The 54,588-nt window shown below is 63.2% G+C and carries 58 protein-coding genes and 1 tRNA gene (2 of these 59 only partly in view); 27 read left to right on the top strand and 32 right to left on the bottom strand.

Annotation, left to right across the window (positions count from 1 at the left end; genetic code table 11):
• From K3762_RS16600 to K3762_RS16575, 6 genes are all read right to left on the bottom strand, one after another.
• A protein-coding gene (locus K3762_RS16600; RefSeq protein WP_132443838.1) for a DmsC/YnfH family molybdoenzyme membrane anchor subunit crosses the window boundary here: on the bottom strand, positions 1 to 815 show its 5' portion. 61 nt of this gene lie to the left of the window's left edge; 815 of the gene's 876 nt are visible here — the first part of the coding sequence; it begins with the start codon at positions 813 to 815; its stop codon lies beyond the left edge, outside the window.
• Complete coding sequence (locus tag K3762_RS16595) at positions 815 to 1,579, bottom strand: 4Fe-4S dicluster domain-containing protein (protein WP_120351996.1); 765 nt, start codon at positions 1,577 to 1,579, stop codon at positions 815 to 817. The genes K3762_RS16600 and K3762_RS16595 overlap by 1 nt, the downstream gene beginning before the upstream one ends.
• A gap of 49 nt (positions 1,580 to 1,628) precedes the next feature.
• On the bottom strand, positions 1,629 to 4,445 hold the full coding sequence (locus tag K3762_RS16590; RefSeq protein ID WP_132443837.1) for a molybdopterin oxidoreductase family protein: 2,817 nt from the start codon (positions 4,443 to 4,445) through the stop codon (positions 1,629 to 1,631).
• Positions 4,442 to 5,542: an acetate/propionate family kinase gene (locus tag K3762_RS16585; protein ID WP_132443836.1), complete on the bottom strand. Its 1,101-nt coding sequence runs from the start codon at positions 5,540 to 5,542 to the stop codon at positions 4,442 to 4,444. Before K3762_RS16585 ends, K3762_RS16590 begins: the two co-directional genes overlap by 4 nt.
• Before the next feature lie 3 nt (positions 5,543 to 5,545).
• Positions 5,546 to 7,312, bottom strand: coding sequence for a sulfoacetaldehyde acetyltransferase (xsc, locus tag K3762_RS16580; RefSeq protein ID WP_260010592.1), 1,767 nt, complete (start codon positions 7,310 to 7,312; stop codon positions 5,546 to 5,548).
• Between the two features lie 96 nt (positions 7,313 to 7,408).
• A complete protein-coding gene (locus K3762_RS16575) occupies positions 7,409 to 8,872 on the bottom strand; it encodes a PLP-dependent aminotransferase family protein (RefSeq protein ID WP_132443834.1) in 1,464 nt (487 codons plus the stop codon).
• Between the two features lie 117 nt (positions 8,873 to 8,989).
• Between K3762_RS16575 and K3762_RS16570 the strand changes: the two genes are divergently transcribed.
• Both K3762_RS16570 and nagA read left to right on the top strand, forming a co-directional pair.
• On the top strand, positions 8,990 to 9,880 hold the full coding sequence (locus K3762_RS16570) for a BadF/BadG/BcrA/BcrD ATPase family protein (RefSeq protein WP_132443833.1): 891 nt from the start codon (positions 8,990 to 8,992) through the stop codon (positions 9,878 to 9,880).
• Entirely contained in the window at positions 9,877 to 11,007 is a 1,131-nt protein-coding gene (gene nagA / locus K3762_RS16565; RefSeq protein ID WP_260010588.1) for an N-acetylglucosamine-6-phosphate deacetylase, read from the top strand. The genes K3762_RS16570 and nagA overlap by 4 nt, the downstream gene beginning before the upstream one ends.
• Here nagA and K3762_RS16560 read toward each other — a convergent pair.
• The 4 genes from K3762_RS16560 to K3762_RS16545 form a co-directional block, all read right to left on the bottom strand.
• Positions 11,004 to 11,765 carry a sulfite exporter TauE/SafE family protein gene (locus tag K3762_RS16560; RefSeq protein WP_260010585.1) on the bottom strand — a complete coding sequence of 254 codons (762 nt, stop codon included), beginning with the start codon at positions 11,763 to 11,765 and terminating at the stop codon, positions 11,004 to 11,006. The genes nagA and K3762_RS16560 overlap by 4 nt on opposite strands.
• Before the next feature lie 140 nt (positions 11,766 to 11,905).
• Positions 11,906 to 12,169 (bottom strand): glycine zipper 2TM domain-containing protein, encoded by a 264-nt coding sequence (locus K3762_RS16555; RefSeq protein ID WP_067631066.1) that lies wholly within the window; start codon positions 12,167 to 12,169, stop codon positions 11,906 to 11,908.
• Positions 12,170 to 12,375: 206 nt separating this feature from the next.
• Positions 12,376 to 13,773, bottom strand: a complete 1,398-nt coding sequence (locus K3762_RS16550; RefSeq protein ID WP_132443830.1) for an aspartate aminotransferase family protein — start codon at positions 13,771 to 13,773, stop codon at positions 12,376 to 12,378.
• Positions 13,774 to 14,003: 230 nt separating this feature from the next.
• On the bottom strand, positions 14,004 to 16,097 hold the full coding sequence (locus K3762_RS16545) for a DEAD/DEAH box helicase (protein ID WP_132443829.1): 2,094 nt from the start codon (positions 16,095 to 16,097) through the stop codon (positions 14,004 to 14,006).
• 290 nt (positions 16,098 to 16,387) lie between these two features.
• Between K3762_RS16545 and selD the strand changes: the two genes are divergently transcribed.
• On the top strand, positions 16,388 to 18,559 hold the full coding sequence (gene selD, locus K3762_RS16540; protein ID WP_409202459.1) for a selenide, water dikinase SelD: 2,172 nt from the start codon (positions 16,388 to 16,390) through the stop codon (positions 18,557 to 18,559).
• Here selD and mnmH read toward each other — a convergent pair.
• The 7 genes from mnmH to K3762_RS16505 all read right to left on the bottom strand — a co-directional run bounded on the left by mnmH (position 18,543) and on the right by K3762_RS16505 (position 24,614).
• Positions 18,543 to 19,598 (bottom strand): tRNA 2-selenouridine(34) synthase MnmH, encoded by a 1,056-nt coding sequence (gene mnmH, locus K3762_RS16535; protein WP_132443827.1) that lies wholly within the window; start codon positions 19,596 to 19,598, stop codon positions 18,543 to 18,545. The two genes, selD and mnmH, sit on opposite strands and share 17 nt — an antisense overlap.
• Before the next feature lie 53 nt (positions 19,599 to 19,651).
• Positions 19,652 to 20,002, bottom strand: coding sequence for a RidA family protein (locus tag K3762_RS16530; RefSeq protein ID WP_067627636.1), 351 nt, complete (start codon positions 20,000 to 20,002; stop codon positions 19,652 to 19,654).
• 71 nt (positions 20,003 to 20,073) lie between these two features.
• The gene (locus tag K3762_RS16525; protein ID WP_067935519.1) at positions 20,074 to 20,490 is read right to left on the bottom strand and encodes a rhodanese-like domain-containing protein; all 417 of its coding nucleotides are present in this window, start codon (positions 20,488 to 20,490) and stop codon (positions 20,074 to 20,076) included.
• A 13-nt stretch (positions 20,491 to 20,503) separates the two neighbouring features.
• The gene (locus tag K3762_RS16520) at positions 20,504 to 21,682 is read right to left on the bottom strand and encodes a lytic murein transglycosylase (protein WP_120351983.1); all 1,179 of its coding nucleotides are present in this window, start codon (positions 21,680 to 21,682) and stop codon (positions 20,504 to 20,506) included.
• Positions 21,683 to 21,696: 14 nt separating this feature from the next.
• Positions 21,697 to 22,605: an adenosylcobinamide-phosphate synthase CbiB gene (gene cbiB, locus K3762_RS16515; RefSeq protein WP_260010574.1), complete on the bottom strand. Its 909-nt coding sequence runs from the start codon at positions 22,603 to 22,605 to the stop codon at positions 21,697 to 21,699.
• Positions 22,602 to 23,549 carry a threonine-phosphate decarboxylase CobD gene (gene cobD, locus K3762_RS16510; RefSeq protein ID WP_260010572.1) on the bottom strand — a complete coding sequence of 316 codons (948 nt, stop codon included), beginning with the start codon at positions 23,547 to 23,549 and terminating at the stop codon, positions 22,602 to 22,604. Before cobD ends, cbiB begins: the two co-directional genes overlap by 4 nt.
• Before the next feature lie 90 nt (positions 23,550 to 23,639).
• A complete protein-coding gene (locus tag K3762_RS16505; RefSeq protein ID WP_260010569.1) occupies positions 23,640 to 24,614 on the bottom strand; it encodes a glutathione S-transferase family protein in 975 nt (324 codons plus the stop codon).
• 173 nt (positions 24,615 to 24,787) lie between these two features.
• Here K3762_RS16505 and K3762_RS16500 point away from each other — a divergent pair, with 173 nt between their 5' ends.
• The gene (locus K3762_RS16500; RefSeq protein WP_120352295.1) at positions 24,788 to 25,144 is read left to right on the top strand and encodes a hypothetical protein; all 357 of its coding nucleotides are present in this window, start codon (positions 24,788 to 24,790) and stop codon (positions 25,142 to 25,144) included.
• Between the two features lie 42 nt (positions 25,145 to 25,186).
• On the opposite strand, the gene K3762_RS16495 is transcribed toward K3762_RS16500, so the two are convergent.
• Complete coding sequence (locus tag K3762_RS16495) at positions 25,187 to 26,356, bottom strand: MalY/PatB family protein (RefSeq protein ID WP_260010567.1); 1,170 nt, start codon at positions 26,354 to 26,356, stop codon at positions 25,187 to 25,189.
• A 96-nt stretch (positions 26,357 to 26,452) separates the two neighbouring features.
• On the opposite strand from K3762_RS16495, the gene def (K3762_RS16490) reads away from it, so the two are divergent.
• From def (K3762_RS16490) to fmt, 4 genes are read left to right on the top strand one after another with little or no spacing between them, the layout of a single operon-like run.
• Positions 26,453 to 26,971: a peptide deformylase gene (gene def / locus K3762_RS16490; protein WP_260010566.1), complete on the top strand. Its 519-nt coding sequence runs from the start codon at positions 26,453 to 26,455 to the stop codon at positions 26,969 to 26,971.
• Entirely contained in the window at positions 26,968 to 27,465 is a 498-nt protein-coding gene (gene def, locus K3762_RS16485) for a peptide deformylase (RefSeq protein ID WP_260010565.1), read from the top strand. Before def (K3762_RS16490) ends, def (K3762_RS16485) begins: the two co-directional genes overlap by 4 nt.
• On the top strand, positions 27,462 to 27,959 hold the full coding sequence (def, locus tag K3762_RS16480) for a peptide deformylase (protein ID WP_132443819.1): 498 nt from the start codon (positions 27,462 to 27,464) through the stop codon (positions 27,957 to 27,959). Before def (K3762_RS16485) ends, def (K3762_RS16480) begins: the two co-directional genes overlap by 4 nt.
• A gap of 35 nt (positions 27,960 to 27,994) precedes the next feature.
• Entirely contained in the window at positions 27,995 to 28,909 is a 915-nt protein-coding gene (gene fmt / locus K3762_RS16475) for a methionyl-tRNA formyltransferase (protein ID WP_260010563.1), read from the top strand.
• A gap of 4 nt (positions 28,910 to 28,913) precedes the next feature.
• Here the strand turns inward: fmt and K3762_RS16470 are convergent, their stop codons facing one another.
• The 5 genes from K3762_RS16470 to K3762_RS16450 form a co-directional block, all read right to left on the bottom strand.
• Positions 28,914 to 29,537: a trimeric intracellular cation channel family protein gene (locus K3762_RS16470; RefSeq protein ID WP_132443817.1), complete on the bottom strand. Its 624-nt coding sequence runs from the start codon at positions 29,535 to 29,537 to the stop codon at positions 28,914 to 28,916.
• Positions 29,534 to 29,998, bottom strand: a complete 465-nt coding sequence (rnhA, locus tag K3762_RS16465; RefSeq protein ID WP_260010561.1) for a ribonuclease HI — start codon at positions 29,996 to 29,998, stop codon at positions 29,534 to 29,536. The genes K3762_RS16470 and rnhA overlap by 4 nt, the downstream gene beginning before the upstream one ends.
• Positions 29,999 to 30,053: 55 nt before the next feature.
• On the bottom strand, positions 30,054 to 31,004 hold the full coding sequence (ispH, locus tag K3762_RS16460; RefSeq protein ID WP_260010559.1) for a 4-hydroxy-3-methylbut-2-enyl diphosphate reductase: 951 nt from the start codon (positions 31,002 to 31,004) through the stop codon (positions 30,054 to 30,056).
• A 60-nt stretch (positions 31,005 to 31,064) separates the two neighbouring features.
• Positions 31,065 to 31,802, bottom strand: a complete 738-nt coding sequence (locus K3762_RS16455; RefSeq protein ID WP_120351972.1) for a LuxR family transcriptional regulator — start codon at positions 31,800 to 31,802, stop codon at positions 31,065 to 31,067.
• 253 nt (positions 31,803 to 32,055) lie between these two features.
• Positions 32,056 to 32,610: an NYN domain-containing protein gene (locus K3762_RS16450; protein WP_067627693.1), complete on the bottom strand. Its 555-nt coding sequence runs from the start codon at positions 32,608 to 32,610 to the stop codon at positions 32,056 to 32,058.
• Between the two features lie 123 nt (positions 32,611 to 32,733).
• Here K3762_RS16450 and folK point away from each other — a divergent pair, with 123 nt between their 5' ends.
• From folK to recO, 12 genes are all read left to right on the top strand, one after another.
• Positions 32,734 to 33,342: a 2-amino-4-hydroxy-6-hydroxymethyldihydropteridine diphosphokinase gene (folK, locus tag K3762_RS16445; protein WP_236627349.1), complete on the top strand. Its 609-nt coding sequence runs from the start codon at positions 32,734 to 32,736 to the stop codon at positions 33,340 to 33,342.
• A gap of 73 nt (positions 33,343 to 33,415) precedes the next feature.
• Positions 33,416 to 33,769: a DNA-directed RNA polymerase subunit omega gene (rpoZ, locus tag K3762_RS16440; protein WP_120351971.1), complete on the top strand. Its 354-nt coding sequence runs from the start codon at positions 33,416 to 33,418 to the stop codon at positions 33,767 to 33,769.
• Positions 33,770 to 33,805: 36 nt separating this feature from the next.
• Positions 33,806 to 35,956, top strand: coding sequence for a bifunctional (p)ppGpp synthetase/guanosine-3',5'-bis(diphosphate) 3'-pyrophosphohydrolase (locus K3762_RS16435; protein ID WP_132443815.1), 2,151 nt, complete (start codon positions 33,806 to 33,808; stop codon positions 35,954 to 35,956).
• 37 nt (positions 35,957 to 35,993) lie between these two features.
• Positions 35,994 to 36,650, top strand: a complete 657-nt coding sequence (locus K3762_RS16430; RefSeq protein WP_067627702.1) for a DUF2062 domain-containing protein — start codon at positions 35,994 to 35,996, stop codon at positions 36,648 to 36,650.
• Positions 36,651 to 36,749: 99 nt separating this feature from the next.
• Positions 36,750 to 37,502 (top strand): pyridoxine 5'-phosphate synthase, encoded by a 753-nt coding sequence (locus tag K3762_RS16425; protein ID WP_132443814.1) that lies wholly within the window; start codon positions 36,750 to 36,752, stop codon positions 37,500 to 37,502.
• Between the two features lie 113 nt (positions 37,503 to 37,615).
• Positions 37,616 to 38,059 carry a PA2169 family four-helix-bundle protein gene (locus tag K3762_RS16420; protein ID WP_120351969.1) on the top strand — a complete coding sequence of 148 codons (444 nt, stop codon included), beginning with the start codon at positions 37,616 to 37,618 and terminating at the stop codon, positions 38,057 to 38,059.
• A 145-nt stretch (positions 38,060 to 38,204) separates the two neighbouring features.
• A complete protein-coding gene (gene acpS, locus K3762_RS16415; protein ID WP_260010548.1) occupies positions 38,205 to 38,609 on the top strand; it encodes a holo-ACP synthase in 405 nt (134 codons plus the stop codon).
• Positions 38,610 to 38,741: 132 nt separating this feature from the next.
• Positions 38,742 to 39,578: a signal peptidase I gene (gene lepB / locus K3762_RS16410; RefSeq protein WP_120351967.1), complete on the top strand. Its 837-nt coding sequence runs from the start codon at positions 38,742 to 38,744 to the stop codon at positions 39,576 to 39,578.
• Complete coding sequence (gene rnc / locus K3762_RS16405) at positions 39,575 to 40,261, top strand: ribonuclease III (RefSeq protein ID WP_132443812.1); 687 nt, start codon at positions 39,575 to 39,577, stop codon at positions 40,259 to 40,261. Before lepB ends, rnc begins: the two co-directional genes overlap by 4 nt.
• Positions 40,258 to 41,166 carry a GTPase Era gene (era, locus tag K3762_RS16400; protein WP_132443811.1) on the top strand — a complete coding sequence of 303 codons (909 nt, stop codon included), beginning with the start codon at positions 40,258 to 40,260 and terminating at the stop codon, positions 41,164 to 41,166. Before rnc ends, era begins: the two co-directional genes overlap by 4 nt.
• A 15-nt stretch (positions 41,167 to 41,181) precedes the next feature.
• Positions 41,182 to 41,511: a DUF1491 family protein gene (locus K3762_RS16395; RefSeq protein ID WP_132443810.1), complete on the top strand. Its 330-nt coding sequence runs from the start codon at positions 41,182 to 41,184 to the stop codon at positions 41,509 to 41,511.
• On the top strand, positions 41,511 to 42,233 hold the full coding sequence (gene recO / locus K3762_RS16390) for a DNA repair protein RecO (protein ID WP_120351963.1): 723 nt from the start codon (positions 41,511 to 41,513) through the stop codon (positions 42,231 to 42,233). The genes K3762_RS16395 and recO overlap by 1 nt, the downstream gene beginning before the upstream one ends.
• On the opposite strand, the gene K3762_RS16385 is transcribed toward recO, so the two are convergent.
• Both K3762_RS16385 and K3762_RS16380 read right to left on the bottom strand, forming a co-directional pair.
• Positions 42,217 to 42,609: an META domain-containing protein gene (locus K3762_RS16385; RefSeq protein ID WP_120351962.1), complete on the bottom strand. Its 393-nt coding sequence runs from the start codon at positions 42,607 to 42,609 to the stop codon at positions 42,217 to 42,219. The genes recO and K3762_RS16385 overlap by 17 nt on opposite strands.
• A gap of 67 nt (positions 42,610 to 42,676) precedes the next feature.
• Complete coding sequence (locus tag K3762_RS16380; RefSeq protein ID WP_132443809.1) at positions 42,677 to 44,359, bottom strand: acyl-CoA dehydrogenase family protein; 1,683 nt, start codon at positions 44,357 to 44,359, stop codon at positions 42,677 to 42,679.
• 142 nt (positions 44,360 to 44,501) lie between these two features.
• Between K3762_RS16380 and K3762_RS16375 the strand changes: the two genes are divergently transcribed.
• Positions 44,502 to 45,266 carry a sulfite exporter TauE/SafE family protein gene (locus K3762_RS16375; RefSeq protein WP_132443808.1) on the top strand — a complete coding sequence of 255 codons (765 nt, stop codon included), beginning with the start codon at positions 44,502 to 44,504 and terminating at the stop codon, positions 45,264 to 45,266.
• A gap of 295 nt (positions 45,267 to 45,561) precedes the next feature.
• Here the strand turns inward: K3762_RS16375 and K3762_RS16370 are convergent.
• Positions 45,562 to 45,637, bottom strand: a tRNA-Ala gene (locus tag K3762_RS16370).
• Between the two features lie 93 nt (positions 45,638 to 45,730).
• Positions 45,731 to 46,060 (bottom strand): TIGR02300 family protein, encoded by a 330-nt coding sequence (locus K3762_RS16365; RefSeq protein ID WP_120351960.1) that lies wholly within the window; start codon positions 46,058 to 46,060, stop codon positions 45,731 to 45,733.
• A gap of 111 nt (positions 46,061 to 46,171) precedes the next feature.
• Between K3762_RS16365 and K3762_RS16360 the strand changes: the two genes are divergently transcribed.
• A complete protein-coding gene (locus K3762_RS16360) occupies positions 46,172 to 46,873 on the top strand; it encodes a M48 family metallopeptidase (protein ID WP_132443807.1) in 702 nt (233 codons plus the stop codon).
• On the opposite strand, the gene K3762_RS16355 is transcribed toward K3762_RS16360, so the two are convergent.
• Positions 46,870 to 47,991 (bottom strand): aminodeoxychorismate synthase component I, encoded by a 1,122-nt coding sequence (locus K3762_RS16355; RefSeq protein WP_132443806.1) that lies wholly within the window; start codon positions 47,989 to 47,991, stop codon positions 46,870 to 46,872. The genes K3762_RS16360 and K3762_RS16355 overlap by 4 nt on opposite strands.
• 8 nt (positions 47,992 to 47,999) lie before the next feature.
• Complete coding sequence (locus tag K3762_RS16350) at positions 48,000 to 48,293, bottom strand: Dabb family protein (protein WP_132443805.1); 294 nt, start codon at positions 48,291 to 48,293, stop codon at positions 48,000 to 48,002.
• A gap of 126 nt (positions 48,294 to 48,419) precedes the next feature.
• Between K3762_RS16350 and K3762_RS16345 the strand changes: the two genes are divergently transcribed.
• Positions 48,420 to 49,070: a GntR family transcriptional regulator gene (locus tag K3762_RS16345; RefSeq protein ID WP_067624773.1), complete on the top strand. Its 651-nt coding sequence runs from the start codon at positions 48,420 to 48,422 to the stop codon at positions 49,068 to 49,070.
• A 15-nt stretch (positions 49,071 to 49,085) separates the two neighbouring features.
• Here K3762_RS16345 and K3762_RS16340 read toward each other — a convergent pair whose 3' ends face one another.
• Complete coding sequence (locus tag K3762_RS16340; RefSeq protein ID WP_132443804.1) at positions 49,086 to 49,397, bottom strand: hypothetical protein; 312 nt, start codon at positions 49,395 to 49,397, stop codon at positions 49,086 to 49,088.
• 293 nt (positions 49,398 to 49,690) lie between these two features.
• On the opposite strand from K3762_RS16340, the gene K3762_RS16335 reads away from it, so the two are divergent.
• Entirely contained in the window at positions 49,691 to 50,137 is a 447-nt protein-coding gene (locus K3762_RS16335) for a GNAT family N-acetyltransferase (RefSeq protein ID WP_165935535.1), read from the top strand.
• Here K3762_RS16335 and K3762_RS16330 read toward each other — a convergent pair.
• Both K3762_RS16330 and K3762_RS16325 read right to left on the bottom strand, forming a co-directional pair.
• On the bottom strand, positions 50,134 to 51,096 hold the full coding sequence (locus K3762_RS16330) for an acetyl-CoA carboxylase carboxyltransferase subunit alpha (protein ID WP_132443802.1): 963 nt from the start codon (positions 51,094 to 51,096) through the stop codon (positions 50,134 to 50,136). The two genes, K3762_RS16335 and K3762_RS16330, sit on opposite strands and share 4 nt — an antisense overlap.
• Before the next feature lie 158 nt (positions 51,097 to 51,254).
• Positions 51,255 to 52,214 (bottom strand): L-malyl-CoA/beta-methylmalyl-CoA lyase, encoded by a 960-nt coding sequence (locus tag K3762_RS16325; RefSeq protein WP_120351953.1) that lies wholly within the window; start codon positions 52,212 to 52,214, stop codon positions 51,255 to 51,257.
• Positions 52,215 to 52,470: 256 nt separating this feature from the next.
• Between K3762_RS16325 and dgcN the strand changes: the two genes are divergently transcribed.
• The 3 genes in view from dgcN to K3762_RS16310 are tightly spaced (at most 2 nt apart) and all read left to right on the top strand, a layout consistent with a single transcriptional unit that may run on beyond the window.
• Positions 52,471 to 53,472: an N-acetyltransferase DgcN gene (dgcN, locus tag K3762_RS16320; protein WP_132443801.1), complete on the top strand. Its 1,002-nt coding sequence runs from the start codon at positions 52,471 to 52,473 to the stop codon at positions 53,470 to 53,472.
• Positions 53,473 to 53,474: 2 nt separating this feature from the next.
• Positions 53,475 to 54,440 carry an N-acetyl-D-Glu racemase DgcA gene (dgcA, locus tag K3762_RS16315; RefSeq protein WP_120352293.1) on the top strand — a complete coding sequence of 322 codons (966 nt, stop codon included), beginning with the start codon at positions 53,475 to 53,477 and terminating at the stop codon, positions 54,438 to 54,440.
• A 2-nt stretch (positions 54,441 to 54,442) separates the two neighbouring features.
• A protein-coding gene (locus tag K3762_RS16310) for a D-amino-acid transaminase (RefSeq protein ID WP_132443800.1) crosses the window boundary here: on the top strand, positions 54,443 to 54,588 show its beginning. 715 nt of this gene lie beyond the right edge of the window; 146 of the gene's 861 nt are visible here — the first part of the coding sequence; its start codon is at positions 54,443 to 54,445; the stop codon falls past the right edge of the window.

The raw sequence follows: 54,588 nt of genomic DNA, 5'->3' as shown, positions 1-54,588 counted from the left end.
GAGGTCAGCACCCCCGCCGCGTGGCTGAGCACCGCGAGGGCAGCGGCAAGGTGGTGGAACACGGGCGACAAAAGCAGCAGAAGCGGCAGCAGCACCATCAGCGTGATCGCGATCACCCGCAGCTTCAGCGCGTGTTTGCGCCCGATCTGATAAACGAACTCTCGCAGCAGGTAGTTGCTGCCTGTATGCGGCGGCTCAAAGGCGCGGACGCTGCCGATATTGCCGAGCCGCGTTGCTGTCGCGATATCGGTGCCCGAGGCCGCCAGCGCCCGATCCCCGTGCCACCAAGTGGCGATCTGCACCGCCCCCGCCAGCGCCAGCAGGACCATCGCCGCCGTCACCTGCCCCGCCAGCAGGGCACCGCCCGCGATGCTGAGCGACAGGAAATTCAGCGGCGTCATCACGCTGTGCCAGCGCGGCACCGTCTTCATCTGGGTATAGATCATCGCCGTGGTCAGCACCGTCAGCAGCGACAATGCCGCACCAAGCAGCCCCAGCGGCCAAAGCCGCGTGTCGTAAAACACCAGCCCCGCGCCATAGACCGCCATGGTGAGCAGGGCCGCTACCGAGGCCCAAGCCTCACGGCTAAGCCAACTGCTGCGCCACTGGGTGAAAGCCTTGAGCGCGCGTTCGGGATGGCCAAGGTGGAAGGTCGAAGCGATCAACCCGCCCACCGCCAGCAGATAGGCCAGCGCGAAAAAGACGAAGGCTACCCAGCCGGTCACAGTGGGCAGGCCGATGCCAAGCCACGCCAGCAGGCCAAACCCCATGCCCGACAGGCTGCTAAACAGAATAACAGAGGGTGCCGGATGCATCAGAGCTTCTCCAAAGTGCGATCAAGCCAGCCGAGGAACCCTTTTGGGCCGCTGTCGATCGGGGCGAGGAAGGGGGCCAACACGTCGATATCGCCGCTGTCCTCTGGGGCTTGCAACTGATCGCGCGGGCGGGGCGGCAGGTATTTATTGACCGGCTTGGTGCCCTGCTCGGGCATCAGGTCCACACCGCCACGCTCGGCCACCAGTTGGCTCACAGCACTTTCGGGGTCGCCCAGATCGCCAAAATGCCGCGCGCCAGCGGGGCAGGTGCGCACGCAGGCGGGCTGGCGGTCTTCTTCGGGCAAGTTCTCGTTATAGATACGGTCGACGCAGAGGGTGCATTTCTTCATCACGCCCGCGGCCTGATCCATCTCGCGCGCGCCGTAGGGACAGGCCCATGCGCAGAGGCCGCAGCCGATGCAGTCGCTTTCATTGACCAGCACGATCCCGTCTTCGACGCGCTTGTAGCTCGCCCCCGTGGGGCAGACGGTGACGCAGGGCGCGTCATCGCAGTGCAGGCAGGATTTCGGGAAGTGGACGAGTTGCGCGGCACCGGCCTCGGGCTGCACCTCATAGCTGTGCACGCGGTTGAGAAAGGTGCCCGACGGGTCCGCGCCATAGGCGTCTTGGTCCGACAAGGGCGCGCCGTAGTTCTCGGTGTTCCAACCCTTGCAGGAGATCACGCATGCATGGCAGCCGACACAGGTATCAAGGTCGATCACAAGGCCGAGTTTGCGGTCGGTCTGTTGTGGGAGCGTGGTCATGGCTGGCGGTCCTGAGGGGTCTTGAGCGGTGCGGCGCGGAGGGAGGCGGTCATTTGCCCACCTTCCACGCGATGTCGCGCGGCGCGGGCGGGACTGGGGAGCGTTGCGGCGGAATTTCCGGCTGCGCCTCGGCAGGGGCGTCGGTCTGTTCGATATGCACTTTAAGGTCGAACCACGCGGCCTGTCCGGTGATCGGGTCGGAGTTCGACCACCGCAAACCGTCGCCTTTGGGTGGCAGCAATTCGTGAATCAGGTGGTTTAGCAAGAAGCCCTTGGTCGCCTCGGGCGCGTCGCGGTCCAGCGCCCATGCGCCTTTGCGTTTGCCGATGGCGTTCCATGTCCAGACCGTTTTGGGGTTCAGGGCCGCCATCTCCATCACCGGCACCGTGATCCCTCCGTGCGGGGAGGTCACGTGCGCCCAATCGCCGTCTTGCAGCCCCTTGGCACGCATGATCGCCGTGGGCAGGTAGAGCGGATTGTGCCCGTGCAATTGCCGCAGCCAAGCGTTCTGACTGCCCCATGAATGGTACATCGCCATGGGCCGTTGGGTGAGGGCGTGGACATCATAGCCCTGCGTGCCTTCAGGGTCGCTTTCATACCAGATTGGCAGGGGCGACATGGTCTGCTTAATCCGCTCGCGCAGATGGTCGGGGGGCTGGCGTTTGCCATGCCCTTCGGCGGCCAGTTGAAAGCGCCGCAGCGGCTCGACATAGAGCGAAAACAGATAGGGCTGCGGCGCGTCATAGATGCCCATGCCGACGGCCCAATCTTGATAGGCGGCGTTCCACGGCTTGTAGTAATTCGCGCCCTCGGGGATGTGATTGACGAAGAAACCGCCGTTTTCGATATAGCGGTCGATCTGCTTGGGGTTCGGCGCCCCGCGCCCGGCGTCTTTGCCATCCTCACCGCGGAACCCGGCCAGCGGGCCGATGCCCGGACGGCGTTCGTGGCTGGTGATGTAGTCGGCGTAGTCTTTGTATTTCTGGGTGCCATCCTCGTTCACGAACCCCGGCAGGCCAAGTTTTGTCCCCAGATCACAAAGCGCCGACTGAAAGCCGCGCACATCGCGGTTGGGCTCTACTACGGGCCAACGGATCGCATCGGCGGCGGCGTCGGCCTCGCTGATCGGGCGGTCGAGCAGTGAGATACAGTCGTGCCGTTCAAGGTACGTCGTGTCGGGCAGGATCAGGTCCGCATAAGCCACCATCTCGGAGGAATAGGCGTCGGAATAGATGATCCGAGGGATGACGTATTCGCCATTCTCGTCGGTGTCGGTCAGCATCTCCATCACCCCGCCGGGGTTCATCGAAGAGTTCCACGGCATATTAGCCATATAGAGAAACAGCGTGTCGATCTTATAGGGATCGCCCGCGTGGGCGTTAGAGATCACCATATGCATCAGCCCATGGGCCGACATCGGGTTTTCCCATGTGAACGCCTTGTCGATCCGCGCGGGGCTGCCATCAGCGCGTAGCGCCAGATCGTCGGGGCCTTGAACGAAACCCAGATGCGGCCCGTCGAGCGGCGCATCGGGGGTGGCTTTGCAATGTGGTTTGGGGTGCGCCGTGGCAGGCTTGGGGTAGGGCGGTTTAAAGCGGAACCCGCCCGGCACTTCGACGGTGCCAAGGATGATCTGCAGCACATGCAACGCACGGCAGGTCTGAAACCCATTGGCATGGGCCGAGATGCCGCGCATGGCGTGGAAGGAGACCGGGCGACCTGTCATCGTCTTGTGGTGCTCGCCGCGGAAGTCGGTCCATTCGTGCTCAAGCTCAAAGGCTTCGTCAAAGGCGACGCGGGCCAGTTCGGCGGCAATGGCGCGGATGCGCGAGGCGGGGATGCCACAACGCTCGGCCACGGCTTCGGGGGTATAGTCCTCACCAAGGTATTGCTCGGCCATCTGGTGAAAGACCGGGCGGTGCGTGATGCCCGCCGTTCGGTAGGTGGCGGCAAGGTCGGGGCGCACGCCGGGCTGGTCAAAGGGGGTCAGCTTGCCGGTCTTGCGGTCGACCACTAGCGCCTTGCCGTCCGCGTTGCGCAGTTGCAGGCCATACTCGGGCGACTTCGGGTCGCTGTTCAGCAGCACCGGCGCGTCGGTGTAGCGCGCGAGGTAGTCCAAATCGATGCGCCCGGCCTTCATCAGGCAGTGGATCAACGACAGGATAAACAGCCCATCGGTGCCGGGCGTGATGCCGACCCAATCGTCGGCGATGGCGTTATACCCGGTGCGGATCGGGTTCACCCCGATGACCCGCGCACCGCGTTTCTTCAGCTTGCCCAGACCCATCTTGATCGGGTTGCTGTCATGGTCCTCGGCCACACCAAACAGCATGAACAGCTTGGTGTGATCCCAATCGGGCTGGCCAAACTCCCAGAACGCGCCGCCCATCGTGTAGATGCCCGCCGTGGCCATATTGACCGAGCAGAAACCGCCATGGGCCGCGTAGTTCGGCGTGCCGAAGGATTGCGCCCAAAGGGAGGTGAAGCTCTGCGACTGATCGCGCCCGGTGAAGAACGCCAGTTTCTCCGGCGCTTCGCGGCGCAGCGGCTCCAGCCAGTCGGTGGCAATCTGCAGCGCCTCGTTCCAACTGATGCTCTCAAACTCGCCCGAGCCACGCGGGCCGACCCGTTTCATCGGGTTGCGCAGGCGCGCGGGAGAGTTGTGCTGCATGATCCCGGCAGAGCCTTTGGCGCAGAGCACACCTTGGTTCACCGGATGGTCGCGGTTGCCCTCGATATAGGCGACCTTGCCCTTCTTCATATGCACGTTGATGCCGCAGCGACAGGCGCACATGTAGCAGGTGGTCTTGCGAACCTCGTCCGAGACCTTGGGCGACAGATCAAGCGGCGGCTGGGAGTGCGTCATGAGAGGGCGGGGTCTTTCAGCAGGGCGCGCGTTTGGCGCGCGATATGTTTCTCTTCGGCGGCGGGGATGATCCAAGAGGGAATATTTCCCGCCCAGCGAAGGTTTGCAAGAACCTTTTCCCTCACCCCGGAATCGTTTTCGCCGATGCCCCCGGTAAAGGCGATGCCGTCGATCCCGCCCATGGCAGCGATCATCGACCCCGCCTGCCGGGTGATCCAGTAGCAAAAATGGTCACGGGCGAAGCGGGCGGCGTCGCTGTCTGTTTCCGCCAATTGCCGCATGTCGGCAGTGAGGCCCGAAAGCCCCAGCAATCCGCTTTCGTGATGCAGCAGTGTTTGCGCCTCTTCCAGCCCCATGTCGCGCACCAGATGCACCACCGCACCCGCGTCAATCTCGCCCGCGCGGGTGCCCATGGTCAGCCCGCTGAGGGGCGAAAACCCCATGGTGGTGGCGACCGATTGCCCCTCACGTATCGCGCAGAGCGACGCGCCATTGCCCAGATGCAGCGCCAGCAAACGGCGGGGGAGGCCTGTGCCAGTGGTCTCGCGAAAGTTCGCGACGAGGCTTTCATAGCTGATGCCGTGAAACCCATAGCGGCGCAGGGCAGCCGTTTCGGCCCGGTCGGGCAGGGCATAGCGGCGGGCGACATCGGGGTTGGTCCGGTGAAACCCGGTATCGAATGCGGCGACCTGCGGCAGGTCGGGCATGAGGCTGGCCAGCGCGTCGATGGCCCCGAGGTGGTGCGGATTGTGCAACGGCGCAAGCGGCGCGGCGGCGGCGATGGCGGCCCGCACTTTCGGGCTGATCACACAGGTCTCGGCCAAATCCGGCCCGCCATGCACGATACGGTGCGCGGCGGCAGTGAGATCGCCGGTATCGATACCTTCCCCGCGCAGCGCCTCTAGCAGCGCGCGGAAGGCCGTCTGGTGATCCGGCAAGGCGCGCGGCTGCGCTGGTGCAGACCCGACCTGAAGCGCGCCGGTCTGGCCGATGCCCTGCGCCTCGATCCGCAAAACCTCGGTCAACCCGCCGTCAAAGACTGCCGCCTTGATAGACGACGATCCCGCGTTGACGACAAGCACCAGCGCTTGGGTCACGCCTCAGACCTGTTGCGGGCGCATGTCATCCCGGCTGATCCCGGCGACAGAAACGGGTTTCTTCATCGCGTCGCGGCGGAACGGCTCGCCCAGCTCTTGGTTCAGCAGCACCTCGATGAAGGTCGTCTTGCCCTCGTCCATCTGCGCCTTGACCGCGCGGTCCAGCGCGTCGGTCAGCTCATCCATCGACGACACTTGTACGCCCTCGACGCCACAAGCCTTGGCCACTGCGGCATAGCTCACGTCCTGCGCCAGTTCGGTACCGACGAAATTGTCGTCGAACCACAGCGTCGTGTTCCGTTTCTCCGCGCCCCACTGGTAGTTGCGAAAGATCACCATGGTCACGGCGGGCCAGTCGTCGCGGCTGACGCTGACCATCTCGTTCATCGAAATGCCAAAAGCGCCATCCCCGGCAAAGCCCACCACAGGCACATCCGGGCAGGCAATCTTGGCCCCGCAGATCGCCGGGAAACCGTAGCCGCAGGGGCCAAAGAGACCGGGGGCGAGGTATTTGCGGCCTGCCTCAAATGTCGGATAGGCATTGCCGATGGCGCAGTTGTTGCCGATGTCGGAGCTGATGATCGCCTCTTTCGGCAGGGTTTTCTGGATCGCGCGCCATGCCATGCGGGGGGACATCTTTTCCGGTTCGCGGTCGCGGGCACGCTCGTTCCATGTGGTGCCGGGATCGTCGTCCTCGTGATCCATCGAGGTCAGTTCCTGCGCCCAAGCGGATTTGGTCTGGGCGATCAGGTTGCGCCGTTCCTCGCGGCCCGCGCTGTCGCTCAGCCCGTCAAGGATCGTGCGGGCCACCTTGCCCGCGTCGCCGACGATGCCGACGCTGACCTTCTTAGTCAGGCCGATGCGGTCGGGGTTGATATCGACCTGAATGATTTTGGCGTCTTTGGGCCAATAGTCGATGCCGTAGCCCGGCAGGGTTGAAAAGGGGTTAAGCCGCGTGCCAAGCGCCAGCACCACATCGGCCTTGGCGATCAGTTCCATCGCCGCTTTCGAGCCGTTGTAGCCCAGCGGCCCGACCGACAGCGGGTGCGAGCCGGGGAAGGCGTCATTGTGCTGGTAGCCGCAACAGACAGGCGCATCGAGCCGTTCGGCCAGTTTGCGCGAGTCGTCGATCGCGCCGCCGATGACCACACCCGCGCCATTCAAGATCACCGGGAATTTCGCGTTTGAAAGCAGTTCTGCCGCCTCGGCGATGGCGGTCTCTCCGCCGGAGGGGCGCTCGAACTCGACGATGGCGGGCAGGTCGATGTCGATCACTTGGGTCCAGAAATCGCGGGGGATGTTGATCTGCGCAGGGGCGGAGTGGCGTTTGGCTTGCAGGATCACGCGGTTCAGTGTCTCGGCGATGCGGGTCGGGTCGCGCACTTCTTCTTGATAGGCGACCATGTCGCGGAAGAGGGCCATCTGCTCGACCTCCTGAAAGCCGCCCTGACCGATGGTCTTGTTGGCGGCCTGCGGGGTCACCAGCAGCAGCGGCGTGTGGTTCCAATAGGCGGTTTTCACCGGCGTCACGAAGTTGGTAATCCCCGGCCCGTTTTGCGCCACCATCATCGACATCCGCCCCGACGCGCGGGTGAACCCATCGGCCATCATGCCAGAGTTACACTCATGCGCGCCGTCGTAAAAGGTGATCCCGGCGGCGGGGAACAGGTCGGAGATCGGCATCATGGCCGAGCCGATAATGCCAAAGGCCGTGTCGATCCCATGCATCTGAAGGGTTTTGACGAAGGCTTCTTCGGTGGTCATTTTCATGGGGCGATCCTTTGGGCGTGGGGCAAAGCTTGGGGCAAATTACGGGCAGGCGCGGGGCGGGGTTAGGGCCAGAATTGGCCTAGCCCTAGGGCCAGATTAGCGCAGGCGGTCGATCTCTTCGGCGATCAGGCCAACCCCTTCGCCGATCCGTGCCGCGGGGATGGAGGAATAGGCCAGCCGGTAGTAATTCGTGGCCCTCTCTTCGCCCGCGAAAAAGGCGTGGCCGGGTTCAACCAGAACGTCCCGCGCGCGCAGGTTTTCGGCCAGTTGCGCGGTATCGACGCTTTCGGGCGCGCGCATCCAGAAGGACGATCCGCCATAGGCACCCCGGCCGGAGACGCGCAGGCCGTGCGTCTCAAGCGCCTCTTCCATGACGCGGCGACGCTCATGCAAGGCCAGCCCCATGCGACGGATCTGGGCGTCGTAATGGCCCAGAGACAGGAAATAAGCGGCAGTGCGCTGGATATGCCCCGGCGGGTGGCGCAGGACCGAGGCGCGCAGCGCGCGGGCCTCACGGATGAACGGCTCAGACCCCACCAGATACCCCAGCCGCAGCCCCGGAAAGAGCGACTTGGAGAAGCTGCCGACATAGATCACCCGCCCCTCATCATCGAGCGACTTGAGCGCGGGCGAGGCGGGTTTGAGAAAGGACATCTCGAACTCATAGTCATCCTCGACGATCAGCGCCTCAAGCGCGCGGGCGCGGGCCAAAAGCGCACGGCGGCGATCCATCGGCATGGTCGCATTCGTCGGGCATTGGTGGCTGGGCGTGGTGAAAATCACATCCGTATCGGGGGGGATCGCCTCAGGCGGGAGGCCGTCTTGATCAACGCGCACCGGGGTGATGTGGCAGCGGGACTGGCTCAGGATGCCGCTGAGCGCCGGATAGCACGGGTCTTCCAAAACGGCGCGGCGGCGTTGGGTCAGCAGCACCTGCGCTGTCAGCCAAAGCGCGTTCTGCGCGCCGAGGGTGATGAGGATCTGCTCGGGCCGGGCCGAGACGCCGCGCCGGGGCAGGATATGGCGGGCAATGAACTCGATCAGTTGCGGGTCGTCTTGGTCGTAGTAATCGGTCGTCATCGAGGTGAAGTCGCGTTGGCCCAAGGCTTGCAGCGCGCAGAGCCGCCAGTTGGCGTGGTCGAACAGCGTCGGGTCGGCTTGGCCGTAGATGAAAGGGTAGCGGTAGCTGGCCCAGTCCTGCGGTTTGGCGGCCAGCCCATTGGCGCTGAAGCGTTGGCCGATGGCGCGGGTCCAGTCGATGGCGTCATCGGCTTCGGCTTTGGGGGCAAAGGCTGGGGGCGCGGGGGCGTTGTCGGAAACGAAATACCCCGACCGCCCGCGCGAGGTGAGGTAGTCATTCGCCAAAAGTTCAGTATAGGCGATGGTGACCGTGATCCGGCTGACCCCAAGATGCGCCGCGAGCTTGCGGGTGGAGGGCAGCTTCTCACCCCGCTGGAACCGACCCGAGAGGATGCCTTGGGCGATCATCTGTTGGATCTGCTGTTGCAGGGTGCCTTGCGCATCGGGGCGCAGGAAAAAGGTTTCGACGGGCAGGGCCATGGGGCGAAGGTTAGGCTGGCCTTAGGGGGAGTTCAATCTGGCATTACCGCCTGTCGAATTTACTTCGGCGCGTTGCCCGCACTTCCGTTCACCCGGCACCTCGCCTAAAAGTGTCGCATGAGCATCTCCGCCCCTCTTTTGATCGCCGTTGACGGCGGTGGCACCGGTTGCCGCGCCGCCATTGGCACGCAGCGTGATGGCATTCTTGGCCGTGCAACAGGGGGGCGCGCCAATATCGGCAATGACCCGGACAGAGCGCTCGCAAACCTGCGCGGCGCGGTGGAAGCGGCAGCGGCCGAGGCGGGGCTGCCCCTCACGGCACTTAAGGACGCCACGGCGTTCATCGGGCTCGCGGGAATGAACGTCGCGCGGGACGAAGCGCGGCTGCGCGCGGCGCTGCCCTATGCCCGGATCCACGCCGACGATGACCGCCCCGCCTGCGTGGTCGGCGCGCTTGGCGAAGGCGTGGCGGGCTGGCTGCTGGCCATCGGCACGGGTACGATTGTGGCCGCGACCGACGGCACGGCGTATCGCTATGTCGGTAGCTGGGGGTTTCATCTGGCCGACCAAGGATCAGGCGCATGGCTGGGGCGGGGCGCGTTGGATTTTGCGTTGCAATGCCATGACCGTGTGCTGCCGCACAGCGACCTGACCCGCGCTTTGTTGGCGGATTTCGGCGATGATCCAGAGGCTCTCGTTTCCTTCAGCCTGACGGCGCAGCCCGGAGACTATGCGGCATTCGCGCCCAAGGTCATCGCGGCTGCCGAGGCTGGGGACCGCCACGCGCAGGCACTGATGCAAGAGGGGGCGGCCTACTACCTCCGCGCGTTGAAGGCGCTGGATTTCGCGCCCGGCGACCCGCTCTGCCTGCTGGGCGGGATTGGCCCGCATTACGCGCGTTACCTGCCAGAAGACCATCTGTCGGGGCTGATCGCGGCGCGCGGCACGGCGCTTGATGGGGCGTTTCATCTGGTCTGCAAGGCCGCAGCGGAAGAGGTTTTGCCATGAGCGAGATCGCGAGGGTTTTCACCGGGGCGGATATTCACGATGGAAAGCATCTGCACCACGGCAAGGTGCTGGCGCAGATGCAAGACGGCAGCCGCCGCATCCTTGCCTTTGAAGATGTGCCGCAGGGCATGCCGACAGAGCGGCTGCAGGCGGGGGTGCTCTGCCCCGGTTTCGTCGATCTTCAGGTCAATGGCGGCGGCGGGGTGATGTTCAACGACAGCCCCGATGCGGCCACCCTGCGGCGCATGGCCAAGGCGCATCGCAGCACGGGTGTCGCGGCGCTTTTGCCCACCTTGATCACCGACACGCCCGATAAAACCGAAGCGGCGATTGAGGCTGTCGCGGCTGCTATCGCCGAGGGGGTGCCGGGCATTATCGGGCTGCATCTGGAAGGCCCGCATCTGGCGCTATCGCGCAAGGGCGCGCATGACGGGGCGTTGATCCGCCCGATGGAGGGGGCGGATCTTGCCCTGATCCTGCGCGCGGCTGTGCTGCTGCCGAACCTTATGGTGACGGTCGCGCCGGAAAACACCAGCGCCGCGCAGATCGCCGCGATGGCCGAGGCCGGGGTCATCGTTTCGCTTGGCCATAGCGACGCGGATTACGAGACCTCTATGGCTGCTTTTGATGCGGGCGCGCGCTGCGTCACGCATCTGTTCAACGCGATGAGCCAGATGGGCAACCGCGCGCCGGGATTGGTCGGGGCGGCGCTGGCGCGAGACGGGGTTCACGCGGGGCTGATTGCCGATGGCATCCATGTGCATCCCGCCAGCATGCGCAACGCGCTGGCGGCCAAGGGCGAGGGGATTTTCCTCGTCAGTGATGCCATGGCGACGGCGGGCTCTGATATCGCGGGCTTCACGCTCAACGGGCGCGAGGTTTATCGCGCGGACGGGCGGTTGGCCTTGGCGGATGGTACCCTGGCGGGGGCGCACCTAGCGTTGGGCCGCGCGGTCCGCACGCTGACCCATGCGGTGGGAGAGCCGTTGGAGACCGCTTTGGCGCGGGCGATTTCGGGGCCGCTGGCACTGTTGCGCGATGACATGGGTCTGGGCCGGATCGAAAGCGCGGGCCAACCTTTGCTGCTGTTCGACCCCGAAAGCGGTGCGGTGGACCTGCTCGCCTAGCCTGCGACAAGCCGCCAGAAGAACACCGCGCTCATCCCAAAACCGATGGCGGCGATTAGGCAGCGCACGGTCTGTTTCGGCAAGGCCCGCGCCAGCGGCGCCCCGGCATAGCCCCCCGCCGTGGCGGCCAGCATCATCAGCAACGCCTGCGGCCATGCGACCAGCCCGGCCAAGGCAAAGACCGCCACGGAAATCGATGAGAGCACGAAGCTCAGCCCGTTCTTGAGCCCGTTCATCCCGTGCAGGTCGGTCATCCCCCAAAGCGCGAATAGGGCCAGCAGAACGATGCCCAAGCCCCCATTGAAATAGCCGCCATAGACGCTGACCGCGAACAGGCCGAGCGTGCCTTCGGGTGTGACGGCGCGGGCATGGGACGCGGCAAAGGCGCGGATGCGGTCGCCCAGCAGGAAGGCCAGCGTCGCCGCGAGGAGCAAGAAGGGCACGACAATCGAAAAGGCCGCGTTGGACGAGACCAGCAGCAGGCCCGAGCCAACCACACCGCCCGCCAGCGTGATGAGGCTAAGCCGCAGCAACCGCTTGCAGTCAAAACCGCCCAATTCATCGCGAAAGCCGAAAGCCCCGGCAAGGTAGCCGGGAAACACCGCCACGGCACTGGTGGCATTGGCCGCCACAGGCGGCATCCCGGTAAAGACCAGCGCCGGAAAGGTCAGAAAGGTGCCGCCCCCTGCGATGGTGTTCAACACGCCCGCGCCAAAGGCCGCGATCAGCAAGATCGCGATATCGCTTAATGTGGTCATTGTCCCTCCCCACGCCATGCGGCGCTTGGAACCCTGTTAGGATCAAATCACGGCGATGCCAAGATGGGGGGGAGGCACGAAAAAGGGCTCCGACCGATGGTCGAAGCCCCAATAGCGCGAAATCGCGCGATGTCAGCCGTTTATGGGCAAGCTGCGACGTAGCGCTGGCCGTTGGAGTTCTGGTACACACATTTGCCGGACTGAGTCTGGCCGATGTAGTTGCCAGCCGCCGCACCAGCGAGACCGCCGATGATTGCGCCTTGAACCTTGTCGTCACCGCCTGAAACAGCAGCACCTGTGGCTGCGCCGAGGGCTGCACCTGTCAGGGCGCCTTGGCTGGGCGTGGTACCGTTACAAGCGGCAAGAGTGGCGACCAGCGGAACGGCGATAAGGAATTTCTTCATGTCTTTCTCCCAAGTTACTCATTTGCCAACGCGGGGGGGTTGGAAGAGGTTCCCGCGAAAGCGATGGATGTTAAGAAAAATTTTCAACGCGGGTGTGCGCGGCAATTTTCCATCTGTTGTCATGTTCGGGCAAGACAGAGGTTTAGATAGACGAAGGCGGCACCGGGTCAACCGATGCCGCCTGTCGCAGGCTTGAAAGCGCGGTTTTACGCCGAAGCGAAAACTCGGCCCAATGCGCCATCCACCGCGGTGATGATCTCATCAATATCATCGCGTGAGGCGATCAGGGCGGGCGAGAAACACAGCGTGTTGTTCTTGCCGGGCAGGGAGCGGTTGGTGGCCCCGATGATCACCCCTTGGGCCATGCAGTCCCCGACGACGGCCTGAATACGCTTTTCCTCGACGGGGTCGCGGCTGTCGCGGTCAGTGACCAGTTCGGCGCCCAAGAACAGCCCCTTGCCGCGCACATCGCCGATCACCTTATGTTTGTCGGCCAGCGCATGAAGCTGCTCCAGCATGTAGTGGCCCATGTTGGTGGTATTCTCCAACAGGTTCTCGCGTTCGATGATGTTCATATTCTCGATGCCCGCGGTCGGCCCCGCGGTGCAGCCACCAAAGGTCGAGATGTCGCGGAAGTAGTTCAGCGGATCGCTGGCATCGTCCTTGAACATGTCAAACACGGCATCGGTCGTGACCAGACAGGCGATGGCGGCATAGCCTGAGGCGACGCCCTTGGCCATGGTCACCATGTCTGGCTGGATGCCGTAGTGCTGATAGCCGAACCAAGTCCCGGTGCGGCCCACGCCGCAGACGACCTCATCGATATGCAGCAGGATGTCGTATTTGCGGCAAATCTCTTGCACCCGCTCCCAGTAGCCCTCGGGCGGGCAGATCACGCCGCCGCCTGCTGTCACCGGTTCGAGGCAAAGCGCGCCGACGGTTTCGGGGCCTTCGGCGAGGATCACCTTTTCGATCTGGTCCGCCGCCCAGGTGCCGTAGTTTTCCTGCGGCGCACCGTCCTGTTCGAAGCTGCGATATTCCAGACAATGCGGCACGCGCACGAAACCCGGCGCGAAGGGGCCGTATTGTGCGTTGCGCTCATCTTGGCCACCTGCCGAGAGGCAGCCAATGGTGGTGCCGTGGTAATCGCGGTCGCGGTAGAGTATCTTGTGCTTCTTGCCGCCATAGCGTTTGTGCGCAATCTGGCGCACCATTTTGAAGGCTTTCTCATTCGCCTCGGAGCCGGAGTTGCAATAGTAGACGCGGTCTAGTCCCGGCATCTTGTCCAGCAGTTTCTCGGCGAAATGAGAGCCGGGGATCGAGCCGGCGGAACCGGCGAAATAGTTCAGCTTGATCAGTTGGTCGCGCACGGCATTGGCGATGCTTTCGCGGCCATAGCCGACGTTGACCGTCCAGACACCACCGGACACGGCATCAAGGTGCTCTTTGCCCTTTTGGTCCCAGACCCGCATGCCTTTGCCTTCGACAATGATGCGCGGGTCGGTCGTTTCATAGGGTTTGTGCTGGCTCAGGTGGTGCCAGATATGCGCGCGGTCGGCTTCGACAACGCGGGAGATGTCGTTCTCGTTGAAATTGCCGTCCATGAGGCAAACCTTTCTGTGCGAGTGGGCGAACCCACGAATGAAGCCCGCGCAGAGGCGGGGAGTGTGCCTATCACATCACCGCGAAAGTTGCGCCACAAGTAGTGCCAGTTAGGTTTGTTCCTTAAGGCCAGCCGCCGGCGCAGATTTCTTTTAAAGAAATCGGGGCGGACTTTTTTAAAAAGTCCGGGGCCTTAAACGAAAACGCCGGGGTGGTGCCCCGGCGTTCAAGTTTACTTCGATTTCGGGCCGCCCTTGCCGCCCTGCTTGCCGATCTTATTCGGCGGGGTGAAGCGTTTGGACGGGTCGGACGCCCGTTTGTAGGACTTCTCACCGCCCGGCGTGGTGGCCGAGGTTGTCGGCTTGCCCTTGCCTTTGCGCGGTGCATCGCCTGCGGGCTTTTCCTTTTTCCAAACGGCTTTCGCCTTGGGCTTGCCGGTTGTTTCGCCGCCAGACTTAGGCTTGGGCGTCGCACCGGGTTTCATCGGGCTGCGCTCTGTCTTGTGGGACTTTGGCGGGCGTTCGCCCTTGGGCGCGCGCGGTTTGTCGAACTTGGCCTTGTCGTATTTCGGCTTGTCGAACGACGCCGCACCGGGGCCATCCGCCGCTTTGGCGCGGGGTTTGCGCGGGGCGGGGGCGGCATCGGGATCGTAGTTATCACGCGGCGGGCGCGGGCCACGGTCGCGATCACCCTTGTAGCCGCCACCCGGCTTGGGGCCACGGTTGCCGCCGGGTTTCGGACCACGGGCCAGATCGGGGGCTTTGTCGAGCTGCGTCAGCACCGCGCCTTCTTCCAGCTTCATGTCGCCGCCAAGTGCGCTCAGCAGACCGGGAACCGAGGTTTCCAGCACTTCGACAAAGCTGTGGCTGCCCTGCACACGGATCGCGCCGATGTCGTCTTTGGTCAGATCACCGCGACGGCAAAGCATCGGCAGCAGCGTGCGCGGCTCGGCCCCGTCGTTGCGGCCGGTCGAGATCGAGAACCAGACCGATTTGCCAAAGGCCGGGCGCGGTTTGTCGTCGCCGGGCGCACCGGGTTCTGCCAGTTCTTCCGGCGCGGATTGGCGCGCGCGGTAGAGGTTGACGAAAGCGGTGGCCAGTTGCTCGGCCGAGAATTGCTCGACCAAATTGGCGACAAACCCTTCGGCATCTTCCGGGATCGGGTCGGACCATGCGGGATCGGCCAGCAGGCGGGCTTCGTCTGCGGCATTCACTTCGGTGGCGGAGGGCGGTGCCGCCCATTCCACTTTCAGCTTCGCGCCGCCGATCAGACGGTTTGCTTTGCTGCGCAGTTTCGCAGGCACGATCAGGGCGGAAACGCCCTTGCGCCCGGCGCGGCCAGTACGGCCCGAGCGGTGCAGCAGCGTGTCGGAGTTGCTGGGCAGATCGGCGTGGATCACCAGTTCAAGGTTCGGCAAGTCGATGCCGCGTGCGGCGACATCCGTCGCAATACAAACGCGGGCCCGCCCGTCGCGCAGCGCTTGCAGCGCGTTGGTCCGCTCAGACTGCGTCAACTCACCCGACAGCGCCACGACCGAGAAACCCCGGTTGGTGAACCGTGTGGTCAGGCGCGCCACGGCGGCGCGGGTGTTGCAGAACACGATGGCGTTCTTGGCTTCATAGAAGCGCAGCACGTTGATGATCGCGTTTTCAGTGTCACGCGGGTGCACATTCAGCGCGCGGTATTCGATATCGCTGTGCTGTTTGGCTTCGCTCACCGTGGTGATGCGCTGCGCGTCGCGCTGGTAGGATTTCGCCAGTTTGGCAATCGCCGCAGGCACGGTGGCCGAGAACAGCAGCGTGCGGCGCTCTTCGGGGGATTCGGAGAGGATGAACTCAAGGTCTTCGCGGAAGCCGAGGTCGAGCATCTCATCCGCTTCGTCGAGCACCACGGCGCGGATCGCGTCGAGGTTGATGTTGTTGCGTTTGATGTGGTCACACAGACGGCCCGGCGTGGCGACGACGATATGTGCGCCCCGGTCCAGCGCGCGGCGCTCGGTCCGGGTGTCCATGCCGCCGACACAGGTGGTGACCACCGCGCCCGCTTTGCCATAAAGCCACGTCAGTTCGCGGCTGACCTGCATCGCCAATTCGCGTGTGGGCGCGATAATCAGCGCCAGCGGTGCGCCTGCTTGGCCGAAATGGGTATCGTCCCCCAAGAGTGTCGGCGCGATGGCGAGGCCAAAGCCCACCGTCTTGCCCGACCCGGTTTGGGCGGAAACCAGAAGGTCTTGGTCGTTCAGCGCGGGGTCTGTGACGGCCTCCTGTACGGCGGTAAGTGTTTCATAACCCTGTTGGGCAAGGGCATCGGCAATAGTCTGGATCACGAAGGCTGTCCTGTCTTGAACGTTTGTGCGGGGGGCGGGCACGTGGGGTGCTACCAGCCACGGCAAAGGAATCCGACCGTCGGTAGAGGGTCGGGGATGGAATGTACATGGGGGTTTTTGGGCGAATTGTCACCCTTTTTACCTGTTTGGCGGGTTTGGAGGCCCGAATGGGCGGGGAAGTGCCATTTTAGCGCTGGTCCGATCCGCTCACATCTCGGTCAGGCCAATGGCGCGGCCGGGCGGCTTCGGTTAGCTATAACCCAAGCTGAAAGAGAGAGTGAGGCAATCTGGTGCAAAGCGATCTGCCCCTGACGCGAGATCTGGTGCTTGTAGGCGGCGGGCACGCCCATGCGCTGGTGCTGCGCAAATGGGGGATGGACCCGCTGCCCGGTGCGCGGCTAACGGTCATCAACCCCGGCCCCACCGCGCCCTATACCGGCATGCTGCCCGGTCATATCGCCGGGCACTACGGGCGGGATGAATTGGAGATCGACCTGATGCGCCTGTGCCGCCACGCCGGGGCGCGGCTGATCCTTGGGGCGGCGACGCGGATTGACCGCGCGGCCCGCGCGTTCACGGTCGAAGGGCACGGGGCCGTGGCCTATGACGTGGCCTCGATCGACATAGGGATCACGGCCAAGATGGACCTGCCGGGGTTTGCGCAATACGCGGTCGGGGCCAAGCCGCTTGATGTCTATGCCGCGCGCTGGCGTGATTTTCTGGCGGCGGTCAAGGCAGGAGAACAACCGCCCGAAGTGGCGGTGATCGGTGGCGGTGTGGCGGGCTGTGAGCTTGCCATGGCGATGGCCTTTGCTCTGCGTCAGGCGGGTGTGCAGCCTGCCGTGACGGTGGTGGAACATGGGCCAGACCTCTCTGGCATGGCGCCCCGGACCGCGGCGATGCTGCGGCGGCAGATGGCGAATTTGGGGGTGGCCCTTGCGCTTGATGCCAAGGTCACGCGCATCACCGATCGGCAGGTGATCCTGGCGGGTGGCCCGCCGATTTCGGCTGCGCTTTGTGTGGGCGCTGCGGGGGCGGTGCCGCATGGATGGCTCGGGCAAACCGATTTGCCGCTGCACGCCGGGTTTATCCGTGTCGGCGCGGATCTGGGGGTTGTGGATGATGCGGCACTCTTTGCCGTGGGCGATTGCGCGCATATGGAGGCCACGCCGCGCCCAAAGGCCGGGGTTTTTGCCGTGCGGGCAGCGCCGGTGCTGCATGACAACCTGCGCGCGGCGCTAGGCGGCGGGGCTCGGCGGGTGTTCAGGCCGCAGAAACATTACCTCAAGCTGGTCTCGCTCGGGGAGAAATCCGCCGTGGCCGAGCGGAACGGGCTGGCCCTTGGCGGGGCGCTGCTTTGGCAGTGGAAGGACCGCATTGATCGCAAGTTCATGGATCAGCTTGATGCCCTGCCCGAAATGAAGGGCAATGCGCTGTCGGTTCCGACGGCCTCGGGCGTGGAGGAGGCGCTGGCGGGCAAGCCGCTTTGTGGCGGTTGCGGCGCAAAGGTGGGCGGCGCGGTGCTGGGCGATCTTTTGGCAAAGGTGCAGGGGCCAATCTCCGGCGATGTCGTTACCGGGGCGGGGGATGATGCGGCGGTGCTGCGCCAACCGGGCGGTGGTTTTCAGGTGATGAGCACGGATCACCTGCGCGGCTTCATCGAAGACCCGGCGCTGATGACGCGGATCGCAGCGGTCCACGCCTTGGGCGATGTCTGGGCCATGGGGGCCAAGCCGCAGGTGGCGCTGAGTTCGATCATCCTGCCGCGCATGTCGCCCGCATTGCAGGCCCGCACGTTGCGAGAGATCGCGGCGGCCGCGCAAGATGTAATGGCGGCGGCAGGGGCGCAGATTGTCGGCGGCCACACGACCATGGGCGCGGAACTGACCATCGGGTTTACGGTCACCGGCACGCGGGAGGACATGCCCATCGGTGTCGGCGGCGCGCAGCCGGGGGATGTGTTGATGCTGACCCGGCCCATCGGGTCTGGCGTGATCCTTGCCGGGCATATGGCAGGCAGTGCGCCGGGGCGGGTGGTGGCCAAAGCGCTCGGGCTCATGGCGACACCGCAGGCGCGGGAGGCGTCGATTTTGGGTGGTGCCCATGCGATGACGGATGTGACGGGCTTTGGCTTGGCGGGTCATGTGCAGGCGATTTGCCGCGCCTCGGGGCTGGCGGCAGAACTTTGGGGCGCGGCGGTGCCGCTCTATCCCGGCGCGCAGGCGCTGTCGGATCAGGGGGTGGCATCATCGCTGTTGTCGGTCAATCAGGCCGATGCTCCGATAGAGGCCGCAGGCCCGGTGAACCCGCTTTTCCACGACCCCCAGACTGCCGGGGGGCTGCTGGCGGCCTTGCCAAAGAGAGCGGCGGAAGCGGCGCAGGCACGGCTAGAGGCTGCGGGTCTGACGGGCCATATCATCGGACGGCTGGAGGCCGGTGCCCCCTCTATGCGCCTGACGTAAACCGGGTGATCAGCGCGGCGGCGGTCTCGGCCAAGGAGGTATCGTCGAGTCTGTCGAGCGTCAGCCGCTCTATCGGCGCGGGATTGCGGCTGGCGGCTTTGGTATAGCGCGGGTCGTAGTGTTGGCCGATCAGCCCTTCGGCAAGCATGGCCCAATCGCCCGCGCGGGCTTGGGTTTGCCATGCCGCGATGGTCTCTGCGCTGTGATAGGGGCGCAGCCTGTCGATGCGGTCATCCAGCAAAGCAGGGTCCGTCGTCAGGTCGTCATAGGCCCGACAGAGAAAATCCGCCCGCGCGGCGAGCGGGGCGGCGATCTCAACCCGCGGAGCTGCGCGCATCGCGGCCCAGAGGGCGGGGGGCAGGGTGATGTTACCGATCTTGCTGCTTTCCGCTTCGACCCAGGTTACCTGCGCCGGGTCGAGCGGCGTGAGGGCTTGGGCCAGACGGGATTCAAACATTTTCTGATGCGGTTGGCCGCCGTCCACCGCGCCAAACAGCGACCCGCGATGTTGTGCCAGCCCTTCGAGGTCAAGCACCTGCGCGCCTGCCTTTGCCAGATGGTGCAGCAGCCGCGTCTTGGCCGTGCCGGTGCCGCCTTCGATCAACATCAGCCGGTGCGGCATGGGCGTGTCGTAGAGCGCCGCGACCACCAACCGCCGATAGCTGCGATAGCCACCGCGCAGCAGTTGCACGCGCCAGCCGACCTGATCAAGGATCGTAGAAAATGCGCCCGACCGCTGCCCGCCGCGCCAGCAATAGACCAGCGGCTGCCAACTGCCGCCTTTGTCTGCCAGTGCCGTTTGCAAATGGTGGCCCGTGTTCTGCGCCACCAGCGCCCCACCGATCTTGCGGGCGTCAAAAGGGCTGACTTGTTTGTAGATGGTGCCGACCTCGGCCCGCTGGGCATCCGACAGCACGGGCAGATTGATCGCGCCGGGCAGATGATCCTCGGCAAACTCCATTGGGGCGCGCACGTCGATGATGGTATCAACGTCGAGCGTGGCGAGGTCCGACAGGGCGGTGAGGGTGCAGGGGGTCATCTGAGGTGTCCGGCAAAGACCCCACGCCCTATGGCAGGGCGCGGGGCGATGGCTCAGGCTTTGGCCGCGATCACCAGCACTTCGACCAGATATTCTGGCGTGGCGAGTTTGGATTCGCCACAGGCGCGGGCGGGGGCGTTGCCTTCGGGCACCCAAGCATCCCAAACGGCGTTCATCGCCGCGAAATCGGCCATGTCGGCCAGCCAGATGGTCGATTGCAGGATGCGGGTCTTGTCGCTGCCGACCTCGGCCAGCAGGGCGTCGACCTTATCAAGGCAATCTTGGGTTTGCTGGGCCACATCCGCACCTGCCGTGCCGACCTGACCGGCAAGGTAGATCACTTCGCCATGCTCGACAATTTGGCTCATGCGGGTGTTGGTGTGATGGCGTTTGATCTCGGTCATTCTGTCTCTCCTTTGACGTTGCAAAACTTGTGGCAGCTTTGCGTGGGGGAGGCCAGATCAAAGCCCGCGCGTTAGGGCTTCTCAGCCTTTCCGCCTGCTTCTGGGCCGCCCTCTTTTGGGCCGCCTGCTTTTTCCCAACCGCCAAAACCGTCCTTTAGGTGCGCCGCGTCAAAGCCCATGTCTTGCAGTGTCGCGACCGAGATGGCCGAGCGCCAGCCCGAGGCGCAGTGAAAGACGAATTTCTTGTCTTGGGCAAAGACCTCTTTGAAGTAGGGGCTGTCGGGGTCGACCCAAAACTCCAACATGCCGCGTGGGCAGTGGAACGCACCGGGGATGAACCCGGTGCGCTCGCGTTCGCGGGGATCGCGCAGGTCGACGAATTGCACGTTTTCGTCGTCCAGCATGGCGATGGCCTCAATGCTGTCGATCTCTTCGATCCGGGCACGGGCCTCAGAGACCATTTGGGCGGCGGTTTTCTTGAGGGCCATCGGGGTCTTCTCCTTACAGTTGGTTCAGCAGATCAGGCGTGGGCCAGCCATCGACGGGCATGCCTAGTCGTTTCTGTTCGGCGCGCACGGCGGCGCGGGTGCCAGAGCCGAGGATGCCATCCACATCGCCCACGTCATAGCCCATGGATTGCAATTTGCGCTGAAGTGTCTTCATCGCGTCGCCGCTAAGCCCCGGTTGCGGATTGCCTGCGTCGAAAACCTGTGCGCCTTCCAGCCGTGTGGCAAAATAGGCGGCGGTCATGACGTAGGTAAAGCTCTGGTTCCATTCGAAATAGACCCTAAAATTCGGGTAGGCGATGAAGGCTGGCCCGCCGCGCCCTTGTGGCAGCAGGACCGAGGCGGTCAGCCCCTCGGCCAGCGGCCCGTTGCGGGGGGACACGCCCATCGCTTGCCATTCGCTAACGGATTTGGTGGTCTCCAGCCCGCTTTGCGACCAGTCGAAGTCTTGCGGTAAGGTGACTTCGGCCAGCCAAGGCTCACCCGCCCGCCAGCCGAGGCTTTGTAGCATTTTGGCGCCCGACAGCAGCGCATCAGGGGCAGAGGTTTTCAGCGAGACTTCGCCGTCGCCGTCGCCATCCACACCGTTTTCGATGATGTCGCGGGGCAGCATTTGTACCATGCCGATTTCGCCCGCCCATGCGCCGGTGGTGGTGGCAGGGTCGAATTCTCCGCGCTCGAAAAGCTCCAACGCCGCGAAAAGCTGTGGGCGGAACAATTCAGGACGGCGGCAGTCATGGGCTAGCGTGGCCAGCGCGTTGGCGGTGTTAAAGTCGCCTTGGATCGCGCCGTAATCCGTCTCAAACGCCCAGAAGGCCAGCAGCACGCCACGGCTGACGCCATACTCGGCTTCAACCCGGTCAAAGACCGCGTCGTATTTCTCGGCCATGGCGCGGCCCCGGTTGATCCGGTTTTCCGAGATCAAGTGGCGCGAAAATTCGATGAAGGGCTTTTGAAACACCCCCTGCGCCTGATCGGCGCGCAGCACGGCGGGGTCTTGGCGCAGACCTGCAAAAAACTGATCGGCAGTGGCGGGGTCGGCGCCATTCGCCACGGCTTCGGCTTTGGCATCGGCGATGAAGCTGGAGAAATCACCGCCACAGGCCGTTTGCGCAAAGGCGGTGGCGGGAAGGGTGAGGGCCGCAAGGGTGGCGGCTAGAAAAGTGGGGCGCATGGATATCCTCATAGTCACAGACAGGCCAGAACTAGGGCGATTGCCCACATCACCAACCATGCCTGCCAGAGGCGGGTGATGGCCGCATCGATCTCCTGAGGTCCGATGACGCGCGCCCCCGCGCCGTGCACCCAAGGAAACTGCTGCACCTGCCCATCATAGCTGCGCGGACCGGCGAGGGCCACACCTATGGCCCGCGCCATGGCGGCTTCCGGCCAACCGGCATTGGGCGAGCGGTGCAGCGCCGCATCCGCCCGGATGTCGCGCCAGTGGTGCAAAACCCCGCCGGGGAGCGCGATGAGCAGCGCGGTCAGCCGTGCGGGGGCGAGGTTCAGCAGGTCATCCATCCGCGCCGCGGCCCAGCCGAAATCGGCATAGCGCGGGGTGCGGTAGCCGATCATACTGTCGGCGGTGTTGACGATTTTATAGACCAGCAGCCCCGGCAGTCCGCCCAGCAGAAACCAAAAGGCAGGCGCGATGATGCCATCGCTGAGGTTTTCCGCGCCGCTTTCGATGGCCGAGCGTGCCACGGCGTCTGGGGGCATCTCGCCAGTGTCGCGGCTGACGATCATCGCCACCGCGCGGCGGCCTGTGGGCAGCGATTGGCGCAGTCCGTCCGCCACCGCGCGCAGGTGCTCAACGAGGGAGCGTTGCGCCAGCAGGATCGCGGCGATGATGATCTCGGCCAGTGGGCCAAGAAGGCTCAGCACCCAGCCAAGGCACGCCATCCCGATCATCAGCGCCAGCAGCAGCGCCACGCCCTTGGCACGCCGCGAATGGCCGTGGTTCAACCGACGATCCCCAGAGCCGATCAGCCGCCCCATCAGCACCGCCGGATGCGGCAAGCGCCGCCAGAGCCATTCCGGTTCTCCAAGGGCCGCGTCGAGCAGCATGGCCAGCGCAAGGACCGCCGCCGTGCTCATGCCAGCGCCCGCTCCAACCGCGACCAACCCTCGGCGGGGGGCAGGCCGAGGCGCAGCCAGCGTGGGTTATAGGGGAAGACGCGGGTCCAGATGTGATGCTGGGCGAGGCGTTCCTGCCAAGCTTGCGCGTCATCGACCTCATAAAGCCGGAAAAGCGGAGTGCCGCCGACGGTTTGCGCCCCCGCTTCGGTCATCAATGTGTCGAGACGGGTGGCGTCAGTCGCCAGCCGGACCCGCGTGGCCTCGGCCCAAGCGCCATCCCGCAAGGCCGCCGCGCCAATATGCAATGCCGGTCCGCTTACCGGCCAAGGGCCGAGCATCTGGCCAAGCCGTGCCACCAAGGCCGGATCGCCGATGACAAAGCCCAGCCGCAGCCCGGCCAGCCCCCAGAACTTGCCAAAGCTTTTGAGGATCAGTGTGCCGGGTGTCGTGGCCTGCGCCATGAGGGTGGCGTCAGGGGTGATGTCGCAAAAGCTCTCGTCGATGATGCTGAGGGGGGCGGTGACCTCTGCCGCATCCCAAAGCCGCCCGTCGGGGTTGTTGGGGTGCACATGGACGGCGGCGTGAGTGTCACCCTCTTCGACCACCTGCCAGCCGTTCTCGGCAAAGCTTGCGGCATGTTCATTGTAGGTCGGGCCGGGGATGCGCACGCGGCCCTTCGGTGCCAGCGCCGGGATGCGCGCAATGGCCGAGGATGCGCCCGGCACGGCCAGCAGCGCAGCATCTGGTGGCACCTGCCAGAAGGCACGGGCGGCATCCACAAGCGCGGTTTGCGCTGCGGCATCGGGGAGCGCGTTCCACGCCTCAGCAGGCAGGGCGGGGATCGGGTAGGGCTGCGGATTGATCCCGGTCGACAGGTCGATCCACTCCGCCCGCTGCCCGCCGAAACGCGCCGCTGCCGCATCGACACCGCCGCCGTGGTCGCGCTGATCTGGCTGTTGCATCATCGTCCCCCTGCCGTTCTTGCTGCGGTGAAAGCGCAAAAGCGCTGCGCGATCAAGCGCCTTCCGCAAGGCAGGCAGGGAGAGAAGGGATCAGCCGCGCCCGTGCGGCGCGTCGAAATCCAGCACCGGGTTGATCGGGATGATCCGATGCGGGTTAATCGTGTCGTGGCTGTAGTGGTAGTGCCGCACGATATGGTCGAAGTTCACCGTCTCGGCCACGCCCGGCACCTGATAGAGTTCGCGCGTATAGGCCCAGATGTTCGGGTAATCGACGATCCGTTTGCGGTTACACTTGAAGTGCAGGTGATAGACCTTGTCGAAGCGCACCAGCGTGGTGAAGAGCCGCCAGTCGGCCTCGGTCATCTTGTCGCCTGCAAGGTAGCGGTTTTGCGACAGGATGTCTTCGATCCAATCCAATGTGTCGAAGAGCGGATGCACGGCGGCGTCATAGGCCTCCTGCGTGGTGGCGAAACCGGATTTGTAGACGCCATTGTTCAGCGTGTCATAGACGCGGGCGTTCACCTCTTCGATGCGGTCGTGCAGCGCGGCGGGGTGGTAGTCATCGCTGTTGCCGGTCAGCTCATCAAAGGCGCTGTTGAACATGCGGATGATCTCGGCGCTCTCGTTGCTCACGATGGTCTCGCGCTCTTTGTCCCAGAGGATCGGCACGGTGACGCGGCCCGTGAAATTGGGATCGGCACGGGTATAGATGTCGCGGGCATAGGGCAGGCCAAAGAGGGTATCGCCAGTGGCGCCGGGGAAGTCACCATCAAAGGTCCAGCCTTCGCCCAGCATGTCGGGGTGTACGACCGACACGCCGATGTGATCCTCCAGCCCCTTCAATTGGCGGAAGATCAGCGCGCGATGTGCCCAAGGGCAGGCATAGCTGACATAGAGGTGATAGCGGCCCGATTCTGCTTTGAACCCGCCGTCGCCGCTGGGGCCGGCGCTGCCATCGGCGGTTACCCAGTTGCGAAACTTCGCTGCGGCGCGCTCAAACTTGCCGCCTGAGGATTTGGTATCATACCATTTGTCTTGCCATTTTCCGTCAACCAATAGGCCCATCTTGTTTTCCTTTGCGCGTTTGAGGATATATCTAGGGCAGGGGGCGAGGGGTGCACATCCTCATGAGCGCGCAGCCGCCCTGCGCAGGTGCAGACTGCCCAAACGTCATCAAATCTTAACTTGAATTTTCTACGTTTTAGCCCAGCTTAGAAGGCATTAGCGGGGGGATGATCATGGAAGAATTTCTGTCGAAAGAGATACAGGCGGGGCTTGATGCTGCGCGTATGGCAAGCCTGCGCAAAGGCGCGCGCCTGCGGCTTGAGGTGGGCGGTGATGTCTACCGGGTGCTGCGTATGTGGAAGACCGGTTTTTCCGTCGATGCGGCAGATGCGCCCAAGCTGCGCGGGCTGGTCGATCTTTATGATGGCAGCCTGCATCTGTTCCAATGTCTCATCGTGGCGAGCGAGGAAGAAGCGGGCGAAATGCGTTATGAGTTCAAACGCGCGACCGCCGTGGCAGACCGTCCGCCGCTTGATTTCGAGCGTCCCGCCGATGCGCCACTGGGGCTGATCGAAGACGGCCGCGCCTGAAAGGGCGGCACGGCGGGCCAGTCCCGCCGCGCCATTTTCCGATTATTGTAGATCGCTGAAAGCTTTGACGAGCCGGTCGCAGGCTTCCTCGACCCGCGCGCGTGGCGTGGCGAGGTTGAAGCGCAGGAAGCTTTCGCCCCCGGTGCCGAAGGTGGCGCCGTGGTTGGCTGCGATGGCGGCGCTTTTCTCGACACGTTTCTGAAACTCCGCCGGGTCCATCCCGGTGCCCGAAAAGTCCACCCAAGCCAGATAGGTCGCTTCCAGCGGCATCGAACCTAGCCCCGGAATCGCGTTCACCGCGTCATCGAAGATCTGCCGGTTTCCGTCCAGATAGGCGGTCAGTTCATCCACCCACGCTGCACCCTCGGGGGAATAGGCCGCCGTTGCCATGATCAGCCCGAAGGAGTTCGCCGAGACGCCCAAAGCCGCCATGCGCTGGGCGAAGCGTTGGCGCAGCTTGGGGTCGTGAATGATGACGTTCCCGGTATGGCCGCCGGCGATGTTGAAAGTCTTGGTCGTGGCGGTCATCATCACCAGACGGTCTTCGATTCCGCCGATATGCGCCATGGGGATGTGCTTGTGCCCCGGCATCACCAGATCGTGGTGGATTTCATCCGAGACCAGCACCAGATCGTGCCGCTTGGCGAAATCGGCCACGCCTTGCAGTTCTTCGCGGCTCCAGACACGCCCGCCGGGGTTATGCGGCGAGCAGAGGATCACCATTTTCTCATCCCCGGTCATCAGGGCGTCATAGGCGTCGAAATCCATCTCGTAGCGGCCCGAGGCATTGGTCAGCGGGCATTCCACCACGCGCCGCTCGGCGGCGTTAATCACGCGGGCGAAGGCGTGATAGACCGGGGTGAACAGCACCACGCCATCACCGGGCTGGGTGAAGGCATCGACGCACATCGCGGTGCCGTTCACCAGACCGTGGGTGGTAAAGATCGCATCGGCGTCGACCTTCCAGCCGTGACGGTTTTCCATCCACCATTGGATCGCGGCAAGGTATTCGCTGTCGTCGCCGAAATACCCGTGCACCCCGTGGTCGATCTGGGCCTGAAGCGCGTCCTGCACCACCTGCGGGGGGCGGAAATCCATGTCGGCCACCCACATGGCGATGCCGCTGTCCGCGGGCACGCCATAGATCGCTTCCATCTTGTCCCATTTCGCACAATGGGTGCCGCGCCGGTCGATGATGTCGTCAAAGCTCATGCTGGTCTCTCCTGATGTTGCGGCCAAGCTAACGGCTGCCGCAGGCGCTGCAAGCCCCCGGTTGCGCGATGCCCGGGCATGGCCTAAATGAGCGGGATGAAACGCCCGATCCTTTTGCACCCCGACCCACGGCTCAAGAAAGCCGCAGCCCCCGTCGCTGATCTCAGCGACGAGTTGCGCGTGCTGGGCGATGATATGTTGACCACCATGTATGACGCGCCGGGCATCGGCCTTGCCGCGCCGCAGATCGGCGTGCTGAGCCGTGTCATCGTGCTCGATTGCGTCAAGGAAGAGGGCGAAGCGCCGCGCCCGCTGTTGATGTTCAACCCTGAGATCATGGCTTCTTCGGATGACCTGAACACCTATGAGGAAGGCTGCCTGAGCATTCCTGAGCAATACGCCGATGTGACCCGCCCGGCTGAGGTTGAGGTCCGCTGGCTCGACCGCGACGGCAAAGAGCAGCAGGAGGCGTTTGACGGCCTCTGGGCAACCTGTGTGCAGCATGAGATTGACCACCTCGATGGGAAGCTTTTCATCGATTACCTCAAGCCGTTGAAGCGCCAAATGATCACCCGCAAGATGGTGAAACTGAAGCGCGAGTTGGCACGCGGATGAGCGTGCTAAAGGTTCTTCGCTGGCCCGACCCACGTCTGGCCGAGACCTGCGTGCCGATCGAAGAGATCACGCCAGAGATCGAAACGCTGGCCGCCGATATGTTGGAGACGATGTATGCCGCGCCGGGGCGGGGCCTTGCCGGGCCGCAGGTTGGCGCGATGCTGCGGATCTTCGTGATGGATGCAGGTTGGAAGGAAGACAAATCCGACCCGCTGGTCTGCATCAACCCGATGTTTCAAGAGATCGGCGAAGAGCGCGTGACCAATACCGAAGGCTGCCTAAGCATTCCGGGCATCAGCACCGACATCTCGCGCCCGTCGCAGGTGCAGATGGTTTGGACCGGGCTGAACGGTGGCCGCTATGTGCAAAGCCTTGAGGGTGCCGCCGCGCTGATCGCGCAGCATGAGATGGACCACCTTGATGGCGTGGTGACATTCGATCATCTGGATGCGGAAACCCGCGCTGCCAAGATTGCGGAGTTTGAAGCCCAATGACCCTACGCCGCTACGTTGCATGGCCCGACAAACGCCTGCGCAGCCCCGCCGAACCCATTGAGGCGGTGACGGATGAAATTCGCACCCTTTGGGACGATATGATCGAGACGATGGACGCCATGCCCGGCGTCGGCCTTGCCGCGCCGCAGATTGGGGTGATGTTGCAGGTCGCCGTCGTCGATGCCTCCGAGGCACGCAACAAGCGCATCCGTTTGGCAAACCCGGTGATTATAGACGCCTCTGCCGTGCTGCACCCTTATGAGGAAGCCAGCCCGAACCTGCCCGGTTTCAGCGCCGTGATCCGCCGCCCTCGCGGCGTGAAGGTGCGGTTCCTTGATGAGACGGGGGCAGAGGTCGAACGCGATTTCGTCGGGCTGGAGGCGGTCAGTGTCCAACACCAGATCGACCATCTGGCGGGCAAAATGTATTTCGACAACCTCAGCAAAACCAAGCGCGACATGCTGTTGCGCAAAGCACGTAAACAGAACGGCTGACAGCCCAAAAGGCGCTGTCCGTCAGGAGTGAACAGATGCGACTGATATTCATGGGCACGCCCGAGTTTTCGGTGCCGGTACTCGATGCGCTGGTGCAGGCGGGGCATGACATCTGCGCCGTCTATTGCCAGCCGCCACGCCCCGCCGGACGCGGCAAGAAACCCCGCCCCAGCCCGGTGCAGCAACGCGCCGAAGAGATTGGCCTTTTGGTGCGGCATCCGGTGTCGCTTAAACACCGCGAACCGCAGGAAGAATTCGCCGAGCTTGACGCAGATGCGGCGGTGGTCGTGGCCTACGGTCTGATCTTGCCGCAGGTCATTCTGGACGCGCCGAAACAGGGCTGCCTGAACATCCACGCGAGCCTGCTGCCGCGCTGGCGTGGGGCGGCACCTATCCACCGTGCGATCATGGCGGGGGATGAAAAGACTGGCGTTTGCATCATGCAGATGGAAGCGGGGCTCGATACCGGGCCGGTGCTGCTCTGCGAAGAGACCGAGATCGGCGCGGCCGAGACCACGGCCGAATTGCACGACCGGCTGAGCGCCATGGGCGCGGTGGCGATCAACAAGGCGCTGTCGCGGTTGTCGGACCTGCCCCCCCAGCCTCAGCCCGACGAGGGCGTGACCTATGCCGCCAAGATCGACAAGGCCGAGGCGCGCATCGACTGGGCCCGCCCGGCGGTTGAGGTAGACCGGCTGATCCGGGGCCTGTCGCCCTTTCCCGGCGCGTGGTTTGAGGTTGATGGCCAGCGGGTGAAAGTGCTGGGATCGGTGCTGGACGAAGGCACAGGTGCGGCGGGTGAGGTGCTGTCAGATGACCTGCGCATCGCTTGCGGCGACGGTGCGGTGCGGCTCACGCGGTTGCAGCGCGCGGGCAAGGGCGTGCAGGAAGCGGATGTGTTTCAGCGCGGCGCGCAGATCCCGGTCGGCACTAACCTGAGCGCCGCTTAAGCGCTCAGCTTTTCGGCGGGGTGCTTTTGTAGACCGGCAGGTGCCAGCCGAAATAAAGCGATCCGGCGCGCAGCACCCAAGTGGTGGCGGCGCAGGCCAATAGCGGGTAGAGCGTCCCGTCGAAATAAGGCGCCAGCAGCACGGCTACAGCGGCACCAGAGAGCGCCGCGGTGGCGTAGAGTTCGCCTTGCGTCAGCACCAGTGGCAATTGGCCCACCACCACATCGCGCATCAGCCCGCCCATACAGCCGGTGATCATGCCCATGACGATGATGATCGGCGCGGATTGCTCTTGGGACATCGCCACACCGACCCCCGCCGCGACGGCGACGGCCAGTGCCAGACTGTCGAGCCAGATCAACGTGCGAAAGCGGCTTTCCAGAAGATGCGCGGTGAAAAACACCACCAGCGCCGCCACGATGGCCACGCCGAGCATACTGGGCGTTTCTATCCAAAAGATCGGGTTGCGATCGAGCAGGAGGTCGCGGATCGTGCCGCCGCCCACGGCGGTCAGGCAGGCGATAAAGGCAAAGCCCACGATATCAAGCTGCGCCCGGCTTGCGACCAGCGCGCCGGTGATGGCAAAGACCAGCACGGCGGCATAGTCGAGCAGGGCCAGCAGGCTCACTTCTTGCCGCCCGGTTTGAAGGGGGCCATGCCCGCGCGGGCCAGTTCATCGGCGCGTTCGTTTTCGGGGTGGCCGGCGTGGCCCTTGACCCATTTCCACGTCACATTGTGCCGCGCGTTCGCCGCGTCCAGCCGTTGCCAAAGCTCCGCGTTTTTCACGGGTTTTTTGGCGGCGTTCTTCCAGCCGTTTTTCTTCCAGCTAAAGATCCAACCGGTGATGCCGTTTTTGACGTAGTTGCTGTCAGTAACGATGGTGATTTCTGTCGTACGGCTGAGCGATTCCAGCGCCGAGATCGCGGCCATCAGTTCCATGCGGTTGTTGGTGGTTTGCGCCTCGCCGCCCTTCAACTCGCGTTCCTTGACGATCTTGTCGCCGTCCATGGCGCGCATCAACACGCCCCAGCCACCGGGGCCGGGATTGCCTGAGCAGGCTCCGTCTGTGTAGGCGTAAAGGTCTGGCATGTCGGCTCCCGTCGCGGTTTCAACGCGGTTTAGGCGGCTGGCGCGCGGCGGTCAATCAGGCGGGTTGGCGCAAGACGCGGGGCACCTTGAACTCGACGTTTTCCTGCGCGGTTTCGACCAGTTCGGTGGTCACGTCATAGCGCGCTTTGAAGGCGTCGATCACCTCGTTGATCAGCACTTCGGGGGCCGATGCGCCTGCGGTGATGCCGATGCTGCCGATCCCATCAAGCGCGCGCCAATCGATGTCTTCGGCCCGTTGCACCAGTTGCGCATAGGCGCAGCCCGCGCGGGCGCCGACTTCGACCAGACGTTTGGAGTTCGACGAATTTGGTGCGCCGACCACCAGCATCGCGTCGCATTTGGGCGCCATGGCTTTGACCGCTTCCTGACGGTTGGTCGTGGCGTAGCAGATGTCTTCTTTATGCGGGCCGATGATGGCTGGGAAGCGCGCCTGAAGGGCTGCGACGATATCGGCGGTATCATCGACGCTGAGCGTGGTCTGGGTGACATAGGCCAGCTGCGCCTCATCACGCACGGCGACACCGGCCACATCGTCGGGCGTTTCGACCAGCAGCACATCGCCATCGGGCAGTTGGCCCATGGTGCCGACCGTCTCAGGGTGGCCCGCGTGGCCGATCATGATGATCTGCAGCCCTGCATCGGCATGGCGCTGCGCCTCGATATGGACCTTGGAGACCAGTGGGCAGGTGGCATCGACATAGATCATATTGCGCGCCTGCGCCGCCGAGGGCACGGATTTCGGCACGCCATGGGCGGAAAAGATCACCGGACGGTCGTCGGGGCATTCGGAGAGTTCCTCGACAAAGACCGCGCCCTTGTCGCGCAGCCCGTCGACGACGAATTTGTTGTGCACGATCTCATGGCGCACATAGACTGGGGCGCCCCATTTCTCGAGCGCTATTTCGACGATCTTGATCGCCCGGTCCACGCCCGCGCAGAATCCGCGCGGCGCGGCGAGGTAGAGGGTCAGGGGCGTGTTGGTCATGCGAAGTCTCCGAACGGCTTGGCGCAGAGGTAAGGGCTTGGGCGCTCTTCGTCCAGCCCGTCAGCCTTTCTTGGGCGCAGCCTCGCCCGCGGTGCCGTGAACGAGGGCGGCGGCCTGCGCCCGGTTGCGGATGCCCAATTTGCGGTAGCCCGATTTCGCATAGTCCGAGACGGTGTGGATCGAGAGGTTGCAGCGATGCGCGGTTTGCTGGCGGGTGTAGCCATGGGCCAGCAGGTTCACCACTTCGGCTTCGCGCGGGCTGAGTTTGCCAAAGGCCGATGGGGTCTCAGGCAGGGGTAACGGGGCGGTGCCGGTCAGGTCTTCGATGCGGCGGTGCATCAGCAGGCAAAAGAGGCGAAGATCCTCGGCCACGTCGCTAAAGCTCCGTTCAAACTCATCGGCCTCCATCCAATTGCCGATGATGAAGCCACCGAAACGTTCTGATCCTTTCAGCCGCATGGGCACCGCAAAGGCGGCGTGCAAACCTTCCCGTCCTGCGCGTGCGATCAGCGAATGCTCAGAGGGGGTAACATCGGGGTAAAGGTGCACGAAGGCCTGACCGATTGTCAGGACTTCATAGCTGGTGCACGAATGGTGGAGAAAGGGGTCATCCTCGGGGGGGAGATCATCGTAAAGGTCGGGGATGGTGGATAAAAACTGGGCATCTTTGAAATCTGCCCCGACGCTGATGTGAATGGCGTGGGTGAAACCAATCTGTCGCAGCGCCTCTACAATGCCGTCCCAGAGCTTGCCTACATCCTGTAGCTTCTCCAGCCGCACCGCATCATCGAAAAGCATCGTCCCTCACTTTAACCCCCCTTTTTCGGGGGGTCGTCTACTTCTACGGGAACGGGTACTGTGGGATCAAGGGGAACGCATGGGTTCATGTGCTGTATTGTATCTTCCCTGGGGTATTTTAGAAATTTCACAGGCCAGTGACGCCATTGTCACTGGTCTGTTATTCGTCTGCCTGCCCCCTTTGAGGCAGGCACAAGAAGGCCACTGCTGCGGCTAGCAACATGGTTTTGGGCGGAAATAAGGCGGTTTGCGCTTAGTCTTGCGAGGTCGAGATCGGATCGCGCGGCGGACGGCCAATGACATCACGCAGATCGTCAAGCTCGATAAAGTTGTCGGCTTGGCGACGCAGATCGTCAGAGATCATCGGCGGCTGGCTGCGAATCGTCGACACGACAGAAACGCGCACGCCTTGGCGTTGCAGGCTTTCGACCAGCGGACGGAAGTCGCCGTCGCCGGAAAAGATCACGATATGGTCGACACGCGGTGCCAGTTCCATCGCATCAACGGCCAGTTCGATGTCCATGTCGCCTTTGACTTTGCGCCGGCCCATGCTGTCGGTGTATTCCTTGGCCGGTTTGGTGACCATGGAAAAGCCGTTGTAGTTCAGCCAGTCAACAAGCGGGCGGATCGGCGAATACTCATCGTTTTCCAGCAATGCGGTATAGTAGAAGGCGCGCAGCAGCTTGCCGCGGCGCATGAACTCTTGCCGCAGCAACTTATAGTCGATGTCGAAGCCAAGCGTCTTTGCTGCGGCGTAGAGGTTGGAGCCGTCTATGAAAAGCGCCAAACGCTCATCTTTGTAGAACATTAATCTATCCTTTCGGCAGGCTTCGCCGTATTCCCGGTTTGAGTTGTAATCGTCGCAGATTAATAAATCTGTGACGGCTGGCGATGCCCCCACATCAGGGTGCATAACTAAGGCTTTTTAACGATGTCGCAAGACCCCGTGGGTATGGAATTAAGCAGTAGAGAGCCTATACGAAAGTATAGTCTCCTGATTGCGCTTGGTGGGAACCTCGGCTCTTCTGTCGGTGCGCCGCAGGAAACCCTGAAGTCGGCTTTGAAGCTGTTGCAAACCTCCGGCGCGGTGATTCGCGCGACCAGTGCATTCTATCATACACCGGCTTTTCCCGCAGGAGCGGGGCCCGATTATGTGAATGCCGCAGCACGTCTGGAGGCCCCTTGGGATCCGGCGAAGGCGCTTGGCGTCTTGCATCGGATCGAGGCGCAGTTGGGTCGGGAGCGGGTGCAGCGTTGGGGCCAGCGCACTTTGGATTTGGATTTGCTGGCCTGTGATGATATCGTGTTGCCAGACCGTAACACCCACAAGATGTGGCGTGATTTGCCGCTTGAGGCGCAGATTGGCCGCACGCCAGAGCAGTTGATCCTGCCGCATCCGCGCCTGCAAGACCGCGCTTTTGTGCTGGTGCCGCTGGCCGACGTGGCTCCCGATTGGGTGCACCCGCTGCTGGGAAAACCGGTGCGCACCTTGCTTGAGGCTCTGCCTGAGCGGGATCGTGCCGAGGTGCGGCGCCTGTAATAACGGCTTGTAAATCTGCCCGAAGCGGCCTAAATACCGCACTTCTGGCAGCAAATGAGATATTGGAGGCTTCATGGCCCGCGTCACCGTCGAAGATTGTGTGGATAAGGTTCCGAACCGTTTCGAGCTCGTCATGCTGGCCGCGCACCGCGCCCGTGAGATTGCTGCCGGATCGCCGCTGACCGTCGACCGCGACAACGACAAGAACCCGGTCGTGTCCCTGCGTGAGATTGCGGACGAAACGCAGTCGGCTGATGATCTGCGCGAGCGTCTGATCGAAAGCAATCAGAACCAGATCGAAGTCGACGAACCCGAAGAAGACGCCATGGCGCTTTTGATGGGTGGCGAAGAGGACAAGCCCGAAGAAGACAGCATGTCCGAAGAAATGTTGCTGCGCCAGTTGATGGCCGCACAGGGGCAGGGCTAACCCCCGCGCCCCGGCCGGGGCAATGAGGCAGATGGCATGAACAGCGCCGACATTACTGCCGATGACCTGATCGCTCTTGTTCAAGGCTACAATCCGCGTACCAACGAACCCCTGATCCGCGCCGCTTTCGACTACGGGGCGCGGATGCATGAGGGGCAGTTTCGCCATTCCGGTGAGCCCTATTTCACCCACCCCGTCGCTGTCGCTGCGATCCTCACGGAACAGCAGCTTGACGATGCGACGATCATCACCGCCCTTTTGCACGATACGATCGAAGACACCAAAGCGTCTTATGCCGAGGTGCAGAGTCTCTTTGGCGGCGAAGTGGCGGAATTGGTCGATGGTGTCACCAAGCTGACCAATCTTCAGCTCAACTCGACCGAGACCAAACAGGCCGAGAATTTCCGCAAGCTCTTTATGGCGATGTCCAAGGACTTGCGTGTCATCCTCGTCAAGCTTGCCGACCGTTTGCACAACATGCGCACGATCAAATCCATGCGCCCGGACAAGCAGGTCAAAAAGGCGCGGGAGACGATGGACATTTATGCGCCGCTCGCGGGCCGTATGGGCATGCAGTGGATGCGCGAAGAGTTGGAAGACCTCGCGTTTCGCGTGCTCAACCCCGATGCCCGCGCGTCGATCATCCGGCGGTTCATCACCCTGCAACGCGACACCGGCGATGTGATTCAGCGGATCACCGGCGACATGCGGGTGGAGTTGGAAAAAGCGGATATCGACGCCGAGGTTTTTGGCCGGGCCAAGAAACCCTATTCGATCTGGCGCAAGATGGAGGAGAAGGAACAGAGCTTCTCCCGTCTGTCCGACATTTACGGCTTTCGCGTTATCACCGCCTCTGACGAGGATTGCTACCGCACACTCGGCGCGATCCATCGCCGCTGGCGCGCGGTGCCGGGGCGGTTCAAGGATTACATCAGCCAGCCCAAGACCAACGGCTATCGTTCGATCCATACCACCGTCTCGGGCCGCGATGGCAAGCGGGTGGAAGTGCAGATCCGCACCCGGCAGATGCATGACGTGGCCGAGACCGGCGTCGCCGCGCATTGGTCCTACCGCGATGGTGTGCGTAGCCGAAACCCCTTTGCCGTTGATCCCGCCAAATGGATCAGCCAGCTGACCGAGCAGTTCGACGCCGAGACCGACCACGAGGATTTCCTCGAAGCGGTGAAGCTTGAGATGTACGCGGATCAGGTCTTCTGCTTCACGCCTAAAGGCGATGTGGTGAAACTGCCGCGCGGGGCGACGCCGATTGATTTTGCCTATGCGATCCACACCCGGATCGGCAACGCTTGCGTTGGGGCCAAAGTCGACGGGATGCGTGTGCCGCTCTGGACGCGGATCAAAAACGGCCAGTCGATTGAGATCACCACCGCGCAGGGGCAAACACCGCAGGTCACATGGCTTGATATCGCCACCACCGGCAAGGCCAAGTCGGCAATCCGGCGGTCCCTGCGCGAGGTCGACCGCGAGCGCTTTATCAAACTGGGCCGCGAATTGGCGCGCTCGGCCTTCGCGCAGGTCGGCAAGAAGGCCACCGATAAGGTGCTGCATACCGTCGCCAAGAACATGCGGCTCAACGGCCCCGATGAGGTGCTCGCCCGGCTTGGCAGTTCCGAACTCACAGGCCGCGAAGTGGTGGAATGCGTCTATCCTGACCTTGCCCCGCAAAAGGGCGAGCAGATCGACGTGCGCCGCGCCGTCGTGGGGCTGGAGCCGGGCCAGAGCTTTGACCGCGCGCCCTGCTGCACGCCGCTGCCCGGTGAGCGGATCGTCGGCATCACCTTCCGTGGCAAGGGCGTGACCGTCCACTCAATCGACTGCGACCGCCTGTCGGAGTACGAAGACCAGCCCGAGCGTTGGCTGGATCTGCGTTGGCACGATGGCAGCCACCCGGCGGTCTATACCTGCGCGTTGGACATCACCATCGGCAACGGCGCGGGCGTACTGGGGCGGGTCTGCACCTTGATCGGCGAAGCCTCGGCCAATATCTCTGATTTGGAGTTTGTGGAGCGCAAGCCTGACTTTTACCGGTTGGTGGTCTATGTGGATCTCAGAGACGTAAGTCACCTGCATTCGTTGATGTCCACGATCGAAGCCGAAAGTGAAGTCGCCGATGTCAGCAGGCACCGCAATATGAGCATGGGAAAGACTGTCGAAAAGACCGACTGACCCCGCGCAGACGAAACGCCGATACTGGACCTGAGACTTGATTTTCAAACGCCGCGATCCGAAACCGACCCTGCGCGCGCTGGCCGAGTTTCTGTGGCCGCGGGGTGGTTGGACACGTGCGTTTCACTACGTCAAACACCGGATGCGGCGGCTGCCCGACAGCCCCGAGCGCATTGCGCGCGGCATCTGGGCCGGAGTCTTTACCACCTTCACGCCCTTCTATGGTCTGCACTTCATTGTGGCGGCACTAATCGGGCGGGTGATGCGGGCCAATATCCTCGCCGCCCTTATGGCGACCTTCTTTGGCAACCCGCTGACTTATGTCCCCATCGGCATCGCGGCTTTGCAGACCGGGCATTGGATCCTTGGCGCGCCCGTGGCCCCGAAAGAGCATCGCTCCTTCGGGGGGAAGTTTCTGGATGCGGGCCGCGATCTGCAAGAGAACTTTGTCGCGATTTTTACCGATAGCCAGATGGATTGGACGGGGCTGACCGCCTTTTTCCATCAGGTCTTCTACCCCTATCTGATCGGGGGCATCCTGCCGGGGATGATCTGCGCCTCTATCGCCTATTATATCTCGGTGCCGGTGCTGCGGGCTTACCAAAAGCGGCGGCGCGGGATGATCAAGGCCAAGTTCGAGGCGCTCAAGCATAAGGCGGCGCAAAAGGCCGAGGCCAAGCGCCACGCGGACTGAGGCTTTCAGGGCATCAATTTTCCGGAAAAACCGCTTCCCCCTATGGGGTTGGCGAAATTTCCGACCTATGGTCGGGCAAGTGATGCAAGGGGAATCGAGATGGCGGATCAACCAAAGCTGAGATTGGGCGTGAACATTGACCATGTGGCGACCGTGCGCAACGCGCGGGGCGGCGCCTATCCTGACCCGCTGCGCGCGGCCAAGATCGCGGAAAAGGCTGGCGCCGATGGCATCACCGCGCATCTGCGCGAAGACCGGCGGCATATCTCTGATGCCGATATCGAAGGGTTGATGGAGGTGCTTTCCGTCCCGCTGAACTTTGAGATGGCCGCCACCGACGAGATGCAAAAGATTGCCCTGCGCCACAGGCCCCATGCCGTCTGCATCGTGCCCGAAAAGCGCGAAGAGCGCACCACCGAAGGCGGGCTGGAAGTCGCCCGCGAGGAGAATAAGCTGGCCCATTTCATCGCGCCCCTGCGTGAGGCGGGCAGCCGGGTGTCGATCTTCATCGCCGCCGAGCCTGCGCAGATCGAAGCCGCCAATCGCATTGGGGCAGAGGTGATCGAACTGCACACCGGCGCCTATTGCGATGCCTTTGCCGAAGGCCGCTGGGATGAGGCGGACGTTGAGCTTAAAAAGCTGCGCGAGATGTCTAGTTTCGCAGCTTCCCTCGGGCTTGAGGTTCATGCCGGACACGGGCTGACCTATGACACGGTGACCCCCATCGCGGCCTTTCCAGAGGTGCGCGAACTCAACATCGGGCACTTCCTGATCGGAGAGGCAATATTCCTCGGGCTGGAACCCGCCATAACAGAGATGCGCCGCCTGATGGATGAGGCCCGCGAGGGCTGAGCCCGCCGGTCTTCGGTGGCGAAAATCCACTCAATGGATGCCTTCTTCTGGACCCAAAACGGCTTTGACTGCGTTGGGCCGCCAGACTGGTTAACAAACCTAAGGAGGCACCAATGAGCGACCATATCGACACACTGAAGAAGCTCCACACCCGCCTGATCGACAGCCGCGACGGCTATCGTGAATCCCGCAAGCAGGTCTCGGATGAGGCCGCCTTCGTCGGCTTCTTCGACCAGCGCATCGCTGAGCGCGAGAAGTTCCACACCGAATTGCACCGCCAGTTGGGTGTCGATGGCGTGGATGTCTCCGAAGAAGGCTCCGCCGCTGCATCGGCCCACCGTGGTTGGCTGAAACTGCGCGACGCGGTGACCGGCGATGACGAAGCCGTCTATGACGAGATCGTCAACGGCGAATCCGCATTGGTCGAAAACTACGACGATGCGATCAAAGCCACCGCTGGCCGCCCCGGTTATGAGTTCCTGACCGAGCAGCGCGCCTCTGTGCAGCGCGCCATTGATGAGGCGAAAGCCGAAAAAGCGCGCCACGCCACGGCCTAAGCTGCGCGACATCCCGAGTTTAACGCCGTCCCGTTCCGCGGGGCGGCGTTTTTGCGTCGTATTGCTGCTTTTCCTCGGCAACGGCGCATGATCTATTGTCGGTAAAGGGCGCATCGGCCCCGTCACGCGACAAGAATGGCACTCAATGATCCTCGGCATCGGCACTGATTTGGCAAATATCGAGCGTATCCAAGGCACGCTCGACCGCTTTGGCGACCGTTTCCGCAATCGCGTTTTTACGGACGTGGAACAGCGCAAGGCAGAGTGTCGCCGCGATGTCGCGGGAACTTACGCCAAACGCTGGGCCGCGAAAGAGGCATGTTCAAAGGCGCTTGGCACCGGGCTGCGCATGGGCATTGCATGGCGCGACATGGCGGTCAGCAATCTGCGCACCGGCCAACCCGTGATGGAAGTGACCGGTTGGGCCGCCGACCGTCTGGCCGCGATGACCCCGCCGGGGCATGAGGCGATCATCCATGTCACCCTGACCGATGACCACCCCTGGGCGCAGGCCTTTGTCGTGATCGAAGCGCGCCCCCTTGCCGATTGAGACCCCTCAGGCTGGCGCGCCCCGCCGTTTCGCGTCATATGCACGCGGGGCAGGCCGATCCGGCCCCGCGTCACTTGACTTGGCCCGCACGGCCCCGCATGTAACCCCAAACCGATATGTCAGGAGCGCCGCATGGCCGCTAAGGAAAAAACCGGCAACGCCTTTGTCGAAACCATCAAGACAATCTTCTGGGCGCTGCTGATCGCGGGTGTCTTTCGGACCCTGTTCTTCCAGCCCTTCTGGATCCCCTCCGGCTCCATGAAAGAGACGCTGCTGATCGGCGATTTCCTTTTCGTGAATAAGATGGCTTACGGCTATTCCTATGCGTCTTGCCCCAGTCTGATGCTCCCTGGTGTCGGGATCGAGATCGACGCCAAGGATGTCTGCGGAGTGTTCGACGGCGACAACGATCGGCTTTTCGGGTCCGAGCCTGAGCGCGGCGATGTGGTGGTCTTCCGTCATCCCGTATCGGGCCGCGACTACATCAAACGTCTGATCGGTCTGCCGGGGGACAAGGTGCAGATCCAAAACGGCGTCATCAGCCTGAACGGCACCCCGGTCAAAGTCGAAGATGCAGGCACCTTTGAAGAGGTCATGGCCCCGCAAGGCCCACAACAACTGCGCCCGCGTTGCGAAAACGGCCCCGTTGGGCAAGGCGGCAGCTGCGTCAAAAGCCGCCAGATCGAAACGCTGCCCAATGGCGTCTCGCATCCGATCTTGAACATCACCAACCAGCAGTCGGACAACACGGGCGTCTATACCGTGCCTGAGGGGCATTACTTCTTCATGGGCGACAACCGCGACAATTCTGCCGATAGCCGGTTGGCGCAGCGCGCCGGTGGCGTGGGTTTCGTGCCGTTTGAGAACCTGATTGGCCGCGCGGATCGCATCATGTTCAGTTCTGCCGGGCGTTCGATGCTGTTCTTCTGGACATGGCGCAGCGACCGTTTCTTCGAAGCTGTAAGATGAAGCTAAGCGGAGACCTCAAAGCCTTTGAGGCGCGGATCGGCCACCACTTTGCCACGCCGGACCTGCTGGTGCGCGCCGTGACCCATGCCTCCATGTCCTCGGCCAACCGTGATGACAACCAGCGGTTGGAGTTTCTGGGCGACCGGGTGCTGGGCCTCGTCATGGCCGAGGCGCTGCTGGCGCTGGATCCCGGTGCGACCGAGGGGCAGTTGGCCCCGCGGTTCAACGCATTGGTGCGCAAGGAAACCTGCGCCGATGTGGCGCGCGAGATCGATCTGGGAAAGGTGCTGAAACTGGGCCGGTCTGAGATGATTTCGGGCGGGCGGCGCAAACAGGCGCTTTTGGGCGATGCGATCGAAGCGGTCATCGCTGCCGTCTATCTGGATGGCGGATTTGACGCGGCCAAGGCGCTGGTGCTGCGCCTCTGGGGCGACCGGCTCAAAACGGTTAAAGAAGACGCCCGCGACGCCAAAACCGCGTTGCAGGAATGGGCACAGGCGCGCGGGCTGACCCCGCCGCGCTATGTACAGACTGACCGCAGCGGCCCCGACCATGCGCCGGTCTTTACCATTACCGCGCGGTTGGACAACGGCGCCGAAGCCGCCGCCACCGCGCCCTCAAAACGCGCCGCCGAACAGGCCGCCGCCACCACGCTGTTGCGGCAATTGGAGAATAACTCATGACCACCCGTGCCGGATTCGTCGCCCTGATCGGAGAGCCCAACGCGGGCAAATCCACGCTGCTGAACCGCATGGTGGGGGCCAAAGTCTCGATCGTGACCCATAAGGTCCAGACCACCCGCGCCCGCATCCGCGGCGTGGCGATGGAGGGCGACGCGCAGCTGGTTTTCGTCGACACCCCCGGCCTGTTCCAGCCGCGCCGCCGGCTTGACCGTGCCATGGTGGCTGCCGCTTGGGGCGGGGCTGCCGATGCGGATGTGATCGTGCTTTTGATCGAAGCGCACCGTGGCATGACCGAGGGTGTCGAGCGTATCCTTGAGGAGCTCGGCAACATCGCCAAGGGCCGCCGCGTGGCGCTGGCAATCAACAAGATCGACCGCGTTGAGGCACCTGTGTTGCTGGGTCTGACCGAGAAGATGAACGCAGCTTTCGATTTCACCGAGACTTTCATGATCTCCGCCGAGCGTGGCCACGGTATCGACACGCTGCGCCAGTGGCTGGCCGGCGAGGTGCCGGAAGGCCCGTGGCTCTATCCCGAAGACCAGATCGCCGACCTGCCGATGCGCAACATCGCGGCCGAGATCACCCGCGAGAAACTGACCCTGCGGCTGCATCAGGAACTGCCCTATCAGCTCACGGTCGAGACCGAGAATTGGGAAGAGCGCAAGGACGGCTCGGCCCGGATCGATCAGTTGGTCTATGTCGTGCGCGACGGTCACAAGGGCATCGTGCTGGGCAATAAGGGCGAGACGATTAAGGCCGTGGGCAAGGCCGCCCGCGAAGAGCTTGAAGAGTTCTTGGGCCGCAAGGTGCATCTGTTCTTGCAGGTCAAGGTCCGTGCCAATTGGCTGGAAGAGGCCGAGCGCTATTCCGAGATGGGCTTGGATTTCAAAGATGGCAACGACTGAGCGTAAAGGCCAGCCATGCCGCGTCTGACCGCGCGTTTCTGGGTCGACGCCTATCTCACCCGGCTGCGTTTGCAGGATATCCCGGCCTTTGTTGTGGCTCATGGCGATGACACGGGCGGCGCTGTGCTGGTGAAACTGGCGACGCTGGACGGCAAAGCAGTGCTGTTTCAACGCTCTTTTGATTTGATGACCGGCGACCGGAAGTGGATTGAGCTGGCTTCGGGTGACGAGGCCGAGGTTGACGCCACCGTCAGCCGCCAGCGCAGCTTTGACCCGGACCTCTGGGTGATCGAAGTCGAAGACCGGCAGGGCCGCCACCTGTTGGACAAACCGGGGCTCACCTGATGGAATGGCGCGATCAGGGCATCCTGCTGAGCGCGCGGCGACATGGCGAAACCTCTGCCATCATCGAAGTCTTCACCCCCGAACAGGGCCGCCATGCCGGGATCGTGCGCGGCGGCACCAGCCGCAAGATCGCCCCCAGCCTGCAGCCCGGCGCGCAGCTTGATCTGGCATGGCGCGCGCGGTTGGAGGACCATATCGGTGCCTTCACGGTCGAGCCTTTGCGCAGCCGTGCCGCGGTGGCCATGCAGGACCGTCTGGCGCTGGCGGGGTTGAACGCGGTGACCGCGCTTTTGTCCTTTTGTCTGCCCGAACGCGAGCCGCATCCGGCGCTCTACCGCCGCACCGAAGCGCTGCTTGATCTTCTGGGGCAGGGGGAGGTCTGGCCGCTGGCCTATCTGAAGTGGGAACTGCGTCTGTTGGAAGAGATGGGCTATGCGCTTGATCTTGAGGCCTGCGCGGTGACCGGGGTGACAGAGGGGCTGGCCTATGTCTCGCCCAAGTCGGGCCGTGCGGTCTCGGCCAAGGGCGCGGGGGAGTGGGCGGATCGTTTGCTGCCGCTGCCGGCTGTCCTGCGGGGCGGCACCGGGAGCGATGCGGAGATTGCGCAGGGGCTTGTTACAACGGGCCATTTCCTTGCCGCGCATCTGGCGCGCGATCTGGGCGGCAAGCCTCTGCCCGAAGCCCGTGCGCGCTTTGTCGATGCCTTTAGTCGGCGGCTTTGAAGACCAGCCGCGCGCCGCTGTCGTCCGACAGGATCAGCGTGTCGCCCAGCACATCCGAGATGGTCACCTCTCCTAAAGCGTTCAGAAACGCCGTCTCGGCTGCGATATCCGGGCAGGCGCGGCGCGTGGCGGCGATATGGCCCGCGTCGAACCAAGGGTAGGGCACCGTCATTGCGGCGCTATAGGCGTTGCAGGGGGCTTCTCCAGCGATCTTGCCGGTCTCAGGGAAGGTCAGCGTGGCGCGGGCGTCGAAGGGGGTGCCGTCCAACTCCACCAAGGTCCATGTCTTGTCGCCCGCCCCGTAGGCGCGGACGGTCTCATCCCCTTGGCATTGCGGTAGGGCACTGAGGGCGGCGAGGATCAAAAAGCTGCGCATGGGCTGTCCTTTGGGTTGAAACGCCGCCTATGTCCTCGACATCGGCAGCGCTTGCAACCCCGGCGCGTTAGCCCAGCAGCCGCCGCGCGATAACCTGCGCTTGGATCTCCGCCGCACCCTCAAAGATGTTGAGAATCCGCGCATCGCATAGCACCCGGCTGATCTTGTACTCCAGCGCGAACCCGTTGCCGCCGTGGATCTGCAGCCCGTTGTCCGCTGCCGCCCAAGCGACCCGCGCGCCGAGCAGTTTGGCCATGCCTGCCTCGACATCGCAGCGCCGTCCGGCGTCTTTTTCAAAGGCGCTGTAATAGGTCAACTGCCGGGCGATCATCAGTTCCACCGCCATCATCGCCAGCTTGCCCGACACGCGGGGGAAGTTGATCAGCGCCTTACCGAATTGCTTGCGGTCTTGGGCGTATTGCATCGAGATATCGAGCGCCGATTGCGCCACGCCGATGGCGCGGGCGGCGGTCTGGATGCGGGCGGATTCAAACGTCTCCATCAGTTGTTTGAAGCCCCGGCCCTCTTCGCCGCCGAGCAGGTTCTCGCCCTTCACCTCGAAACCGTCGAACGCCAGTTCGTATTCCTTCATCCCGCGGTAGCCGAGCACCTCAATCTCTCCGCCGGTCATGCCGGGGGTGGGGAAGGGGTTGGCATCATCGCCGGGGGTCTTTTCGGCCAAGAACATCGACAGGCCACGGTGGTCTGTGGTCTCAGAGTCGGTCCGCGCCAGCAGAGTCATCACATGGGTCCGCGCCGCATGGGTGATCCATGTCTTGTTGCCGGTCACCTTATAGTCGTCGCCGTCCTTCACCGCGCGGGTGCGCAGGCTGCCGAGGTCCGAGCCGGTGTTCGGCTCGGTGAAAACGGCCGTGGGCAAAGTCTCGGCGCTGGCGATGCGGGGCAGCCATTTCTCTTTCTGCGCGTCGGTGCCGCCGCAGAGGATCAGTTCCGCCGCGATTTCCGAGCGGGTGCCAAGCGAGCCAACACCGATGTAGCCGCGCGACAGTTCTTCGCTGACCACACACATCGACGCTTTGGTCAGGCCCAGACCGCCGTATTCTTCGGGAATGGTCAGGCCGAAAACACCCATTTCGGCCAGTTCTTCGATCACCTCAATGGGGATCAATTCGTCTTTCAGATGCCAGTCATGGGCGAAGGGCTCGACCTTTTCGACCGCGTAGCGGCGGAACTGGTCGCGGATCATTTCAAGCTCTTCATCAAGCCCGCTGACGCCAAAGGTCACATCGGCGCTGCGCTCCTGCATCAGCTCCACCAGACGGCTGCGCGGGGCTTGGGTGTTGCCGCCGCGGGTCAGGGTGGTGATCGACGGCGCGTCGAGCGTGGCCTCATCCTCAGCGCTCAGCCCCAAATCTTGCAGGCGCAGTATCTCGCCTTGGTTCATCTGGATGCCGCCGCGCATCTGGCAAAGGTATTCGCCAAAGCCGATCTGGTGCAGCAGTTGCTCAACCTCGCCAAAGCGCCCGTCATCCTGCAGCCGTTCGGCCCAAAGCTGCATCTGTCGCAGCGCTTGGACATAGGTGGCGAGCCATGCGAGCCCGTGGGCGGCGGTCTGGTTGGCCTCGATCAGCTTGGCCGAGACGCGCCCCCCCTCGCTCACCTGCGCGCGGACGGCGGCGATGGCGGTTTCCAGCAGCCGATCCAACGGCGGCAGCGTCGCGCCGGTGAGCCCGATCAGATCGTCGAGAATTACGCTATGCATCGTCATATCCTGACCATCATGTGCCATGAGCTGTCCTTTCTTGCTTGGGGAAGACATAGACCTTTCGCAGTCGCAGCACAACAAAGATACGTTTTGCTGCAGCATTTTGTTTTAATATTGCGTGCTCATTTTTGACGTGCGGCTGCCCGAGGGGGTGCTATGTAGCGGTATGGACAGTATTTTCCCCTTTCTCACTCCGTTCGAATTCTATGCTGCACTTGCAATCGGCCTCTGTGGCGGGTTCGTGAAGGGCGTTGTTGGTTTTGCTCTGCCGCTCGTGCTGATTTCTGGTCTCACGACCTTTATGGCGCCCGAATTGGCGCTGGCGGGGCTGATTCTGCCGACGGTGCTGGCCAATGCGTTCCAAGCGCTGCGGCAGGGGCCGCAGGCGGCGCTGCGTTCGATCCGGTTGTTCTGGGTTTTCTTGGTTTGCGGCGGCGTGATGCTGGTGCTCTCCGCGCAGATGGTGCGGCTGGTGCCCGCCACCGTGATGCTCTTGATGATCGGGGTGCCGGTGGTGCTGTTCGCGCTGCTGCAACTGTCCAAGCATAAATTCCACCTGCCGCAGCGCTCGGCTAAGGTTGAGGCGCTGGTGGGCGGTTTTGCCGGGGCCGTCGGAGGGATTTCGGGCATTTGGGGGCCGCCCACGGTGGCCTATCTCACCGCGCTCGGAACCGAGAAACATGACCAGATGCGAATCCAAGGTGTGATCTACGGGCTGGGCGCTGTGGCGCTATTGGCGGCGCATATCGGGTCAGGAGTGCTGAATGCGCAGACATGGCCGTTTTCCGCGCTGTTGATCCTGCCGGTAATGCTGGGCGTCTGGCTGGGCAGCAAGGTGATGGACCGGGTGGACCCGGTGCTGTTCCGCAAGATGACGTTGCTGGTGCTGATGGTGGCGGGGTTGAACCTGATCCGACGGGCGATCTCTTAAGCGGGTCCAGAAATAAGCGTGCAGCACGACCAGCTATCATCAGCCTATCCCAATGGGTTGGCGATTTGGCAAGGTTTGGCCTTCGCTAGGCAGTGCACATCATGGGCGCGGCATAGTGGCAAGAGGCGAGACAGATCAGCGACCAGTAGGCAGGGGGTGGTCTAAAGATTTTGATCGCAAAGCATCGTTTGCCATGGTCAAATCGTGCGTATCATTTGTATAGGCAGTTGCGCTAGCGCTCTCATCGCTTCTTCGAAGCGACTGCCGCGCGACGCCTTTTGCTTTGCAAAAGGCTTGGTGGAGCCTAGCGGGATCGAACCGCTGACCTCCTGCATGCCATGCAGGCGCTCTCCCAGCTGAGCTAAGGCCCCATCGTGGATCATTTGATCCGGGTCGTTCTGTGCCGCTAATTAGGCGCTGGCGGAGGCGGGATCAAGCGGAAAATTGACCCCGCCGCCGATTAATTAGTCCTCGTCGTCCGAGGCCACATCGGCCAGATCGTCGAGCGGAACTGTATCGTCATCATCGTCTTCGTCATCAAGGATGTCGTCGTCCAGATCCACGTCGACCGAGTCATCGTCATCGACCAGCGATTCGTCGTTCGCCTTGTCGCCCTTCTTGGCTTTGGCTGTGACCGCATCCTCGGCATCCGCCGCGATCATGCGCGACTTGGAGTTGTCGACCTCGACCTCTTCGCCCGTGTAGGGGCTGATGATCGGATTCTTATTGAGGTCATAGAAGCGCTTGCCCGTAGTGGGGCACAGGCGCTTGGTTCCCCATTCTTCGTTGGGCATGAAACACCCCTTTATAATATTGCTGTTGCGTGTAGATGATTCCGGCCAAGTGCCATATGAGGGGGGCACTGTCAAAGGCTTTGGCCTCTATCTAGGGACGTTGCTCCGGTAATGAAAGACCCTGTGCTGCCCGGCAACCCGCCGATTCCGCTGATCCTGCGCCGTTCGGCGCGCGCGCGACGCATCTCATTGCGGATCTCGCAGCTGGACGGGCGGGTCACCCTGACCATGCCCAAACGTCTGGCTGAGCGTGAGGCTTTGGCCTTTGCCGAAACCAAACAGGACTGGATTCGCCAACATCTCGCCGCGCGGGGCGAGGATGTGATCGTGGCGCCGGGGGCTGAGGTGCCGGTGGGCGGCAAGGTGCTGCGGGTGCGCGGCGGGCAGGGGCGTGAGATGCAAGGGAGGGGCGTGCGGATCGGCCCCGAAGAAATCTTCGTGCCCGGCCCGGAGGAGAGCATCGGCAAACGTCTTGCGGCGCATCTGCGCGAAGTGGCCCGCGACCGCCTCGCCGGGGCCTGTGACGACTATGCCGCCCTGCTGGGCAGGCCCTATGCCCGGATCACCCTGCGCGACACGCGCTCACGCTGGGGGTCTTGCACCAGTGATGGCGGACTGATGTTCTCGTGGCGGCTGATCATGACCCCGCCCGAGGTGCTGGACTATGTCGCCGCCCATGAGGTCGCGCATCTGGCGCAGATGAACCACTCGCCCGCCTTCTGGGCCGAGGTCACGCGGATATACGGTGATTATCAGGCCCCCCGCCAATGGCTGCGCGACCATGGCGGCAGGCTGCATCGCTACCGGTTCTAGGCAAGGGTCGCAAAGCGCGCTTTCAGCAGCGCTTCGGCATATTCATCCTCGGCCGTGCTGTCGTGCACCACGCCACCACCGACATTCAGCCGCAACCGCCCATCCGCGTGGCAGGTCGCCGTGCGGATCGCCACGTTGAACTGCATGGCCCCCGTGGGGGCGATCCAGCCCACCGCGCCGCAATAGGCATCGCGCGGCGCGGGTTCTAGCGCGCGCAGGATCTGCATGGCGCGAATTTTCGGCGCGCCGGTGATAGAGCCACAGGGGAAAAGCGCGTGGAAGAGCTCGGCCAGCCGCTTGCCCGGCAAGACCTGCGCCGTGATCCGCGAGGTCATCTGGTGCAGGGTCTCATAGGTTTCGATCTCGAACAGTTTCGGCACTTCGACACTGCCCACTTCGGCAATCCGGCTGATGTCATTGCGCAGCAGGTCCACGATCATCAGGTTCTCGGCCATGTTCTTTTCCGAGGCAGCAAGATCGGCGCGCAGCTTGGCGTCTTCATGGGCGTCCCGCCCCCGCCGCGCGGTGCCCTTCATCGGGCGCGCGGTCAGGTGTCCGTCCGCGGTCAGCGCAAAGAACAACTCGGGCGAGCGTGACAGCAGGACCGGGCCGCCAAGATCGACGAAGGCCCCATGTTCCACCCTCTGGCGCTGCCGCAGCCGGGCATAGAGGGCGGCAGGCGTGCCGCTATAACGCCCCTCCATCCCAAAGGTCAGATTGGCCTGATAGATATCCCCGGCTGTGATGAAGTCCTGCACCTGCGCAAACGCGGCCTCATACTCGGCAAAGTCCCAATCCGGCGTTAGGGCAGACAGGCTCGCATCCCCAGTTGCGTCGTCGAAACGGTGCGGTTCAGGCGCATCAAACACCCCGAAACGCAGCAGGGGCAGCCCGCGCTCCGCAGGCATCAGATCGCGCAGCTTACCAGAGCCGAGGTAGCCCAGCTCGTAACTCGCATAGCCAGCAAGCCATGCGCCTCCCGCCTGCGCCGCCTCAAGGGCTGCGAAGGCCGCGGGCACCTCTGCGGGGGTCTGGGCACTGATGATCCGCTGGGGCGCATGAAAACCCGTGCCGCTTCCCAGCGGGCCAGTGTCAAAGAGGACGCAAGGGCCAGCCATGCCGCGCCTTAAAAGTCCGCAGGCACGCGCATGTCGCGCAGCGGGCGGACGATATCGATGGATTCTTGATAGATCGGGTGCGCCTTATAGGCGGCAAGTGCCTCCGCATCGGGGAATTCGGCATAGACGACCACATCCACATCGCCCGAAAGCGCATCGACACGGGTGTTTTCGCAGATCTCGAAGGTAGTCGAATGCGGGATGTCGGCCAGTTTCCAAAGCCCGGCCACGATCGCAGGCAAGTCTTTGGGGTCTTTGGCCGAGAAAAAGACCACGTGACGGATGAAGTTTCGTTTGGTCAAGGCGCGTCTCCTTTGGCGGTTTTATCCCCGATAAATCGCCGCAGGGCCCGGGACAACGGGTGATCGTGCTCAGCGCCGCAAAATGCCGCGCTTGACGGGTGGCTCGTTTGTGATCACAACCGCATCATGAACCTCAGCCCCCGCCCTGTCGAGGCCACACCGCTGGCCCATGATCGTGTCTACCGCCGCCTGCGCGCGCGGATCATGCACGGCGATCTGCCGCCCGGTCACGCGCTGACCCTGCGCGGCATCGGTAAGGAATATGAGGTCTCTATGACGCCTGCGCGCGAAGCCGTGCGGCGTTTGGCGGCCGAAGGCGCGCTGACGATGTCTGCCTCAGGGCGCATCTCCACGCCCGAACTCAGCAATGAACGGATTGAGGAATTGGCCGCCCTCCGCGCGCTTTTGGAGGTCGAACTCGCGTCACGCGCCTTGCCGCGGGCGCATATGGCGCTGATCGAGCGGATGCAGACCATTAACACCAATATCGCCGAGGCCGTAGCGCACCGCGATGCGGTCAGCTACATCCGCACCAACCTCGAATTCCACCGCACGCTTTATCTGCGCGCCCAAGCACCCGCCATGCTCGCCATGGCGGAAACAGTTTGGCTGCAACTGGGCCCCACCATGCGCGCGCTCTATGGCCGCCTGCGCCGGACCGAGCCACCGCATTTCCATCGGTTGATCATCGCCGCCCTGCGCGCCGGGGATGAACCGGGGCTGCGACTGGCGGTGCGCTCTGATGTCACCCAAGGTTTGCGGATGCTGGCCAGTTAACTGCTGGCCCCATGCTCAGCTCGCCGCGCCCTCTTTTGGCGGCGCGACAGGCTCGACCATCCAATGCGTGCCGGTTGATAAAATACAGCTCATGCCATCAGCCCTGCTTATCAACACGGTAAAGCTGCCGCTTTCAGCGGAGGCAAAGACTTCGATCAGCGCGTTGGGGTTTTGCAGGCCCCGCGCCGAAAGGGTCTCGCCATAGTCGGTTTCCAATTGCGCGGCGAGCGCCGCGCGCGGGGCGCAGGCCAGAGCCTGAGCCCAAGCCGGTGGCCCGGTGCAGGCCATACCAAAGAGCAGGGCGGCGGTGAGAATACGTTTATACATGACAGGCTCCCTTGTGCTGTGATCAACAAGGGCATCCGGCGGCACAGGGGTGTCGCAGACGCCCTGTAGTATAAATATCGGCTGCGTTGAGGCCGTTTGCAAATCACACCGGGTCACATATGCGGCGCTTGACAGGTGCGCGGCAGAGGCGCATCTACGCTTCATGGAACAGACCTGCTTCACAACAGTCTATTATCCCCGCTCCTAACCGGCGCGGCACCTATTCCCATATCCACAAGCCGCCACAGCGCGGCTTTGCTTGTCTCCCTGTGGCGATCACAGAAAGAGACGACATGCCCCCCATTCGACCCGCCCAAAAATCCGACCTCCCAATGGTCCTCGATCTGGCCCACGCGCTGGCCGCCTACCACGGCGACACCGCCACACTCACGCTTGCGGCGCTGGAACGGGACTGCCTTGGCCCCACGCCTTGGCTGACACTCTTGGTCGCCGAAGGCGTGACCGGCCTGCATGGCTATGCGGCGCTCTGCCCGCAGATGCAGTTGCAATTCGGCGCAAGGGGGATGGACCTCCACCACCTCTTTGTCTGCGACACCGCCCGCGGGCGCGGCATCGGCAAAGCACTGGTGGAGGCAGCACTGGAGCACGCCAAGGCGCAGGGCTGCAGCTATGTAACCGTAGGCACAGATACAAAAAACCGGCGCGCGCAGGGGTTCTACCGCGCCGCCGGTTTCGATCGAATCACGCCTGATCCGCGTTTTCGGCGGCGGCTGGCCTAGGCCGCCAGCCCTTTGCGGCCCATCTCAAGGAACTTGGTCCGGCGCTCTTTGACCAAAGTCTTGCCGTCCTTGCCGTCGAGTTCCTTGAGCATGGCTTCGATCGACTTGCCCACTGCGTTGATCGACTCTTCGGCATGACGATGCGCGCCGCCCATCGGTTCGGGAATGATCCGGTCAATGACACCAAGGGTCTTAAGCTCATTCGCCGTCAAACGCATCTGCTCAGCCGCTTCGCGCATCTTCTCGCTGTCTTTCCACAGGATCGACGCACAGCCTTCGGGCGTGATCACCGAATAAACCGAATGCTCCAGCATCGCGACACTGTTCGCCGTGGCAAAAGCCACCGCCCCGCCAGAGCCGCCTTCGCCGACGATCACGCTGATCAGGGGCACACCAATCTGCAGGCATTTTTCCGTCGAGCGGGCAATCGCCTCAGACTGGCCACGCTCCTCAGCGCCCTTGCCGGGATAGGCACCGGGCGTATCGACGATGGTCACAACCGGCAGATTAAATTTATCCGCCAATTCCATCAGCCGGACCGCTTTGCGATAGCCCTCAGGTCGCGCCATGCCGAAATTGCGCTCGATCCGGCTCTTGGTGTCATTGCCTTTCTCATGGCCAATCACCACCACCGGCGTATCGTTAAACCGCGCCAGCCCGCCCATGACGGCCAGATCATCGGCAAAATTGCGGTCGCCGGCCAGCGGCGTGAATTCCGTAAAAAGCGCCTCGATATAGTCTTTGCAATGGGGCCGCTCTGGATGACGCGCCACCTGACATTTGCGCCATGGCGTCAATGAGCCATAAAGGTCTTCGAGCATCCCCGCCGCTTTTTTGTCCAGCGCGCGGGCCTCATCGGTGATGTCCATCTCTTCGTTGGACCGGGCCAATGCCCGCAGCTCTTCCGCCTTGCCTTCGATCTCGGCCAGCGGTTTTTCGAAATCCAAATATTGGGTCATTGCATGCTCCGGCTTGTTGCCCTGTTATATGGAGCGCAACGCGCCGGTTTGCAACGCGGGTTTGACAGGCAGGCAGGCGCAGACCCTAACCTCTTCATCCTTTTTCAAATACCCGCGGGGGTCCGGGGGCAGCGCCCCCGGCGGTCTGCCACAGGCGCTCAGCCCCCGGCGATCATCTCGGACTGGCGCACAATCACCTCGGCCTGTTTGATGCTGGCGATATCCACCAGACGCCCCTTATAGACCGTCGCCCCTTCGCCCTTCGCCTTGGCTTCTTCCATCGCCGCGAGAATCTCCCGCGCCTCGGCCACGGCCTCCTCGGAGGGCGTGAAAACCTCGTTGCTCAGCGCGACCTGTTTGGGGTGGATCGCCCATTTGCCCACCATCCCCAATGTCGCCGACCGCCGCGCCTGCGCGCGGAAACCCTCGTCATCCGAAAAATCGCCAAAGGGCCCGTCGACAGGCAGCACGCCATGGGTGCGGCAGGCGGCGACGATGGCGGCCTGCGCCCAGTGCCATGGGTCGGACCAATGCTTTTGCTCACCGCGCTGCATATAGTAGTTTTCCTGCGTGCCACCGATGCCGGTGGTCTGCATCCCCATTGAGGCCGCGAAATCGGCAGCCCCCAGCGACATCGCTTGCAGGCGAGGCGAAGCGGCAGCGATCTCTTCCACATGGGCGATGCCCGCCGCGGATTCGATGATCACCTCAAAGCTAATTTTCTTCTCGCGGCCCATGGCGGTCTCGACAGCGGTCGCGAGCGCGTCAACAGCATAGACATCCGCCGCGCAGCCAACTTTGGGGATCATGATCTGATCGAGACGCGGCCCCGCCTGTTCCAGCAGATCGACGACGTCGCGATACCAATAGGGCGTGTCCAACCCGTTGATCCGGACCGAAAGCGTCTTTTTACCCCAGTCGATCTCCGAAATCGCCTTGATGATATTTTCGCGGGCGCTGTCTTTGTCCGACGGCGCGACGCTGTCCTCAAGGTCGAGGTTAATCACATCCGCATCTGAGGCTGCCATTTTCTCAAAGATCGCCGGGCGGGAACCGGGGCCAAACAGCTGGCAGCGGTTCGGACGGGCAGGGGCGGCAGGCTGAATGCGAAAGCTCATGGGGCACCTATGGGTAATAATGTTTCATTAGGGTTCGCTATTCTGGTATGAAATTGCGCCGCCAATCGCAAGGAGATTTCGCACTCGCAGCATTTCGTCCGTTTTGCAGCCGGTAAAGCGTGACGCACGATTTTTGCGCGGTGAACGGTAATTTGCCGGAATTGCAGCGCAAATTTGCGCTATCACGTCGACAACGCCACGCACTTGCGTATTCTCGCGCGCAATATGCGGACAAAATCAATGCCGGAGACTTGCCATGATCAAAACCCCTTATCTGCTGTTTTTGGGCGACGCGCCTGACTCTCTGTCCGCCAAGGTCGCCCAAGGCATCAAAGACTGGCGGCCCGACAACGCTGTGGGCCAATTCCGCATGGAAGGCTGCAAGGCCGATCTCGGCCTGCAAGACATGACGCTGGCCGAAGCGCGCGAGGCAGGGGCCGAGACTTTGGTCATCGGCGTCGCCAACCGTGGCGGTAAAATCAGCGCGGCTTGGAAAGAAGTGCTGATCGAGGCGCTGAACATGGGTTTCGACATCGCCTCGGGCCTGCATAATTTGCTGCGCAACGAAGCCGATCTGGTCGCCGCCGCCAAGGCGAGCGGCACCACATTGCATGACGTGCGCGTGCCCAGCGTCGAATATCCCATTGCAGACGGCAAGAAACGCAGCGGCAAGCGGGTCTTGGCCGTGGGCACCGATTGCTCGGTCGGAAAGATGTACACGGCTTTGGCGCTGGACGAGGCGATGCGCGAAAAGGGCATGAAAAGCACCTTCCGCGCCACCGGCCAGACCGGCATCCTGATCACTGGCGAAGGCGTGCCGCTGGATGCCGTGATCGCCGATTTCATGGCCGGGTCGGTGGAATATCTCACGCCCGACAATGATGACGACCATTGGGATATCATCGAAGGGCAGGGCAGCCTGTTCCATGTCTCCTACTCAGGCGTGACCATGGCGCTGATCCACGGCGGCCAACCCGATGCGCTGATCCTCTGCCATGAGCCAACCCGGACCCATATGCGCGGCCTGCCGGAATACAGCTTGCCCAGCATGGAAGCGGTCCGCGACGTGGCGCTGACACTGGCCCATGTGGCGAACTCCGCCTGCAAGGTCGTCGGCATTTCGATCAACACCTACCACATGTCCGAAGCCGAGGCGGATGCCTATCTGGCCGAGGTCGAAGAGCGTCTTGGCCTGCCTGCGGTCGATCCCTTCCGCCAAGGGGCGGCGCGACTGGCCGATGCGCTGGCCGCGCTATGACCATGCAGATCGACGTTACCGCTGATACGTTCAAACTGGCGCAGGTCTTTACCATCAGCCGTGGTTCGCGGACCGAGGCCAAGGTTCTGACCGTGCGCATCACCGATGGTGGCGTGACCGGCTGGGGCGAATGCGTGCCCTACGCGCGCTACGACGAAACGCTCGAATCGGTCACGGCTGAGATCAACGGCCTGCCCGGCGATATCACCCGTGCCGCACTTTATGATCTGCTGCCCGCCGGGGCGGCCCGCAACGCTGTCGACTGCGCGCTGTGGGATCTGGAAGCCAAACGCGCGGGCAAGCGCGTTTGGGAACTGGCCGGGCTGACGGCCCCGGGGCCGGAAGTCACGGCCTATACCTTGTCACTGGACGCGCCCGAGGCGATGCGCGCGCAGGCCGCGAAACACAGCCATCGGCCCCTGCTCAAGATCAAGCTCGGCACGCCTGATGACATGCCCCGGCTCGAAGCCGTGCGCGCAGGTGCGCCCGATGCCACCATCATCATCGACGCCAATGAGGGCTGGTCGGCAGAGGTCTACGCCGACCTTGCGCCCCATCTGGTGCGCCTTGGCGTGGCATTGGTCGAACAACCCTTGCCCGCGGGCGAAGACGACGCGCTTTTGGGCATGGACCGCCCGGTGCCCGTCTGCGCGGATGAGAGCTGCCATGACCGCGCCAGCCTGCCCGGCCTCAAGGGCAAATACGATGTGGTGAACATCAAGCTCGACAAGACCGGTGGCCTGACCGAAGCGCTGGCGCTGCGCGATGCGGCGCGGGCCGAAGGGTTCGACGTGATGGTCGGCTGCATGGTCGGATCGTCGCTGGCGATGGCTCCGGCAACGCTGGTCGCCCAAGGCGCGAAGGTCGTGGACCTTGACGGCCCGCTGCTTCTGGCCGAAGACCGCGACAATGCTTTGAAATTCGACGGCGCGGGCGTGCATCCCCCCGTGGCCGCGCTCTGGGGGTGACCATGCGAACTGTCTATGTAAACGGCGAATACCTGCCCGAGGATCAGGCAAAGATCTCGATCTTTGACCGGGGGTTTCTGATGGCCGATGGGGTCTATGAGGTGACGAGCGTGCTGGATGGCAAGCTGATCGCTTTTGATGGCCATGC

The organism is Sulfitobacter sp. W074, from assembly GCF_025142275.1.
In the GTDB taxonomy this organism is placed as follows: domain Bacteria; phylum Pseudomonadota; class Alphaproteobacteria; order Rhodobacterales; family Rhodobacteraceae; genus Sulfitobacter; species Sulfitobacter profundi.
This window is presented reverse-complemented; position numbering and strand designations above follow the sequence as displayed.

Excerpts from the sequence above, each read along its gene's own strand:
- K3762_RS16595 (WP_120351996.1), bottom strand. The coding sequence starts at position 1,579 with ATGACCACGCTCCCACAACAGACCGACCGCAAACTCGGCCTTGTGATC.
- K3762_RS16590 (WP_132443837.1), bottom strand. The coding sequence starts at position 4,445 with ATGACGCACTCCCAGCCGCCGCTTGATCTGTCGCCCAAGGTCTCGGAC.
- xsc (WP_260010592.1), bottom strand. The coding sequence starts at position 7,312 with ATGAAAATGACCACCGAAGAAGCCTTCGTCAAAACCCTTCAGATGCAT.
- K3762_RS16575 (WP_132443834.1), bottom strand. The coding sequence starts at position 8,872 with ATGGCCCTGCCCGTCGAAACCTTTTTCCTGCGCCCCGATGCGCAAGGC.
- K3762_RS16570 (WP_132443833.1), top strand. The coding sequence starts at position 8,990 with ATGAGCATCTCCGCCCCTCTTTTGATCGCCGTTGACGGCGGTGGCACC.
- nagA (WP_260010588.1), top strand. The coding sequence starts at position 9,877 with ATGAGCGAGATCGCGAGGGTTTTCACCGGGGCGGATATTCACGATGGA.
- K3762_RS16560 (WP_260010585.1), bottom strand. The coding sequence starts at position 11,765 with ATGACCACATTAAGCGATATCGCGATCTTGCTGATCGCGGCCTTTGGC.
- K3762_RS16555 (WP_067631066.1), bottom strand. The coding sequence starts at position 12,169 with ATGAAGAAATTCCTTATCGCCGTTCCGCTGGTCGCCACTCTTGCCGCT.
- K3762_RS16550 (WP_132443830.1), bottom strand. The coding sequence starts at position 13,773 with ATGGACGGCAATTTCAACGAGAACGACATCTCCCGCGTTGTCGAAGCC.
- mnmH (WP_132443827.1), bottom strand. The coding sequence starts at position 19,598 with ATGACCCCCTGCACCCTCACCGCCCTGTCGGACCTCGCCACGCTCGAC.
- K3762_RS16530 (WP_067627636.1), bottom strand. The coding sequence starts at position 20,002 with ATGACCGAGATCAAACGCCATCACACCAACACCCGCATGAGCCAAATT.
- K3762_RS16525 (WP_067935519.1), bottom strand. The coding sequence starts at position 20,490 with ATGGCCCTCAAGAAAACCGCCGCCCAAATGGTCTCTGAGGCCCGTGCC.
- K3762_RS16520 (WP_120351983.1), bottom strand. The coding sequence starts at position 21,682 with ATGCGCCCCACTTTTCTAGCCGCCACCCTTGCGGCCCTCACCCTTCCC.
- cbiB (WP_260010574.1), bottom strand. The coding sequence starts at position 22,605 with ATGAGCACGGCGGCGGTCCTTGCGCTGGCCATGCTGCTCGACGCGGCC.
- cobD (WP_260010572.1), bottom strand. The coding sequence starts at position 23,549 with ATGCAACAGCCAGATCAGCGCGACCACGGCGGCGGTGTCGATGCGGCA.
- K3762_RS16505 (WP_260010569.1), bottom strand. The coding sequence starts at position 24,614 with ATGGGCCTATTGGTTGACGGAAAATGGCAAGACAAATGGTATGATACC.
- K3762_RS16500 (WP_120352295.1), top strand. The coding sequence starts at position 24,788 with ATGGAAGAATTTCTGTCGAAAGAGATACAGGCGGGGCTTGATGCTGCG.
- K3762_RS16495 (WP_260010567.1), bottom strand. The coding sequence starts at position 26,356 with ATGAGCTTTGACGACATCATCGACCGGCGCGGCACCCATTGTGCGAAA.
- def (WP_260010566.1), top strand. The coding sequence starts at position 26,453 with ATGAAACGCCCGATCCTTTTGCACCCCGACCCACGGCTCAAGAAAGCC.
- def (WP_260010565.1), top strand. The coding sequence starts at position 26,968 with ATGAGCGTGCTAAAGGTTCTTCGCTGGCCCGACCCACGTCTGGCCGAG.
- def (WP_132443819.1), top strand. The coding sequence starts at position 27,462 with ATGACCCTACGCCGCTACGTTGCATGGCCCGACAAACGCCTGCGCAGC.
- fmt (WP_260010563.1), top strand. The coding sequence starts at position 27,995 with ATGCGACTGATATTCATGGGCACGCCCGAGTTTTCGGTGCCGGTACTC.
- rnhA (WP_260010561.1), bottom strand. The coding sequence starts at position 29,998 with ATGCCAGACCTTTACGCCTACACAGACGGAGCCTGCTCAGGCAATCCC.
- ispH (WP_260010559.1), bottom strand. The coding sequence starts at position 31,004 with ATGACCAACACGCCCCTGACCCTCTACCTCGCCGCGCCGCGCGGATTC.
- K3762_RS16455 (WP_120351972.1), bottom strand. The coding sequence starts at position 31,802 with ATGCTTTTCGATGATGCGGTGCGGCTGGAGAAGCTACAGGATGTAGGC.
- K3762_RS16450 (WP_067627693.1), bottom strand. The coding sequence starts at position 32,610 with ATGTTCTACAAAGATGAGCGTTTGGCGCTTTTCATAGACGGCTCCAAC.
- folK (WP_236627349.1), top strand. The coding sequence starts at position 32,734 with ATGTCGCAAGACCCCGTGGGTATGGAATTAAGCAGTAGAGAGCCTATA.
- rpoZ (WP_120351971.1), top strand. The coding sequence starts at position 33,416 with ATGGCCCGCGTCACCGTCGAAGATTGTGTGGATAAGGTTCCGAACCGT.
- K3762_RS16435 (WP_132443815.1), top strand. The coding sequence starts at position 33,806 with ATGAACAGCGCCGACATTACTGCCGATGACCTGATCGCTCTTGTTCAA.
- K3762_RS16425 (WP_132443814.1), top strand. The coding sequence starts at position 36,750 with ATGGCGGATCAACCAAAGCTGAGATTGGGCGTGAACATTGACCATGTG.
- K3762_RS16420 (WP_120351969.1), top strand. The coding sequence starts at position 37,616 with ATGAGCGACCATATCGACACACTGAAGAAGCTCCACACCCGCCTGATC.
- acpS (WP_260010548.1), top strand. The coding sequence starts at position 38,205 with ATGATCCTCGGCATCGGCACTGATTTGGCAAATATCGAGCGTATCCAA.
- lepB (WP_120351967.1), top strand. The coding sequence starts at position 38,742 with ATGGCCGCTAAGGAAAAAACCGGCAACGCCTTTGTCGAAACCATCAAG.
- rnc (WP_132443812.1), top strand. The coding sequence starts at position 39,575 with ATGAAGCTAAGCGGAGACCTCAAAGCCTTTGAGGCGCGGATCGGCCAC.
- era (WP_132443811.1), top strand. The coding sequence starts at position 40,258 with ATGACCACCCGTGCCGGATTCGTCGCCCTGATCGGAGAGCCCAACGCG.
- K3762_RS16395 (WP_132443810.1), top strand. The coding sequence starts at position 41,182 with ATGCCGCGTCTGACCGCGCGTTTCTGGGTCGACGCCTATCTCACCCGG.
- recO (WP_120351963.1), top strand. The coding sequence starts at position 41,511 with ATGGAATGGCGCGATCAGGGCATCCTGCTGAGCGCGCGGCGACATGGC.
- K3762_RS16385 (WP_120351962.1), bottom strand. The coding sequence starts at position 42,609 with ATGCGCAGCTTTTTGATCCTCGCCGCCCTCAGTGCCCTACCGCAATGC.
- K3762_RS16380 (WP_132443809.1), bottom strand. The coding sequence starts at position 44,359 with ATGGCACATGATGGTCAGGATATGACGATGCATAGCGTAATTCTCGAC.
- K3762_RS16375 (WP_132443808.1), top strand. The coding sequence starts at position 44,502 with ATGGACAGTATTTTCCCCTTTCTCACTCCGTTCGAATTCTATGCTGCA.
- K3762_RS16365 (WP_120351960.1), bottom strand. The coding sequence starts at position 46,060 with ATGCCCAACGAAGAATGGGGAACCAAGCGCCTGTGCCCCACTACGGGC.
- K3762_RS16360 (WP_132443807.1), top strand. The coding sequence starts at position 46,172 with ATGAAAGACCCTGTGCTGCCCGGCAACCCGCCGATTCCGCTGATCCTG.
- K3762_RS16355 (WP_132443806.1), bottom strand. The coding sequence starts at position 47,991 with ATGGCTGGCCCTTGCGTCCTCTTTGACACTGGCCCGCTGGGAAGCGGC.
- K3762_RS16345 (WP_067624773.1), top strand. The coding sequence starts at position 48,420 with ATGAACCTCAGCCCCCGCCCTGTCGAGGCCACACCGCTGGCCCATGAT.
- K3762_RS16340 (WP_132443804.1), bottom strand. The coding sequence starts at position 49,397 with ATGTATAAACGTATTCTCACCGCCGCCCTGCTCTTTGGTATGGCCTGC.
- K3762_RS16335 (WP_165935535.1), top strand. The coding sequence starts at position 49,691 with ATGCCCCCCATTCGACCCGCCCAAAAATCCGACCTCCCAATGGTCCTC.
- K3762_RS16330 (WP_132443802.1), bottom strand. The coding sequence starts at position 51,096 with ATGACCCAATATTTGGATTTCGAAAAACCGCTGGCCGAGATCGAAGGC.
- K3762_RS16325 (WP_120351953.1), bottom strand. The coding sequence starts at position 52,214 with ATGAGCTTTCGCATTCAGCCTGCCGCCCCTGCCCGTCCGAACCGCTGC.
- dgcN (WP_132443801.1), top strand. The coding sequence starts at position 52,471 with ATGATCAAAACCCCTTATCTGCTGTTTTTGGGCGACGCGCCTGACTCT.
- dgcA (WP_120352293.1), top strand. The coding sequence starts at position 53,475 with ATGCAGATCGACGTTACCGCTGATACGTTCAAACTGGCGCAGGTCTTT.